Genomic DNA, 57,671 nt, shown 5'->3' with positions numbered 1-57,671 from the left:
ATCGTGGACAGCTTGAAGGCCTGCGGCGTCTGGCCGCGGCGCAGCCGGGAGCGGTCCGGGATCTCGGTGATGAACTCGCCGTCCTCGCCGTGGGTGCGGGTCACGATGATGGTGTCCGCGGACGGGATGGCGACGTCGACGGCCTGGTAGCGGTCCAGCGCGGCGACGCAGTCGTCGATGACGCGCTGCGACAGCAGGGGGCGTACGGCGTCGTGGAAGAGGACGTTGAGGTCCTCGCCCTCGCCGAGGCCCTCGTGCAGCGCCGCGATGGCGCGCTCGGTGGTCTCGTTGCGCGTGGAGCCGCCCTCGATGACCCGGGAGACCTTCTTGAACCCGGCCTTGGCCACGATCTTCTCGACATCGGGCACATAGCCCGGTGCCATCAGCACGATGATGTCGTCGATCGAGTCGGCCTTCTCGAAGGTGGTCAGGGTGTGCTCGATGACTGCCTTGCCGGCGATCTTCAGCAACTGCTTGGGAATCGACAGACCCACGCGCTGACCAGTACCGCCGGCCAGGATCACTGCGGTGGTACGGGGCTTGGCTATGTGCTGGGACACAGGTGACCTACCTCGGTGCGACAGGGAACCTCGAAATGGTCCCACTTCTGGTTACCGCCGTGCAAGGTGAGCGCCCTTCGCTGCAAATGCGCGCGCAACCCGGCATTCACCTTGCACTCCTGATGAACCGTACGCGCCTTGACGCGCGTCGCGTGTCACCCGGGTGCGCCGGAGCGTCGCACACAGGGGCCGCACAGCGGAATTAAATGTTCCAGTACTGCTGCAATGTTTCAGTACTGCTGCAATTCGGATCATGCGAGGAACTCACGCAGGGAACGACTATCCGCTTTTTCAGGCGGCGTGAAGATCCCGGGACGCCCTCCCCGGACGCGCCGAAGCCCGGGACCGCGAAGGGTCCCGGGCTTCTCCCCCGCCGTGCGGGGCGGGTCAGGCGAGCCGGACGCCGGGACGGCCTGCCTCGACGCGCAGCCGGGCCAGGGTGCGCGCGGCGGCGCGGGGCGCGCGGACCGTGTCGACCACGCGGACCTGGGCGTCGATGCCGTCGCGGCCGATGTCGAACAGGTGGTAGCCGCGGTGGGCGTCGAGCAGTTTCCAGTGCGGGTTGTCCGCCCGGCGCGGGTCCCACTCCGCCCGGAAGGCGGCCTGGTCCTGGTCGCCGTTGCTGGAGATGGAGGTGCCGACGAACTCGGCGCCGACGACCGCGGAGTCCGGGTCCGCGTAGTCCTCCTTCAGGTCGCTGATCATCGTCAGGTGGCGGTCGCCGGAGAGCACGACGGGGTTGCTGACCCGCTTGAACTCCCGCATGAAGGCGTTGCGTTCGGCCTGGTAGCCGTCCCAGGCGTCGTAGAACCAGAGCTTGCCCTCGCCGACCTTGAGGTCGGTCTCGGCCATCATGATCTGGGAGGCGATCAGGTTCCAGCGGGCGGGCGAGTCGTGCAGCCCGTCCAGCAGCCAGCGCTTCTGCTGGGCGCCGAGCATGGTCAGCTTCGGGTCCTGGGCGCCGGCCTGGCTGGTGGCCTGGTCGCTGCGGTACTGGCGGGTGTCGAGCACGTTGAGCCGGGCCAGCCGGCCGAAGTCGAGGCGGCGGTACATCCGGATGTGCGGGCCGTTCGGGACGGCGGTGGCACGGACCGGCATGTGCTCGTAGTACGCCTGGTAGGCGGCGGTCAGGCGGGCCACGAACGCGTCGTGCGGCTGCTTGGCCGGGTCCTGCGGGATCTCGCCGGCGAAGTCGTTGTCGACCTCGTGGTCGTCGAAGGTGACGACGAACGGGGCGTTGGCGTGCATCGCGGCCAGGTCGGGGTCGGTGCGGTACTGGGCGTACCGGTTGCGGTACTGGGTGAGGCTGTACGGCTCGCCGGTCCCCTCGTGGCGGCGCACGCCCGTCGCCGAGGGCGTCGACTCGTAGATGTAGTCGCCGACGAACACCACGACGTCCGGATCGCGCTCCAGCATGTCGGCGTACGGCGTGAACCAGCCGTGCTGCCAGTTCTGGCAGGACGCGAGCGCCACGCGCAGCGGCCCGCCCGCGTCGAAGCGGTGCGGCGCGGTGCGGGTGCGGCCGGTCCGCGAGAGCTGCCCGCCGGCGCGGAAGCGGTACCAGTACTGGCGGTCGGCGCGCAGCCCGCGGACGTCCACGTGAACGCTGTGCCCGTACTCGGGCCGGGCCAGGGCGGTGCCCCGGCGCAGCACCCTTCTGAACCGGGCGTCGTCGGCGACCTGCCACTCCACCGGCACGGCCCGGTCGGGCATGCCGCCGCCGTTCAGCGGGTCGGGGGCGAGCCGCGTCCAGAGCACGACGCCGTCGGGCAGCGGGTCGCCGGACGCGACGCCGAGGCTGAACAGGCCGTCGGGCAGCGGGGTTTCGGCCGCGCGGGCGGAGTGCGGCAGCCACAGCTGGGCGGAGGCGGCGGCGCCGAGGGCAGCGGCCCCGGCGGTCAGAAAGCGGCGTCGGTCGGGCGATGCTGCGCCGGTCATCGGCGAACTCCCTTGACTCGCGTACCTCTTGGACACCCCAAGAGGTCACGCGGCCGGGCGGTCCACCGGCTGAACGACGGAGTTCGCGTGCATGACAAATAGGCAGACAGAAGAGGACCCGTTGCGGCGGGGGAACGACGCGGCGAACGCGACGTGGCCGCAACGGGACCACAGTGCCCTCAACGGGCTTGCGCGGAGGGGCCGTTCAGTAGGCGCAGCCCAAGAGGTACGCCGGGGCTTTCCCCTTGGAGTAACGCACCCGGGTCACGGCCCGCTCGGTCAGAAGGGCTCGAAGCCCTCGAACTCGCGGTCCGCGTCGTCCCGTTCGGCCTGCCGGTCGCGGCGGCGCTGCGCCGCCGGCCGGGCGGCGTCGAGGCGGTGGTCCTCGCCGCGCCGTCCGAGCATCTCGGCGCCGGCCATGACCGTCGGCTCCCAGTCGAAGACGACCGCGTTGTCCTCGGGGCCGATCGCGACGCCGTCGCCGGTGCGGGCGCCGGCCTTGAGCAGTTCGTCCTCGACGCCGAGCCGGTTGAGCCGGTCGGCGAGGTAGCCGACGGCCTCGTCGTTGTTGAAGTCGGTCTGGCGCACCCAGCGCTCGGGCTTCTCGCCGCGCACCCGGAACAGGCCGTCCTCCTCGCGGGTCACCGTGAAGCCGGTGTCGTCCACGGCCTTGGGCCGGATGACGATGCGCGTCGCCTCTTCCTTCGGCCGCGCGGCACGTGCCTTGGCGACCAGGTCGGCGAGCGCGAACGACAGCTCCTTGAGGCCCATGTGGGCCACGGCCGACGCCTCGAAGACGCGGTAGCCGCGGGCCTCCAGGTCGGGCCGCACCATCTCGGCGAGGTCCTTGCCGTCCGGCACGTCGATCTTGTTCAGGACGACGATCCGCGGGCGGTTGTCGAGCCCGCCGTACTGCCGCAGCTCCTCCTCGATGACGTCGAGGTCGGAGACCGGGTCGCGGTCGGACTCCAGGGTGGCGGTGTCCAGCACGTGCACGAGCACGCTGCACCGCTCCACGTGCCGCAGGAACTCCAGGCCCAGGCCCTTGCCCTGGCTGGCGCCCGGGATCAGTCCCGGCACGTCGGCGACGGTGAAGACGGTCGAACCGGCCGTCACCACGCCGAGGTTCGGCACGAGGGTCGTGAAGGGGTAGTCGGCGATCTTCGGCTTGGCGGCGCTCAGCACCGAGATCAGCGAGGACTTGCCGGCGCTCGGGTAGCCGACCAGCGCCACGTCCGCGACGGTCTTCAGCTCCAGGACGATGTCCTGGAGGTCGCCGGGCTCGCCGAGCAGCGCGAAGCCGGGCGCCTTGCGGCGGGCGGAGGCCAGCGCGGCGTTGCCGAGCCCGCCCCGGCCGCCCTGCGCGGCGACGTACGAGGTGCCGTGGCCGACGAGGTCGGCGAGGACGTTGCCCGCCTTGTCGAGGACGACCGTGCCGTCCGGCACGGGCAGGACCAGGTCCTGGCCGTCCTTGCCGGACCGGTTGCCGCCCTCGCCGGGCTTGCCGTTGGTCGCCTTGCGGTGCGGGGAGTGGTGGTAGTCCAGCAGCGTCGTGACGGACTGGTCGACGGTGAGGATCACGTCGCCGCCCCGGCCGCCGTTGCCGCCGTCCGGGCCGCCGAGCGGCTTGAACTTCTCACGGTGGACGGAGGCACAGCCGTGGCCTCCGCTACCCGCGGCGACATGGAGCTCGACGCGGTCCACGAAGGTGGTCATGGGATGTGCCTCCAGTTACGTGCGTGTATGTCTTGTGGTGCTGCGCTTATGAGCAACACGCGAAAGGCGGACCCGCTTCCCCTGAGGGAAGTGAGGTCCGCCTCGCGAAAGCTTCCGATCAGGCGACCGGAACGATGTTCACGACCTTGCGGCCACGGTGGGTGCCGAACTGCACCGCACCGGCGTTCAGCGCGAACAGCGTGTCGTCGCCGCCGCGGCCGACGCCCGCACCCGGGTGGAAGTGGGTGCCGCGCTGGCGGACCAGGATCTCGCCCGCGTTGACGACCTGACCGCCGAAGCGCTTCACGCCGAGGCGCTGAGCGTTGGAGTCACGACCGTTACGGGTGGACGATGCGCCCTTCTTGTGTGCCATCTCTCCTCAGTCCCTTACTTCGCAGCCGCGGGGATCTCAGTGACCTTGATCGCCGTGTACTGCTGGCGGTGGCCCTGACGACGGCGGTAGCCGGTCTTGTTCTTGTAGCGCAGAATGTCGATCTTCTGCCCCTTGTGGTGGTCCACGACCTCGGCCTGGACCTTGATGCCGGCCAGCACCCACGGGTCGCTGGTCACAGCGTCGCCGTCGACAACGAGCAGGGTCGAGAGCTCGACCGTGTCGCCAACCTTGGCAGTGGAAATCTTGTCAACCTCAACGATGTCGCCGACAGCAACCTTGTGCTGGCGACCACCGCTGCGCACGATGGCGTACACGCGGATCTCACTCTCTCGCTCGGGAACGGCACCCCCGCAGTCCAGCCGCCCGGCAACGGACGGCCTCTCCCGGCCAACCCTGTGACCGGGAGGAAGAGGTTTACGGGGATGTGGCCTGTCTATGGACACGCCGACGGTCAAGGTTACGGGTGACCGGCCTGAAGGGTCAAACCGGGCCCCTTCGACGGGAAGGCCGGGCCCCTTCGACGGGAAAGCGCGGGTCCCCGATCGAGTCGGGGACCCGCGCTTTCACCGGTACGGCAGGGGACCCGGGTCAGTCCTCCGTGGACGCCGTGACCGTGGACGGCGCCTGCTGGGAGGCCGCCGCGGTCTTCTTCGACGCCGTCTTCTTGGCGGCCGACTTGGTGGTCTTCGCCGCCGCCTTCTTGGCCGTCGTCTTCTTCGCGGCCGTCTTCTTGGCCGCGGTCTTCTTGGTGGCGGCCTTCTTCGCCGTCGCCTTCTTCGCCACCTTGCGGGCCGTCTTCTTGGCCGGGGCCGCCTCGTCGGCGCCCTCGCCCTCGGTGACGGCCTCGGTGACGGTCTCGGCGGGCGTCTCCGCCGGCGCCGACGGGACGACCACGACGGCCGCCTCCTCGGACGCGGTGGGCGTCGTGGGCTTGCGCACGGCGCGGCGCCTCGGGCGGGCCGGGGCGGCGCTGTCGGCGGGCGCCTCGGCCTCGGGGGCCGACGGGGCCGCGACGGGCTCCTCGGCCTGCGGTGCGGACGGCTGCGACACTGGGGCCGACTGGGCCGCCCGGGCCGACTCGGACACCGTCACCACGGCGGCCTCGGCACCGGCGGGCGAACCGGCGGGCGCGGTGGCCTTCCGGGTCGCGCGGCGCCGCGTACGGCCCTTGGGCGCGACCTCCTCGGCGGGCGCGGCGGCCGGCCGGGACTCGGGCTGCGGGGCGCCGGAGACGGCGTCCTCGACGGCCGCGGGCTCGGCCAGCGCCTCGGCGGCCGACTCCGGCTGCACCGGACGCTCGGCCTCCTCGGCGGCGCTCACGTCCTGCGCGGTCGGCGCCTCCTCGGCGACGGGGGCCTCGGTCCTGGCCGGCTCCGGCCGGGTGGGCTCGGGCCTGACCGTCTCGCCGCGCGGCGCACCCGCCGGGGCGGACGCCCGACGGCTCGACCGGCGCCGCGAACGGCCCCGGCCCGCCGCGGCCTCCGCCTCGGCGACGCTGCTGTACAGCTCCTCGTCCGGCGCGAAGTCCGGCTCGGGCAGCGCCACCGGCTCGGCGACCTCGGCGACGACGTCGGCCTCGCTCTCCGCCTCCTGCTCGGCGGTCTCGACGGCGACGGCCGCCTCGTGCTCGTGCGGCTGGTCGGCACCGGCCCGCGCGCGCTTCTTGCGCTTGCCGCCGCCACCGCCCGCGCTCGGCTGGTCCAGGTGGACGATGACACCGCGGCCGTTGCAGTGCACGCAGGTCTCGGAGAACGACTCCAGCAGGCCCTGGCCGACCCGCTTGCGGGTCATCTGCACCAGGCCCAGCGAGGTCACCTCGGCGACCTGGTGCTTCGTACGGTCCCGGCCCAGGCACTCCAGCAGGCGGCGCAGCACCAGGTCCCGGTTGGACTCCAGCACCATGTCGATGAAGTCGATGACGATGATGCCGCCGAGGTCGCGCAGCCGCAGCTGACGCACGATCTCCTCGGCCGCCTCCAGGTTGTTCCTGGTGACCGTCTCCTCGAGGTTGCCGCCCTGACCGGTGAACTTGCCGGTGTTGACGTCGATGACGACCATCGCCTCGGTCCGGTCGATCACCAGCGAACCGCCGCTCGGCAGCCAGACCTTGCGGTCCAGCGCCTTGGCGAGCTGCTCGTCGATCCGGTACGTGGCGAAGACGTCGACCTCGGAGGTCCACCGCGACAGCCGGTCGGCCAGGTCGGGCGCGACGTGCGACACGTAGCCGTGGATGGTCGACCAGGCCTCGTCGCCGCTGACGACGACCTTGGAGAAGTCCTCGTTGAAGATGTCGCGGACGACGCGGACGGTCATGTCCGGCTCGCCGTAGAGCAGCGTCGGGGCGTTGCCGCTCTTGGCCTTCTTCTGGATGTCCTCCCACTGCGCCTGGAGACGCTCGACGTCGCGGCGCAGCTCGTCCTCGCTCGCGCCCTCGGCGGCGGTGCGCACGATGACGCCCGCGTCCTCGGGGACGATCTTCTTGAGGATCGTCTTCAGGCGGGCCCGCTCGGTGTCGGGCAGCTTGCGGCTGATGCCGGTCATCGAGCCCTCGGGGACGTACACGAGGTAACGGCCCGGGAGGGAGACCTGGCTGGTCAGGCGGGCGCCCTTGTGCCCGATCGGGTCCTTGGTGACCTGGACGAGGACCGACTGGCCGGACTTCAGGGCGGACTCGATGCGGCGCGGCCCGCCCGCCATGCCGAGCGCCTCGAAGTTGACCTCACCGGCGTACAGCACGGCGTTGCGGCCCTTGCCGATGTCGATGAAGGCGGCCTCCATCGACGGCAGGACGTTCTGCACCTTTCCGAGGTAGACGTTGCCGACGTACGACGTCGACTGCTCCTTGTTGACGTAGTGCTCGACGAGGACGTTGTCCTCGAGGACGCCGATCTGGGTGCGGTCGCCGTGCTGGCGGACGACCATCACGCGCTCGACGGCCTCGCGCCGGGCCAGGAACTCTGCCTCGGTGATGATCGGCACGCGGCGGCGGCCCTGCTCGCGGCCCTCGCGGCGGCGCTGCTTCTTCGCCTCCAGACGCGTGGAGCCCTTGATGGACTGCACCTCGTCGGACGGCTCGGCCTTGGGGCGGGGCTCGCGGACCTTGACGACGGTGCGCTCGGGGTCGTCCGGGGTCGGCTCGACGTCGGTGCCGGAGTCGCCGGCGCGGCGACGGCGGCGGCGACGGCGCCGGCTGCTGCTGGAACCGCCCTGGTCGTCGCGGCCCCCGGCCGACTCGTCGGCGGACTCCTCCGCGTCCTCCTCGGCCTGCTCCGCGGTGTCCTCGGCGTCCTGCGCGGCCTGCTCGGCGGCGGTGTCCTCGACGTCCGAGTCGCCGGACTCGCCGTCGGCGGACTCGCCCCGGCGACGGCGACGGCCGCCCCGGCGGCGCCGGCGGCGCGAGCCGGTCTCCTCGGACTCCTCGCCCTCGGCGTGGTCCTCGGCCGACTCCTCGGCCTCCTCGGACTCGTCCTCGGCGGCGGGCGGCACGGCGACCCGGCCCTCGGGGGCACGGCTCTCGGCGGCGCGGCCCTCGGCCTCGTCGGACGCGGCACCGCGGCGGCGGCGCCGGCGGCGCGAGGCGGCGGGCTGCTCCTCCTGGTAGGCCTCCGCCTCCTCTTCGGTCTCCTCGGGCTCCTCGTCCCCGGCGGCCTCGGCGGCGGCTTCGGCCGCGGCGCGCTCGGGCGTCTGGAACTGGGGCTCGGTGAACACCGGCGGCTGGAACACGGCGACCGCGGGGCGCGCCGGGCGACGGGGCGACTCGGCCTCGGCGGACGCGGACTCCTCCGGTGCGGAGGCCGGCGCGGCGGCGGGCTCGGGCTGCGGCGCGGCGAAACCGGCGGCGGCCTTGCGGACGACGCGGCGCCGACGGCGCGGGGCGGCGGACTCCTCGGCGGCGGGCGTCTCGGCGGCCGGGGCCTCGGCGGCGGGCGCCTGCTGTCCCTCGGCGGCGACGGTCTCACCGGCCGGGGCGGCGTCGGCGGCGGGCGTCTCGGCGGCCTCGGCCTTGGCGGCGCGGCCCGCGCGGCCGGACCTGCGGGTGCGCTCGCTCTTCGCGGCGCGGCCGGACTTCACGGCCTCGCCGGACTCACCGGCTCCGGTGGCCTCCGCGGTGCTGTCGGTCGATTCGGGCGTGCTCTCGTCACCAGCGGTCACCGGCGCCTCCGTGCTCTCGGGCGCCCCGGCGGGCGCGGACACCCGGCGCGTGGCACGGCGCCGGGTACGACGCGGAGCCGCCTCTTCGGCGGTCTCCGCGCTCTGCTCGGCGCTGTCAGTGGTCTGGTCGGCACCCGTACCGGCGCCCGTGTCGGCGCTCCGCGCCGCGACGGGCGTCGCGGGCGTGCCCTTCTCGACGGCGGGCGCGGCGGACGCCGTCGGTACGACGGTCTCGGCGGCCTCGGCCGCGGCCGGCGACCCGGCGGGCGCGGAGGCGCGGCGCACGGCACGGCGACGCGGACGGCCGGCGGGCGCGGTCTCGGCGGCTGGGGCCCCGGGGGCGGTGACCTCGGCGGCGGGAGCCTCGGGGGTCTCCTCGACGGCTTCGGCGGCCTCGACGTCCGGGGTCTCCTCCTCCGCCGACGCGGCAGCGGCGTCTTCGGTGAGGTCGGCGGCCGGTATGGCCGGCGCGACGGTCTCCACCGGGGTGCCGGTGGCGGCGGCGGGCGGGCCCGCCGGGCGGGACGCGGCACGGCGCCGACGACGCGGCGGCAGGGTGTCGCTGGGGGTGTTGTTGGGTTCGGAACCCTCGGTGGGTTCGGTCGGCTCGAGCATGCGGGCGTTTCTCCCGTCAGGCTCCCGGGCGCCGCGCCTGGTCCGGCGGTGCCGGTGACGTCCGCGGCTCGCGCGATGCGCGTGTGCCGCCGTCCGGGGCGCGGGCGCCGCTCGGGAGCTCTCTGTGTCCTGTCTCGCCGGTTCCGTACGCCGAATGCGTACGGCCTGGCGAAAGTCTTCTGGTCGGTGCGCTGCCCGACCCAGGTGGCTCCCGAGTTCGAGGGCGGCGCTTTCGACGTCCGTCCCTACGCGGAGCCTTCCGGCGTCGGCGCCGTCGCGGTGGCAGTGGCGGCGGCCTCGTGGGGCTCGGTCGCAGCTGCCTCGCGGTCGGGCGCGAGCGGGTCGGTCACCGTGCCGGTCTCTTCATCGAACAGCCCCTGCGCCAGCCTGGTCACCGCTGCGGGGACCGGCGGCGCCAGGTCGGCCACGGCGCGGAGACCGGACAGGACGTCGTCGGGTCGAACGGCAGGCGTCACGTGCCGAACAACCAGCCGCAGTATCGCACAGGGCTGGTCACTCGGCCTATCAGCCGGTGAACTGTGCGTTTCCACGCTCTCCAGGCTCGCGACCGCGGACCTGGCGTCGAACGTGCGAACGCCGTTCTTGGTCAGGCGCTGCACCTCGACGGCCTCGGCGCCGTTGAACGCCTCGACCGCGCGGGCGGCGTCGGACGGGTCCACGCCGTCCAGCCGCAGCTCCCACACGGAGGCCGTCAGCCGGTCGGCGAGCCCCGAGGTCCGGGCCTCGACCGCCTCGATGACGTCGAGCCCGGCGGGCAGCGACTCGTCGAGGAGGACGCGCAGCTTCTCCGGATCACGCGGCTCGGTGAGCGCGATCTCCAGGTACTCCGCCTCACTGCCCGTGCCGGTGGGTGCGGCATTGGCGTACGACACCTTCGGGTGCGGTGTGAACCCCGCCGAGTACGCCATCGGCACCTCGGCACGGCGCAGCGCACGCTCGAAGGCGCGCTGGAAGTCACGGTGGCTGGTGAACCGGAGGCGGCCGCGCTTGGTGTAGCGCAGTCGGATGCGCTGCACCGCGGGTGCGGGCGGCGGGCCTTCGGGCTGTCGCTTGCCCAGTGTCGTTCAGTCCTTCGTGAGAGCGGTCGTACTGCTACCAAGAGTACGTGTCTCGTGCCCGTACGGTTCCCGCCGGTCCACCGGCCGGGCCTGCCGGGGCGCCCCGAACAGGGCGCGGCGGAGGTCGGCGCGGGCCTGCCGGGCGGAGTCGCGGGCCGCGGCGAGGGCCTGCCGGGCGGCCCGGCCCACCCGGCGCGCCGCCGCTGCCGCCGGCCGCAGGACCGCGTCGCGCACGGCGTGGCCGAGCGGGGTGAGGAGCGTGCGGTACACCCAGCGCAGCGGCTCGACCAGGACCCATCGGAAGAGCGCCGCGAAGAACCGCCCGACGGCGAGGGAGATCCGTCCGGCGATCCGCCAGGCGTGACCGAGCGCGTCCAGGACCTCCCGCCCCACCAGGGCGAGGAGGCGCCCGACGGGTGCGAGGACCCAGCGCCACAGGGCGAGCGCGGGCAGCACGAACAGCACGCGGGTGAGCCAGTACAGGCAGAACCCGAGGCCGGCGACGAGACGCCCCAGCAGCCACACCAGCCCACCGACGCACCACACGACCGCGCGCCCGACGGGCGCGAGCACCCACCTGTAGAGCCACCCGGCCGGTACGACGACGAGGTACCGCACGAGCCACGCCACGGCGCCGAACACCCCGGCGCCGATCGCGGCGAGCACCCCGCCCACACCCCGGAGCAGCCACACGACCCCGTGCCCGAGAGGCGTCAGCACGCGCGCGTACACCCACGCCAGCCCCGCCCCGGCCCCCCGGAGCAGCCACAGCACCCCACGCCCGAGGGGGGCCAGCAGACACCGGTGGACCCACACCGCGGGCACCACCAGAAGCACCCTCGCGAGCCAGGCGAGGCCCTGCCCGAGCGGCACGGCGACATACCGCCACAGCGCCACGAACGGCCACACGAACACCGCCCGCCCCAGCCACAGCAGCGCCCGCCCGACCGGCCGGAACAGCACGTCGTTCAGGACCCGCCCGGCGACCACCAGCGCGTCCCACACCAGCCGCACGGGCACGACCAGCACCAGCATCACGATCCGCACGGGAATGCGGATCACCGCGACGAGACACCCCTCGCCCGCCGGCGCCCCCGGCTTCTCCAGATCCATACCGACGTAGACGCGCCCGCGGCACGAACGGATCCCGCACACGCGAAACGGGCGGAACGGACGGCGGCAGACCGTGCGCCTCATATGTTCAACGCCACGAGAAAAAATGAATTGAAGAGTGACGGAATGACACACGGAATCTCTTTTAAAAAGAAATTCCCTATGCGACTGTTCACTCGATCGCCGCGCATCCAAGTGAAAGAGGCGACGTTAGTGGGGATATGACGAAGGCAACCCCACCTGGGCCGACTGGTGCTCAACGGTTGGAGTCCGAGCCGGCATGAACGACGAACACTTCGACCATCTCTGGTACGGCGCCGACCCGTCCGGCCTCCCCCCGGAAACCGGCACCGGAAGACACCGGGCCACCGGCGTCTTCACCGACCCGATGGACCCGTCCCTCCCGCCCTGGGACCCCGCCGAAGAACTGGCCTACCTCCTCCAGGAAGCCCACAACGAAGAATACGGCGCGGCCGTGCCCCACCCCCGCGAGGAGACGCCGGCCACCGCTCCCCCGGCGGGCAGCCCGCTGCGGAACCTCCAGGACATCACGGAGGAATTGCCGCCCCTGCGCACGGCCCGGCGGGGCCACCGGAAACTCACCGTGCGAAACCGCCCCGACGCCGTGCGAGTCGCCAGCTACGTCCTCGCGGCCCTGGCCGCCGTCACCGTCGCCATGGTCAGCGTCTTCAGCGGTGTGGTCACCTACGAGCCGCTGCTCCTCGTCACCACCACGAACCACACCGGCGGCTCCTCCGCCTGGTGGCCCATGCTGGTCTACGGCCCCTGGATGGCGGGTTCGCTGTCCGTCCTGCGCGCCGCGCTGCACCAGCGCCGCGCCGTGCACTCGTGGTTCGTCGTCCTGCTGTTCTCCTCCGTCGCGGTGCTGCTCTGCGTCGTGCAGGCACCCCGGACCATCGCCGACACGGCCGCCGCCGCACTGCCGGGAGTCGCCGCGCTGACGTGCTTCCAGCAGCTCGTCCGCCAGATCACCCTCACCCGGCCGCCCCGCCGCGCGCTGCCCCGCCACCGCCAGCGGTCCGCGGACTGCCCCGCGACCCCGGCGAAGCCGACCGGCAGGCACCCGCACTGACCGCCCGCCCCGCACGGCACCCCGGCCCCCGAGGCGACGAAGGCCCCTCCCGAAGGAGGGGCCTCGTCTCGTTCCGCGCCCGTTGCGGCGCGCGCTCACCGCATGCGGCCGCGGCTCAGTGCGCGTGGCCGCTCGCCGCGGGCTTCTTCACCGTGAGCGGCAGCAGCTTCTTGCCCGTCGGGCCGATCTGGATGTGGGTGTCCATCTGCGGGCACACCCCGCAGTCGAAGCACGGCGTCCAGCGGCAGTCCTCGACCTCCGTCTCGTCGAGGGCGTCCTGCCAGTCCTCCCAGAGCCAGTCCTTGTCGAGGCCCGAGTCGAGGTGGTCCCAGGGGAGGACCTCCTCGTAGGTGCGCTCGCGGGTGGTGTACCAGTCGACGTCCACGCCGTAGGGGGCCAGGGCCTTCTCGGCGCAGGCCATCCAGCGGTCGTAGGAGAAGTGCTCGCGCCAGCCGTCGAAGCGGCCGCCGTCGTCGTAGACCGCGCGGATGACCGCGCCGATGCGGCGGTCGCCGCGGGAGAGGAGGCCCTCGACGATGCCGGGCTTGCCGTCGTGGTAGCGGAAGCCGATGGAGCGGCCGTACTTCTTGTCGCCGCGGATCTTGTCGCGGAGCTTGGTGAGGCGGGCGTCCGTCTCCTCCGCGCTGAGCTGCGGCGCCCACTGGAAGGGCGTGTGCGGCTTGGGGACGAAGCCGCCGATCGACACCGTGCAGCGGATGTCGTTGGACTTGGAGACCTCGCGGCCCTTGGCGATGACCTTCGTCGCCATGTCGGCGATCTGGAGGACGTCGTCGTCGGTCTCGGTCGGCAGGCCGCACATGAAGTACAGCTTCACCTGGCGCCAGCCGTTGCCGTAGGCCGTGGCGACGGTCCGGATGAGGTCGTCCTCCGAGACCATCTTGTTGATGACCTTGCGGATGCGCTCCGAGCCGCCCTCGGGGGCGAAGGTGAGGCCGGAGCGGCGGCCGTTGCGGGTCAGCTCGTTCGCCAGGTCGATGTTGAAGGCGTCGACGCGGGTGGAGGGGAGGGACAGGCCGATCTTGTCCTCCTCGTAGCGGTCGGCGAGGCCCTTGGCGATGTCGCCGATCTCGCTGTGGTCCGCGGAGGACAGGGAGAGCAGGCCGACCTCCTCGAAGCCCGTCGCCTTCAGGCCCTTCTCCACCATGTCGCCGATGCCCGTGATCGAGCGCTCACGGACCGGGCGGGTGATCATGCCCGCCTGGCAGAAGCGGCAGCCGCGCGTGCAGCCGCGGAAGATCTCCACCGACATGCGCTCGTGGACGGTCTCGGCGAGCGGGACCAGCGGCTGCTTGGGGTACGGCCACTCGTCGAGGTCCATGACGGTGTGCTTCGACACGCGCCACGGCACGCCCGAGCGGTTGGGGACGACGCGGGCGATGCGGCCGTCGGGGAGGTACTCGACGTCGTAGAACCCCGGGACGTACACCCCGCCGGTCTTCGCCAGGCGCAGCAGGAGTTCCTCGCGACCGCCGGGGCGGCCCTCGGCCTTCCAGGCGCGGACGATGGCCGTGATCTCCAGGACCGCCTGCTCGCCGTCGCCGATCACGGCGCAGTCGAGGAAGTCGGCGATGGGCTCAGGGTTGAACGCCGCGTGTCCGCCGGCGACGACGATCGGGTCGTCGATGCCGCGGTCCCGGGCCTCCAGAGGGATGCCCGCGAGGTCCAGGGCGGCCAGCATGTTGGTGTAGCCGAGCTCCGTGGAGAAGGACAGGCCGAACACGTCGAAGGCCTTCACCGGGCGGTGGCTGTCGACCGTGAACTGCGGGACCCGGTGCTCGCGCATCAGCTCCTCCAGGTCCGGCCAGACGCTGTAGGTGCGCTCGGCGAGGACGCCCTCCTGCTCGTTCAGTACCTCGTAGAGGATCATGACGCCCTGGTTGGGCAGGCCGACCTCGTACGCGTCCGGGTACATCAGTGCCCAGCGGACGTCGCAGGAGTCCCAGTCCTTCACCGTCGAGTTGAGCTCTCCGCCGACGTACTGGATCGGCTTCTGCACATGCGGGAGCAGGGCTTCGAGCTGCGGAAACACGGACTGCACAGACTCGGCGGCTTCGGCAGGCATCTCACGGAACCTTTGTGTGCTGACAGGGGTGACCATCCAGACTAACCCGGTTGGAGGGGTCCCTCGGACACCGTCCGCCAGACCCGGGGCAGCGCCTCCTCGACGCGTTCCGCGCGGCGCTCCTCGCGGGCGTACAGGACGCCGTAGGTGAAGGCGCTCTCTCCGGCGTCGTGGGCCTGGCGGGCGAGGTCGCGCAGGGCGAGGCGGGTCATCACGCTGTCCTGGTGGTCGCCGAGGAGGCCCTGGAGGGACTTCATCGACCGCACGAGGTCGGCCGCGGGTGCGCCGAGGGGCGCTCGGGCGGCTTCCGCCGAGTAGCGGGTGCGCTTGGCCTTCTTGCGGGCCTCGTGCAGCGCGAGGTCGCGGTCGTCGCCGGGAGGCAGGCCGAGGGCCTGTTCGACGCGTTCCGCGAGGGCGGCGAAGTCCTTGCGCACGGCCTCGGCGATCACTTTCCCGGGCTTGCCCTCGGCCGCCTTGCGCAGCGGCGGTGCGGCGATCAGGGCGTCGATCGCGTCGAGCAGGTCCAGGTACCGCCTGCCGTCGAGTACGGCGACGAGGCGGCGCCGGGAGCCGCCGCGCCGGGCGTGCGACCAGGTGCGCAGGCGGGTGCGGACGGGGCCGGTGACGAGGGTGCGGGGCAGCTCGTCCAGGGCCGCGGTCAGGCGGTCGGTGAGGACTTCCCGGTCGCGGTCGACGCCGAGTTCGCCGGCGAGCCATTTGAGTTCGGCGCCGACCGGGTCGGTGACGGCGCGGTCGAGGACCTTGGCGTAGGAGCGGAGGGCGCTGCGCAGGCGGCGGGTGGCGACGCGCATGCGGTGCACGGAGTCGGGCAGGTCGCGGCGGACGGCGGGGTCGAGCTCGACGAGGGCGTCGCGCTGGGCGCGTACGTAGGCGAGGACGTGGTCGCCGGCGGTGGCGGGCGGTGCGGCGGGGCGGCGGTCCCGGCGGGCGCGTTCCGGCGCGGTCTCCGCGAGGGCCCTGGCGAGCTTGGACGCGGAGCCGGAGGGGCGGACGCCGGCCTTGCGGAGTCGTTTCTCCACCGTGTCGAGGAAGGCGGGGTCTCCCCCGTCGGCGAGTTCGACCTCGATCTCGGTCCACTGGCTTTCGCCGCCGTCGCCGGTGAGCCGTTCGGCGTGCACGGCGTCGACGCTCACCTCGGCGAGCAGCCGGCCGTCGGCGTCGAGGAGGTGGCGTACGTCGCGGTCGGAGCGCAGCCGGACGAGGGGGGCCAGGTCGGTGTCGCGGACGCGGGAGCGGACGAGGCCGGCGAGGGCGCGGGGCACGGTGTCGGAGAGCGGGGCCCGCATCTCGTCGCGGACGCCGGGTGCGACGGGGAACTTCAGGTGCCAGCCGGCGTCGGAGCCGCCGGTGCGGCGGCGCAGGGTGATGGCGGCGGCGGCGAGGCGCTGGTCGGCGGTGTCGTAGTAGGTGGCGTCGAGGTGGGCGACGCCCTTGTCGACGACGGCCGCGACGCCGCCGACCCGGGTGAGGTCGGGCAGGCCGCTGTCGTCGGACTCGTACTTCCGCTCGATCTCGCGCTTGGTGTCCGCCATGAACCGAATCTAGTCGCGCGGGCGCCGGGACGGCAGAGGGCCGCCCGTACCGGCCCGTGCGGCGCCGGTGCGGGCGGCCCTCCGTGGTGCGGTGGCCCCGTGCGGTGGGGTGTCAGGCGGACATGGGCCGCTGGGCTCTGATCGACTGGAGCAGCCCGACGGCCATCCAGACGGCGAACATCGAGGAGCCGCCGTAGGACACGAACGGCAGGGGCAGGCCGGTGACGGGCATGATGCCGAGGGTCATGCCGATGTTCTCGAAGGTCTGGAAGGCGAACCAGGCGACGATTCCGGCGGCGACGACCGTGCCGTACAGGTCGGTCGTCTCGCGGGCGATGCGGCAGGCGCGCCACAGCACGATGCCGAGCAGGACGATGATGAACAGGCCGCCGACGAAGCCGAGTTCCTCGCCGGCCACGGTGAAGACGAAGTCCGTCTGCTGCTCGGGGACGAACTGGCCGGTGGTCTGGGAGCCGTTGAAGAGGCCGGAGCCGGTGAGTCCGCCGGAGCCGATGGCGATGCGGGCCTGATTGGTGTTGTAGCCGACGCCCGCCGGGTCGAGGTCGGGGTTGGCGAACGCGGCGAACCGGTTGATCTGGTAGTCGTCGAGGACGCCGAGCTGCCAGACGGCGAGCGCGCCGACGGTCCCGGCGCCGATCAGTCCGAAGACCCAGCGGTTGGACGCGCCGGAGGCGAGCAGCACGCCGAGCACGATGATGACCATCACCATGACCGACCCGAGGTCGGGCATGAGCATCACGATGACCATCGGTACGGCGGCCAGGCCGAGGGCCTGGAGCACGGTGCGGTGGTCGGGGTGCTGCCGGTCGCCGGCGTCGACGCGGGCCGCGAGCAGCATGGCCATGCCGAGGATGATCGTGAGCTTCACGAACTCCGAGGGCTGGAGGGAGAAGCCGCCGCCGAGGACGATCCAGGAGTGCGCGCCGTTGACGGTGGAGCCGAGCGGCGTGAGCACCAGCAGGATCAGGAACACCGAGGCGCCGTACAGGATCGGCACGGCCGTGCGCAGCGCGCGGTGGCCGAGCCAGACGATGCCGACCAGCAGGGCGAGCCCGATGCCGGTGTTCATGATGTGCCGGACGAGGAAGTAGTACGGGTCGCCCTGGTTGATGTCGGTGCGGTTGCGGGTCGCGGAGAAGACGAGGACCGAGCCGATCGCGGACAGCGTGACGGACGCGAGGAGCAGCGGCCAGTCGAGCCGCCGGATCGGCGAGTCACGGGCGAACAGGCGGGTCCAGCCCGCGCGCCGGGGGCCGTAGCCGGAGACCTGGAAGCTGTTGGCGCCGGTCATGCGCGGGTCCTCCGGCTTCCCTTGGCGCGCCTGCGCGGGCGTCTGCGGGTGTCCTGGTTGGTGCCGGTCCCGGGCGGGGCGGTGCCGGCGGGCTGCTGCTGTCCGTCGGGAGCGGTGGTGCCGGGCTCGCCGGCCTTCTCCTCCTTCAGGGGCGCCGCGGGGTCGGCGGGGATCTTCGGGGCGGCGATGGTGCCGTCCGTCCTGACCTTGGGCAGGCTCTTCTGCGGGGTGGGCAGGAGGGCCTTCTTCGGGTCGATGTCGCCTTCCTCGGAGACGCCGTAGAGCGCGTTGTAGATCTTGCGGACGGCGGGGCCCGAGGCGCCGGAGCCCGTACCGCCCTGGGAGATCGTCATGACGACCGTGTAGTCCTTGGTGTACGTGGCGAACCAGGAGGTCGTCTGCTTGCCGTAGACCTCGGCGGTACCCGTCTTGGCGTGCATCGGGATCTTGTCCTGGGGCCAGCCGCCGAACCGCCAGGCGGCCGTACCGCGGGTGGCGACGCCCTCGAGGGCATCGTCTATGGCGTTGAGGGTCTTCTTCGCCATCGGCAGCCTGCCGTCGGCCTTGGGCTCGATCTCGGTGACGGTCCTGCCGTCGGCGCTGACGACGGCCTTGCCGACGGTGGGCGTGTAGACGGTGCCGCCGTTGGAGATGGCGCCGTAGATGCTGGCCATCTGGATGGGGGTGACGAGGGTGTCGCCCTGGCCGATGGAGTAGTTGACGGAGTCACCGGCGCGCATGCGGTTGCCTTCGAGGCAGTTCTCGTAGGCGATCTTCTCGGCGTAGCTGCCGTTCTTCTTGCCGGTCTTGCACCAGGCGTCCTTGTTGGCCTTCCAGTAGTCCTGCTTCCACTGGCGGTCGGGGACGCGGCCGGCGACCTCGTTGGGCAGGTCGATGCCGGTCTCCTTGCCGAGGCCGAACTGGTGGGCGGTCTTGTAGAACCAGTCGTTGGCGTTCTTCTTCGGCTTGGTGCCGCCGTCGCGCTTCCACTCCTCGTGGGAGAGGCGGTAGAAGACGGTGTCGCAGGAGACCTCCAGGGCGCGGCCGAGGCTGATCGCGCCGTATCCCTTGGACTCGAAGTTCTTGAAGACCTGTCCGCCGATGGAGTAGCTGCTGGAGCACTCGTAGGGGCCGTTGAAGGAGTAGCCGGCGTTGACCGCGGCGGCCGTCGGGATCACCTTGAAGATGGAGCCCGGCGCGGACTGGCCCTGGATCGCGCGGTTCAGCAGCGGGTAGTTGGACTCCTTGCCGGTGAGCCGGGTGTAGTCCTTGGCGGAGATGCCGCCCACCCAGGCGTTCGGGTCGTACGTCGGGTTGGACGCCATGGCGACGACGCGGCCGGTCTTGGCCTCCATGACGACGACGGCGCCGGAGTCGGCCTCGTAGTTGCGGTTGGTGTTGCGGTCGTGTTCCTTGCGGGCGGCCTTCATGGCCTCGTTCAGCTCGTACTCGGCGACGCGCTGCACGCGGGCGTCGAGGCTCGTGACGAGGCTGGAGCCGGCCTCGGCCGGGTCGGACTCGGCCTTGCCGATGACGCGGCCGAGGTTGTCGACCTCGTAGCGGGTGACGCCGGCCTTGCCGCGCAGCTGCTTGTCGTACTGCCGTTCCAGGCCGGAGCGGCCGACCTGGTCGGAGCGCAGGTAGGGCGAGTCGGTGTCCTGGGCCTGCTGGATCTCCTCGTCGGTGACGGGCGAGAGGTAGCCGAGGACCTGGGCGGTGTTGGCCTTGCCGGGGCTCGGGTAGCGGCGCACGGCCTGCGGTTCGGCGGTGATGCCGGGGAAGTCCTCGGCGCGTTCGCGGATCTGCAGGGCCTGCTTGGGGGTGGCCTCGTCGGTGATGGGGATGGGCTGGTAGGGCGAGCCGTTCCAGCAGGGCTGGGGCGTCTCGGCGTCGCACAGCCGGACCTTCTCCTTGACCTCCTTGGGGGTCATGCCGAGGACGCCGGCGAGCTTGGTGAGGACGGCGTCGCCGTCGTCCTTCATCTTCAGCAGGTCGGTGCGGGAGGCGGAGACGACGAGCCGGGTCTCGTTGTCGGCGAGCGGCACGCCGCGGGCGTCCAGGATCGAGCCGCGCACGGCGGGCTGGACGACCTGCTGGACGTGGTTGCCGGAGGCTTCCTTGGCGTAGGCCTCGCCCTCGCGGATCTGGAGGTACCACAGCCGGCCGCCGAGCGTGCCGAGCAGGGAGAGGACGAGGATCTGGATGACGACGAGCCGGATCTGGACGCGTGGCGTCCGGCCGGTCTCGGGGATGTTGCTCAACTGGGCTGCCTCCCCCTCTCGTTGCGTGCGCGGGTCGTGTACGGCGCTGCGGTCACAGCCGCTTGACCCCCTTGATGCGTCCGGCGCGGGCCACCCTGGCGCGGGCCGCCTTCACCTTCAGGGCGCCGCCGAGTCCGCCGGTGCGCTGGCCGCCGATGCGCAGTCCGGTGCCGGAGGAGAGCCAGCCGGAGGAGATGTCGGTGCCCTTGGCGGCGGAGCCGGTGTCGGCGAGCGGGTCGTTCTCGGCGCGGCGGGCGAGCGCCATGATGCCGGGGACGACGAACGGGGCGAGCAGCAGGTCGTAGAGGGCGGCCGTGAACAGCAGGCTGCCGAGGCCGACGTGGCGGGCGGCGGTGTCGCCGACGAGAGCGCCGACGCCGGCGTACAGCAGGGTGGAGCCGATGGCCGCGGCGACCACGACGACCATGGGGGCGGTCGCGGAGCGCAGGCGGCCGTTGTCGGGCTTGACGAGGCCGGCGAGGTAGCCGATGACGCACAGCACGAGGGCGTAGCGCCCGGCGGCGTGGTCGGCGGGCGGGGCGAGGTCGGCGAGGAGTCCGGCGCCGAAGCCGACGAGGGCGCCGCCGACGTGTCCGTAGACCAGGGCGAGGCCGAGGACGGTGAGCAGCATCAGGTCGGGGACGGCGCCAGGCAGGTGGAGGCGGGCGAGGACGCTCACCTGGATCACCAGGGCGACGACGACCAGGGTCGAGGACAGCAGGATCCGGTTGACGCGCATGGGGTGACAGCTCCTACTGCTCTTGCGGGTCTTGGCCGTCGGCGGGCGCCTGGGCGGACGGGGTGACCGTCACCGTCACGGTGGGCGTCGGGGTCGGCTTGGGCTTGGCCGGGAGCACGGTGTCGCGCGGGTCCTTCTCGGGGGCCTGGACGACGACGCCGACGATGTCGAGCTTGGTGAAGCCGACGAACGGCGTGACGTAGAGGGTGCGGGTCAGGTCGCCGCCGGAGGGGTCGACGCGGGAGACGACGCCGACGGGGACGCCGGGCACGAACGGCTTGTCGGCCTGGGAGCCGAAGGTGACGAGGCGGTCGCCCTTCTTCACCTCGGCCTTGCCGTTGAGGAGTTCGACGCGCAGCGGGCGGTCGCCCTGTCCGGAGGCGAAGCCGAGTTCGTCGCCGTTCTCCATGCGGGTGCCGACGGTGAAGTCGGGGTCGGTGGCGAGGAGGACCGTGGCCGTGTTGGGGCCGACGGTGGTCACGCGGCCGACCAGACCGTCGCCGTTGAGGACGGTCATGTCGCGCTTGACGCCGTCATTGGCGCCGACGTCGATGGTGATGGTCCAGGAGAAGCCCTGGGCCGCTCCTATCGCGATGACCTGGGCGCCCTTGATGCCGTACTGGCCCTTGCCGGCCGTCTTCAGGATGCTGTCGAGCTGCTTGAGGCGGCTGCGGTTGCGGTCGTCGCTGCCGAGCGTCGCCTTGAGGGCGGCGTTCTCCTTCTCCAGCTGGGCGATGCGGTCGTGGCGCTCGCCGGAGTCGCGGATCGCGGAGACCGCGTTGCCGACCGGGTCCACCGCGGCGGAGACCCCGTTCTCGATCGGCCCGAAGACGGTGGCCGCGGCCTGCCGGGCACCGTCGACCGGTGAGTCCTCCCCGCCGCGGATGTCCACCGTGATCAGTGCGAACGCGATGGCGATCAGCAGCACCAGGAGCAGCCGGCTCTCTCGTGTGTCCCTCACGTGCGGCGGCCGTGCCTTCCTCGTCGGAATGTGCGGAGTGTGCGGTATGTGCGGAGCCCTTTTGGGGAGCCTATGTCTCTATATCAACGATCCGCCGCACGAGAGAAGAACGTCCCGTACGGCGGAATCGAAGAGTTGTGTCATCTGCGGGGCTGGGAGTCCAGGACCTGCTGCAGCGCCTCGAACTCCTCGACGCACTTGCCCGACCCGAGCGCCACGCTGTCCAGCGGGTCCTCGGCGATGTGGATGGGCATGCCGGTCTCCCGGCGCAGCCGCTCGTCGAGGCCGCGCAGCAGGGCGCCGCCGCCGGTCAGAACGATTCCGCGGTCCATGATGTCGCCGGACAGCTCCGGCGGGCACTTGTCCAGGGTCGTCTTGACGGCGTCGACGATCGCGTTGACCGGTTCCTCCATCGCCTTGCGGACCTCGGCGGCGGAGACGACGACGGTCTTCGGCAGCCCGGAGACGAGGTCCCGGCCGCGGATTTCGGTGTGCTCGTCGGAGTCGAGTTCGTACGCCGAACCGATCGTGATCTTGATCTGTTCGGCCGTCCGCTCGCCCAGCAGAAGGGAGTACTCCTTCTTGATGTGCTGGATGATCGCGTTGTCCAGTTCGTCGCCCGCGACGCGGATGGACTGGGCGGTGACGATGCCGCCGAGGGAGATGACCGCGACCTCCGTCGTGCCGCCGCCGATGTCCACCACCATGTTGCCCGTGGCCTCGTGGACCGGCAGGCCGGAACCGATGGCCGCGGCCATGGGCTCCTCGATGATGTGCACCTGCCGGGCGCCGGCCTGGGACGACGCCTCGATGACGGCGCGGCGCTCGACGCCGGTGATGCCGGACGGCACACAGACGACGACCCGCGGACGAGCCAGATACCGCCGCTTGTGGATCTTCAGGATGAAGTAACGGAGCATCCGCTCGGTGATCTCGAAGTCGGCGATGACGCCGTCCTTCAGCGGACGTACGGCAACGATGTTGCCGGGCGTGCGCCCGATCATCTTCTTCGCTTCGGCGCCGACCGCGAGGATGCCACCGGTGTTGGTGTTGATCGCGACGACGGACGGTTCGTTGAGTACGATCCCGCGACCCCTGACGTACACCAGCGTGTTGGCGGTCCCGAGGTCGACAGCCATGTCACGGCCGATGAACGACATTGAGTTCCCCATCAGGATGTGTCTGGCCTTCCTGGGAGCTTTTGAGGGCTGGTCAGGTCGGCGAAGTGGGTGCTGTGACGTGAAGGCTTCCATCGTAGACGCGCCTGCACGGACACTGCGTGAGGGTCTCCGCCATTGTCAGCAGATGCCGAGTGCGTTCGCTCCTGGAGAGGAGCGTTCGGGGGCACTCGTTCCCTCGAACGCCGCGCATATGCCGGAAGTCCGGGAACCGTGTCCCGGACTCGCCGTGTCGTCGCGCGGTTTCGGCCTTCGGCGTCAGGCGCGGCCGGGGAAGAAGATCTTGACCTCGCGCTCGGCCGACTCCTCGGAGTCGGAGGCGTGGATCAGGTTCTCCCGGACGATGACGCCGTAGTCGCCCCGGATGGAGCCGGGCGCGGCGGCGATCGGGTCGGTGGGTCCGGCCAGGGCGCGGACGCCCTCGACGACCCGCTCGCCCTCGACGATCATCGCGACGACCGGACCGGACGACATGAACTCGACCAGCGGCTCGTAGAACGGCTTGCCCTTGTGCTCGCCGTAGTGCTGCTCCAGCGTGTCCTGGTCCAGGGTGCGCAGTTCCAGCGCCGTGATCCGCCAGCCGGCCTTGCGCTCGATACGGCTGATGATCTCGCCGGTCAGGCCGCGACGGACGGCGTCGGGCTTGAGGAGGACGAGGGTGCGCTGGCTCACGGGCGGGCTCCTTCGGATCAAGGGGTGTGCGGGGTGATGAGGTTACCGGGCGTGTCGGGCCCTCTGTTACACAGCGTCAGCCTGTGCGCAATCGTTCTCCGCCTCCTGGGCCGCGAACCGGGCCTTCGCCTCGTCGACCTTCCGCCCGAAGTGCACCGACGCCCACCACAGACCGGCGAACACCACACCGAGGAAGTACATGATCGGCACGACGTACCCGGACGCGATCAGCGCGATCTGCAGCGCCCAGCCGAGGGCGACGCCGCCCGGCCGGGTCACGACGGCGCACAGCACCACGCTGAGGAACATCAGGATGCCGCAGACCGTCCACACCGTGGACGCGGACAGGTCCGGTTCCTTCATGGCGACCAGACCGGCGAAACCGATGACCAGGAACTCGCTGATCAGCGTCGTGGAGCACAGCGTACGCACGGGTCCTCAGCCCTTCCCCAGGAGCAGCCGGGCCTCGCCGACTGTGATGACGGAGCCGGTCACGAGGACGCCGCCGCCGGCGAACTCGCCCTCTTCCTCGGCCAGCGTGATCGCGGCCTCCAGCGCGTCCGGCAGGCGCGGCTCGACCTGCACGCGCTCCTCGCCGAACACCTCCACGGCGACGGCCGCCAACTCGTCGGCGTCCAAGGCCCGGTGGCTGGAGTTCTGCGTGACGACGACCTCGGCGAACACCGGCTCGAAGGCCTCCAGCAGCCCCCGGACGTTCTTGTCGCCGCTCGCGCCGACGACCCCGACCAGGTGACTGAACTGGAACGCCTCGCCGATCGCCTCGGCCGCGGCCCGCGCGCCCGCCGGGTTGTGCGCGGCGTCCAGCACGACGGTCGGCGAGCGCCGCACGACCTCCAGGCGGCCCGGTGAGGCCACGGCCGCGAACGCCTTGCGCACGGTGTCGATGTCCAGCGGCTCGGCGCGCTGGGCGCCGACCCCGAAGAACGCCTCGACGGCGGCGAGGGCGACGGCGGCGTTGTGCGCCTGGTGCGCGCCGTGCAGCGGGAGGTACACCTCGGTGTACTCGCCGCCCAGGCCGCGCAGGGTGAGCAGTTGCCCGCCGACGGCGACCTGCCGGGCGACGACACCGAACTCCAGCCCCTCGCGGGCCACGGTGGCGTCGACCTCGACGGCCTTCTTCAGCAGGACCTGCGCCGCGTCGACGGGCTGCTGCGCGAGGACGACGGTGGCGCCCTGCTTGACGATGCCGGCCTTCTCGCCGGCGATCGCGGCGTGGGTCTCACCGAGCCGGTCGGTGTGGTCGAGGTCGATGGGCGTGACGACGGCGACGTCCGCGTCGATCACGTTCGTGGCGTCCCAGGTGCCGCCCATGCCGACCTCGACGACGGCGACGTCGGCGGGCGCGTCCGCGAAGGCGGCGTACGCCATGCCGGTCAGCACCTCGAAGAAGGACAGCCGGTACTCCTGCTGGGCGTCGACCATCTCCACGTACGGCTTGACGTCGTGGTACGTCTCGACGAACCGCTCGGCGGAGATCGGGGCGCCGTCCAGGCTGATCCGCTCGGTGATGGACTGCACGTGCGGGCTGGTGTAGCGACCGGTGCGCAGGTCGAAGGCGCCGAGCAGGGCCTCGATCATGCGGGCCGTGGAGGTCTTGCCGTTGGTCCCCGTGATGTGGATGGAGGGGTACGTCCGCTGCGGCTCGCCCAGGACGTCCATCAGCGCGGCGATCCGGCTCACGGACGGTTCGAGCTTGGTCTCGCCCCAGCGCGTCGCCAGCTCCGCCTCCACCTCGCGCAGCGCCTTGTCGACCTCGGGGTCGGCGGGCCGGGCCGGGATGTCGCCCTCGGGCGGGCCGCCCTGGGTGCGCAGGGTGCGGCTGCCGGCCTCGATCACGGCGAGATCGGGGTCGCGTTCCGTCTCGGCGGCGATGATCTCGTCGAAGGCGCCGACGCCGTCGGGCTGCTCGGGGTCGTCGTGCGGGGGGAGCTCACTCACGGGGCCAGTCTACGGGGGCGCCAAGGCCGCACCGCCGCGGGCATACGGGCCGCGGCGGTGCGGTCCGTATGCCCGCGGGGGCCCCTCGTCAGGCCGGGAGGCGGTCCAGCTGGGACTGGATGCGGGTGATGTCCTCCTCCGCCTTGGCGAGGCGGACGCGGATCTTCTCCACCACCTGGTCGGGGGCCTTGGCGAGGAACGCCTCGTTGCCGAGCTTCGCCGTCGCCTGCGCCTTCTCCTTCTCGGCCGCGGCGAGGTCCTTCGCCAGCCGCTTGCGCTCGGCGGCCACGTCGATCGCGCCGGACAGGTCCAGCGCCACCTCCGCCCCGGCCACCGGCAGCGTCGCGGTCGCCGTGAAGCCCTCGCCCTCCGGCTGGAGGCGCAGCAGCTGGCGGATGGCCGGCTCGTGCGGCGCGAGCGGCGTGGCGTCCAGCGTCAGGCGCGCCGGGACGCGCTGGCCGGCCTGCAGGCCCTGGTCGGCGCGGAAGCGGCGGACCTCGGTGATGACCTCCTGGAGCGTCGCGATCTCCCGCTCGGCGGCCTCGTCACGGAAGCCGCTGTCCTTCGGCCAGTCGGCGACGGTCACGGACTCGCCGCCGGTGAGCGTCGTCCACAGCTCGTCGGTGACGAACGGGACGATCGGGTGCAGCAGACGCAGGGTGACGTCGAGGACCTCGCCGAGGACCCGCTGGGAGACCTCGGCGGACTCGCCGCCCGCCTGGAACGTGGTCTTGGACAGCTCGACGTACCAGTCGAACACCTCGTCCCACGCGAAGTGGTACAGCGCGTCGGACAGCTTCGCGAACTGGAAGTCCTCGTAGAAGGCGTCGACGGCGGCGACCGTCGCGTTCAGCCGGGACAGGATCCAGCGGTCCGTGGCCGACATCGCAGACGCGTCCGGCAGCGGGCCCTCGACCGTCGCGCCGTTCATCAGCGCGAAGCGGGTCGCGTTCCAGATCTTGTTGGCGAAGTTGCGGGAGGCCTGGACCCAGTCCTCGCCGATCGGCACGTCGGTGCCGGGGTTGGCGCCGCGGGCCAGGGTGAAGCGCACGGCGTCGGAGCCGTACTTGTCCATCCAGTCGAGCGGGTCCACGACGTTGCCGAAGGACTTCGACATCTTCTTGCCGCGCTCGTCGCGGACCAGACCGGTCAGCGCGATGGTCCTGAACGGCACGGCGCCGTCCATGGCGTACAGGCCGAACATCATCATCCGGGCGACCCAGAAGAAGATGATGTCGTGGCCCGTGACCAGGACGTCGGTCGGGTAGAACTTCCGCAGGTCCTCGGTCTGTTCGGGCCAGCCGAGCGTGGAGAACGGCCACAGGCCGGAGGAGAACCAGGTGTCGAGGACGTCGGTGTCCTGGTGCCAGCCCTCGCCGGTGGGCGGCTCCTCGTCGGGGCCGACGCAGACGACCTCGCCGTCCGGGCCGTACCAGATCGGGATGCGGTGGCCCCACCACAACTGGCGCGAGATGCACCAGTCGTTCATGTTGTCGACCCAGTCGAAGTACCGCTTCGACATCTCCTCCGGGTGGATCTCCACCCGGCCGTCGCGGACGGCGTCACCGGCCGCCTTGGCGAGCGGGCCGACCTTGACCCACCACTGCATGGACAGCCGGGGCTCGACGGTCGTGCGGCAGCGCGAGCAGTGGCCGACGCTGTGGACGTACGGCCGCTTCTCGGCGACGATCCGGCCCTGCGAGCGCAGCGCGCCGACGATCGCGGCACGCGCCTCGTAGCGGTCGAGGCCCTGGAACGGGCCGTGCACGGTGATGACGGCACGCTCGTCCATGACCGTGATCGACTCCAGGTCGTGGCGCCGGCCGATGGCGAAGTCGTTCGGGTCGTGGGCCGGGGTGACCTTGACGGCGCCCGTGCCGAACTCGGGGTCGACGTGGCTGTCGGCGACGACCGGGATGGACCGGTCGGTCAGCGGCAGCTTGATCTTCTTGCCGACGAGGTGCTTGTACCGCTCGTCGTCGGGGTGCACGGCGACGGCGGTGTCACCGAGCATGGTCTCGGCACGAGTGGTGGCGACGACGAGCGTCTCGTCGCCCTCGCCGTACTTGATGGAGACGAGTTCGCCGTCGTCCTCCTGGTACTCGACCTCGATGTCGGAGATCGCGGTCAGACAGCGGGGGCACCAGTTGATGATCCGCTCGGCGCGGTAGATCAGCTCGTCCTCGTAGAGCTTCTTGAAGATGGTGAGGACGGCCTTGGACAGGCCCTCGTCCATCGTGAAGCGCTCGCGGGACCAGTCGACGCCGTCGCCGAGGCGGCGCATCTGGCCGAGGATCTTGCCGCCGTACTCCTCCTTCCACTGCCAGACGCGCTCGACGAACTCCTCGCGGCCCAGGTCGTGGCGGGACTTGCCCTCCTCGGCGAGCTGCTGCTCGACCTTGTTCTGGGTGGCGATGCCGGCGTGGTCCATGCCGGGCAGCCACAGGGCCTCGAAGCCCTGCATGCGCTTGCGGCGGGTCAGGGCGTCCATCAGCGTGTGCTGGAAGGCGTGGCCCAGGTGGAGCGAGCCGGTGACGTTCGGCGGCGGGATGACGATGGTGTACGGCGGCTTCTCGCTCTTCGCGTCCGCGGCGAAGTAACCCTTGTCCACCCAGCGCTCGTACAGCTTCCCCTCTACCTCGGCCGGCGTGTACTGGGTCGGCAGTTCGGTCGTGGGGGCTGCTTGCGGCTGCTGAGTGTTCTCGGTCACGGGGGTCAGTTTAGAGGTGTCACCACCCAGTCCCGAAACGCGATTCCTTTGTAACGGTGCGGCCCCCGGTGACCTGCGCACGCCAGGTGTAGGCCAGGATGTTCGGACCGCATAAGCATCTGGAGGGGAACCCAGGAATGAGTTACAACCAGCCGGGCCCGTACGGCGGGCAGCCCCAGCAGCCCGGGCCGTACGGCCAGCCGGGCCCCTACGGCCAGCAGCCGCAGCAGCCCCAGCCCGGCTATGGCTACCCCCAGCAGCCGCAGCAGCCCCAGCCGGGCTACGGCTACCCGCAGCAGGCTCCGCAGGGCGTCCCCCCGCAGTCCCCGCCGTACGGCCAGCAGCCGGGCTACGGTCAGCAGCCCCCGTACGGCCAGCAGCCGCCCCACGGCCAGGCCCCGTACGGCATGCCCCAGCCCCCGGCCGCGGGCGGCGGCGGCAAGAAGACGGGCCTGATCATCGGCGCGGTGGCCGTCGTGGCGGCGATCGGCGTGGGCGCCTACTTCGTGTTCGGCGGGGGCGCCGGCGCGGGTGGCCTGGAGGACGACGGCCCGCACAAGCTGGCGACGCCGGCGAAGGTGCTCGGCGACTACTCGCGTGTCTCCAAGGACGGCGCGGGCGGCAGCGACTCCGCCGACGAGCTCGCGAAGAGCGGCGTCAAGAACGGCAAGTCGGTGCTCGGCCTCTACTCGACGGCGGACCTGAGCGGCTACGACCCCAGCGACCCGTCCACGGCGCCCGACCCGGCCGAGATGGCGACCGCCAAGGGCATCACGCTCGCCGGTGCCTACGGCGAGATCTCCGACCCGGAGGCCGCTCTCGACACCTTCTTCGTGAACTTCAAGAAGGAGGCCGAGGACCCGTCCAGCAAGAGCAAGACCAAGGTCATCGGCGAGCCCGAAGAGGTCGAGATCGACGGCGCCGTCATGAAGTGCCAGGCCGCCGAGGGCGAGGACGCCAGGACCAAGAAGATGAAGACGGACTGGTTCTGCGCCTGGGCCGACTACAGCACCATCGCGCTGGTCTCGCCGGGCGACGCCACCCAGGGCGTCAGCAAGGACGTGGCCGTCGACATCACCACCAAGCTCCGCCCCGAGGTCCGGCTCAAGGGCTGACGCCGCGCCTTACACACGGAAGGGCCCCGGTCGAGTCGACCGGGGCCCTTCCGTGTGTGTCCGTGTGTGCCGGGCGGTTACGCCGTCTTCTGCTCGCCCGGGCCCCGGCCGCGGGCGTCGCGCGGGATCAGGGTCGGGTTGACGTTGGAGTGGACGACGTCCGCCGTGACGACGACCCGGGCCACGTCCTTGCGGGACGGGACCTCGTACATCACCGACATCAGGACCTCCTCCATGATGGCGCGCAGGCCGCGCGCGCCGGTCTGGCGGAGGATGGCCTGGTCGGCGATGGCCTCCAGTGCCTCGCGCTCGAAGTCCAGCTCCACGCCGTCGAGTTCGAAGAGGCGCTGGTACTGCTTCACCAGCGCGTTGCGCGGCTCGACCAGGATCTGCAGGAGCGCCTCGCGGTCCAGGTTGTGGACCGAGGTGATCACGGGCAGGCGGCCGATGAACTCGGGGATCATGCCGAACTTGACCAGGTCCTCCGGCATGACCTCCTCGAACTGGTCCTTGGACTCCAGCTCCCGCTTGGAGCGGATCGTCGCGCCGAAGCCGATGCCCTTCGCGCCGGCCCGCGACTCGATGATCTTCTCCAGGCCCGCGAAGGCACCACCCACGATGAACAGCACGTTCGTCGTGTCGATCTGGATGAACTCCTGGTGCGGGTGCTTGCGTCCGCCCTGCGGCGGGACGGAGGCCGTGGTGCCCTCCAGGATCTTCAGCAGGGCCTGCTGGACGCCCTCGCCGCTCACGTCGCGGGTGATCGACGGGTTCTCGCTCTTGCGGGCGACCTTGTCGATCTCGTCGATGTAGATGATCCCGGTCTCGGCCTTCTTGACGTCGTAGTCCGCGGCCTGGATCAGCTTCAGCAGGATGTTCTCGACGTCCTCGCCGACGTACCCCGCCTCCGTCAGCGCCGTCGCGTCCGCGATCGCGAACGGGACGTTCAGCATGCGGGCGAGGGTCTGCGCGAGGAGGGTCTTGCCGGAGCCCGTGGGGCCCAGCAGGAGGATGTTGGACTTCGCCAACTCGATGGCGTCGTCGCGGCCTTGGGCCCCGCCGTTCTCACCGGCCTGGACCCGCTTGTAGTGGTTGTACACCGCGACCGACAGGGACTTCTTGGCGGCCTCCTGGCCCACCACGTACCCGTCGAGGAACTCGTAGATCTCGCGGGGCTTGGGGAGTTCCTCCCAGCGCACCTCGCTCGTCTCGGCGAGTTCCTCCTCGATGATCTCGTTGCAGAGGTCGATGCACTCGTCGCAGATGTACACACCGGGCCCTGCGATGAGCTTCTTGACCTGCTTCTGGCTCTTGCCGCAGAACGAGCACTTGAGCAGATCGCCGCCGTCACCGATGCGTGCCACGGTGTGCTTCCCCTTCGCCTGGGAGACGACTGGACGTTCGCGGTCCAGCGGCTCCTGGTGCTGCCTTATGTCCGACGGTACCTTGCCTGGCCCCCCGTTCGGGCCCCCCTTGGCACGGTTCACTTCCACGTGGACCGTGCCGAACCGTGCCAAGGGGCAGCAGACAATACCGGTTCCGCGTCAGCGGACCTCGGCGTTGTTCATCTTCCGGGTCGAGATGATCTGGTCGATCAGCCCGTACTGCAGGGCGTCCTCGGCCGTGAGGATCTTGTCGCGCTCGATGTCCTCGCGGATCTTCTCGATGGGCGTGGTGGAGTGCTTGGCCAGCATCTCCTCCAGCTGCGAGCGCATCCGCAGGATCTCGTTGGCGGCGATCTCCAGGTCGGAGACCTGACCGCGGCCGGTCTCGCTGTACGGCTGGTGGATCAGGACGCGCGCGTTCGGCAGGGCCATGCGCTTGCCGGGGGTGCCGGCGGCCAGCAGGATGGCGGCGGCCGAGGCGGCCTGGCCCATGCAGACCGTCTGGACGTCCGGCTTCACGAACTGCATCGTGTCGTAGATCGCCGTCAGCGCGGTGAAGGAGCCGCCGGGGCTGTTGATGTAGACCGAGATGTCCCGGTCGGGGTCCATCGACTCCAGGCACAGCAGCTGCGCCATGACGTCGTTGGCGGAGGCGTCGTCGATCTGGACGCCGAGGAAGATCACGCGCTCCTCGAAGAGCTTCGCGTACGGGTCGTACTCGCGCACGCCCTGCGAGGTGCGCTCGACGAAGCGCGGGATGACGTAGCGGGACTCGGCCGAGGGGCCGGTGTACTCGGCGCGGGCGCGGTCGTAGATGCCGCTGCCGGGGAAGTCGTTCACGGTTTCTCCTGAAAAGGGCTGTGGCGGTCGGCTGGGGCTGACTGGGGCGCCGGTGGGCCCGCGGGCGGGCTGGGGCGCCGCCTGCGGGCCTGGCGGGCCTCGTGGGGTCCAGGGGGTCTCGTGGGGCGGTACGTCGCCCCACGGGGCCGGTGGGCCCCGCGGGCTCGGCTCAGGCCCCGGTGCCGCCGCCGCCCGGCATACCGGCGGCCGTCGCGATCACGTCGTCGATGAGGCCGTACTCCTTGGCCTCGAAGGCGTCGAACCAGCGGTCGCGGTCCGAGTCGCGGGTGATCTGCTCGATCGTCTGGCCCGTGTGCTGGGCCGTGAGCTCGGCCATGCGCTTCTTGGTGTGCAGCAGCCGCTCGGCGTGGATCTTGATGTCCGAGGCCGAGCCGGCGAGGCCGGCGGAGGGCTGGTGGATCAGGATCTCGGCGTTCGGCAGGGCGAAGCGCTTGCCGGGGGTGCCCGCGCTGAGCAGGAACTGGCCCATCGAGGCCGCGAGGCCCATGGCGATCGTCACCACGTCGTTCTTGATGTACTGCATGGTGTCGTAGATCGCCATGCCGGCCGTGATCGAGCCGCCGGGGCTGTTGATGTAGAGGTAGATGTCCTTGTCCGGGTCGGAGGCAAGGAGAAGCAGCTGTGCGGTGATCTTGTTCGCGATGTCGTCGTCCACCGGCTGGCCGAGGAAGATGATCCGCTCGTTGAGCAGCCGGTTGTAGACCTGGTCGCCGAGGCCACCACCGATGGAAGGCTCGCCGGCGGCGGAGGGCATCAGATTCGTCACGTATCCACCTGCTCGTCTTGCGACGGCGCCGGGCCGTCTCACGTTTCCCTGCGTTTCCCTGCGGGGCTTGGAACGGTTCGGGTGCTCCACTCCCCTGGTATTCATGGACCCTAACGCGCGGGTCCCTCCGGGGAGTCCCGGGAACGGGGGTGTTCGCCGGGGGCGTAGCGCGTACGCGACGGGCCCCGAGAGGCTCACGCGTCTCGGGGCCCGGCTGTGGGCGTCAGGGAGTGCCGGAGGCTCAGGCCTCGGGCTTCTCCTCGGCGGCGGCCTCGGTGGGCTCGGCGGCGGCCTCGGTGGCCTCCGTCTCCGCCTCGTCCTCGTCGTCCAGGTCGATGATCTCGCCGTTGGTGTCCTTCACCGTGGCGGCCTCGACCACGACGGCCAGGGCCTTGCCGCGGGCGACCTCGCCGACGAGGAGCGGAACCTGGCCGCCCTCGACGACCGCCTGGGCGAACTGGTCGGGGGACATGCCGGAGGAGGCGGCACGGCGCATGAGGTGCTCGGTGAGCTCCTCCTGGTTGACGTTGAGGTTCTCGCGCTTGACGAGCTCGTCGAGCACGAACTGGGTCTTGATGCCCTTGACCGCGGCCTCGCGGGTCTCGGTCTCGAACTCCTCCTCGGTCTTGCCCTGGATCTCCAGGTACTTCGCGAGGTCGAGGCCCATCTGGCCGAGCTGGTGGTGCTCCAGGTTGTGCTTGCGGGTGTTGACCTCGTCCTCGAGGAGCTTCTCGGGGACGGGCACCTCGACCAGCTCGAGCAGCTTGTCCAGGACGCGCTCCTGGGCCTGCGTGGCCTGGTCGTACTGCTTCATGTTCTCCAGGCGCTTGCGGCTGTCCGCCTTCAGCTCCTCGAGGGTGTCGAACTCGGAGGCGAGCTGCGCGAACTCGTCGTCCAGCGCCGGCAGCTCGCGCGCGGCGACCTGGGTGACCTTGACGGTGACCTCGGCCTCCTTGCCGGCCGCCGAGCCGCCCTTCAGCTCGGAGGTGAAGGTGGCCTCGCCACCGGCCTCCAGGCCCTTCACGGCGTCGTCGATGCCGTCCAGCAGTTCGCCGGAGCCGATCGTGTAGGAGACGCCGTTCGCGACGCCGTCCTCGAGGACCTCGCCGTCGACCTTGGCCTCCAGGTCGATGGTGACCACGTCGCCGTCCTGGGCGGCGCGCTCGACCGGGGAGGTGGAGGCGAAGCGCTCACGGAGCTGCTCGACCGACTTGTCGACGTCCTCGTCGGTGACCTCGACGGCGTCGACCTCGACCTCGATGCCGGAGTAGTCCGGGATCTCGATCGTCGGGCGGATGTCGACCTCGGCGGTGAAGTTCAGCGTCTCGCCGTCCTTCAGCTCCGTGATGTCGACCTCGGGCTGGCCCAGCGGGTTCAGCTCGGCCTCGTTGACCGCCTCGGTGTAGAACTTCGGGAGGGCGTCGTTGACGGCCTCCTCCAGCACCGCACCGCGGCCGAACCGCTGGTCGATGACCCGGGCCGGGACCTTGCCCTTGCGGAAGCCCTTCACCGTGACCTGCTGGTTGATCTTCTTGTACGCCGCGTCGAGGCTGTCCTTGAGCTCCTCGAAGGGCACCTCGACAGTGAGCCGAACCCGAGTCGGGTTCAGGGTCTCCACGGCGCTCTTCACGGTTCGGTCTCCTTGTGGCTGACTTCTTGGGTTCTGCCGGGGCCAGAGCGGCCCGGCGGATTTCGCCGCCCGGAGGACTTCAGACGATGAGACACACGGGCGTGCAGCTTGCATAGTAACGGCAGCGGGTACACGGCCCAAAAGGCGATCACCCGCGGTGATCGTGGCTGGTCCTGGCTGGTCGGGGTGGCGGGATTTGAACCCACGGCCTTCCGCTCCCAAAGCGGACGCGCTACCAAGCTGCGCCACACCCCGTCTGGTGCGACACGTAGGGTACATGCCGCCGGGCGGCCCGTCGGCCGCATTTCCGGAGCGTCGCGGCGGCTCCGACGCGCGGGCGAACCGCGCGAGGGGAAGCGCGAGGAGAACGGGGTGTGCGGCGAAGGGGGGCGACCCGCTACGATGCCTTCTGTGCCGCGGTCCCCGGACCTGCGGCGCACCACGTGCGGGCGTAGCTCAATGGTAGAGCCCTAGTCTTCCAAACTAGCTACGCGGGTTCGATTCCCGTCGCCCGCTCCACACCGGCCGTCGGGCCCGGTTCTTCGGAGCCGGGCCCGACGGTCTTTTCGCTCGTGAACGGTCAGAAACTGATCGAGTTGATCGTTTCCGCTATCGAGTTCATGAACCTGTTGATCGACGGCGCCATGCCCGTCGAGGCCAGGAAGAAGCCGAACAGAACGGCGACGATGGCGGGGCCGGCCTTGAGGGAGCCTCCCCTCATCAGCACCACCAGGATGATCGCCAACAGCAGCACCACTGACAGCGAAATGGCCACACTGATCACACCCTCGGTCGTCCGCTCTCCCGGCCCGGGGGTGTGCCGTGGCAACCCCCGCCAGAACCATCGTGCCACCAACCGGGCCGCCCTATGCGGCCGGTGACGCAACGTCCGGCCGCACGTTCGGCCCCGGCGGTCCGGTTCGGCGGCTCCGCAGCGGGTACCCGCGTGGCCATGGGACGCTCGCCGGCCGTGCCGCGGACGGCAATTGACGGGCGCGCCCGCACGGGAATTCGGCCGGATCGTTTCCGTCTCCACACAACGCGTTCGCAGGTAATTCGAATTGCCACCACGGACCGGCCAACGGTCGTACCGCGAACCGTCAAAGAGTCACGGAAGAGGACATTCCGCCAGAGTCGCCTGCTGGTCTTATGCCCCACTTAGAGTGGATGAAGCATGACAAGTAGGGCATGGATAGTGGGACCGACCGGAGGAGAAGGTGTGCCGGTCGTCACGTCGCCGGCGATGTCAACTCCCGCGAAATCCGGGGTATCCGCAGCCTTAACCAGGAATAACGTCGAGGGTTTTACGAATACCCTCGCGCGACGCTAGGGTGCCTCAGATGTTTCACGCTGCCTCGTCCCCCGCTAGCGCAGCGAGGTCCCGGATCGCATCCCCGAGTTCCTGGTGGGAGGGTCTGTGACGAACTCGCTGCGACCGTACGGCAATCGCAGAGCACCGCTGCCCCCGGCACAGCCGCCGGCTGAGGCGGCGGCGGAGTCTCGCCCGCCGCAGAAGACCCCTGAGGGCAAGCCTCAGAGCACGCAGCAGAACAAGCAGCGTGACGCGTTCTTCGACAACGCGAAGTACCTGGCGATCGTGCTGGTGGCCATCGGCCACGCCTGGGAGCCCCTGAAGGGCGACAGCCGGTCCGTGGAGACCGCCTACACGATCGTGTACACGTTCCACATGCCGGCGTTCATCATCATCTCCGGCTTCTTCTCCCGCAGTTTCGACATGCGGCCGAGCCGGCTGAAGCGGCTGATCACCGGCGTCGTCGTGCCGTACGTCCTCTTCGAGACGGTGTACTCCCTCTTCAAGCGGTTCGTCGGCGACGATCCCGACCACGAGATCAGCCTGCTGGACCCGTGGTACCTGACGTGGTTCCTGATCGCGCTGTTCGTGTGGCGGGTGACGACGCCGATCTGGAAGAGCGTGCGGTACCCCCTCCCCCTCGCGCTCGGCATCGCCATGCTGGCGTCCCTGTCGCCCGAGATCGGCAACGACCTCGACCTCCAGCGCGTGCTCCAGTTCCTGCCGTTCTTCGTGCTGGGCCTGTGCATGAAGCCCGAGCACTTCCAGATGGTGCGCCGCCGGTCGGTGCGGATCCTGTCCGTGCCGGTGCTCGCGGTCGCCCTGGTCGTCGGCTGGTGGGCCGCGCCCCGCATGAGCGCCGCGTGGTTCTACCACCGCGACTCCGCGCAGGAACTCGGCGGGCCCTGGTGGTCCGGGCCGGTCATGGTGCTCGCGCTGTTCGGCTGCTCGCTGCTGCTGACCGCGTGCTTCTTCGCCTGGGTGCCGCGCCGCCACATGTGGTTCACGGCGCTCGGCGCGGGCACGCTGTACGGCTACCTGCTGCACGGCTTCCTGGTGAAGGCCGGTGACTACCGCGGCTGGTACGAGCACGACTGGCTGGACCAGCCGTTCGGCGCGGTCTTCGTGACCGTCCTGGCCGCCGTGGTCGTCACGCTGCTGTGCACCAAGCCCGTGCAGCGGGTCTTCCGGTTCGCGATGGAGCCGAAGATGGAGTGGGCGTTCAAGCGGGACGCCGCCGAAGTGGCCCGGGAACGGCAGAAGCCCGAGGCCCGGCCGGTGGAGCGGGAGAAGGCCGGGGTCTGATCCCGCGCCCCTGAGAGGTCACCCACCCAGACCGAGAAGTGCGCGCATCCGCGTGTACTTCTCGGTCAGTCGTGTGCGGACCGGCTCGTCCAAGGCCGCGAGGCGCGCCGGGTCCGCGTTGTGCGCCAGGTCGGCCTCCTTCACCAGCAGGGCGCCCGGGGTGGCGAGGATGCGCGCGGCGTACGCCTCGGGCGGCTCACCGGCCCGCTTGGTGACCGCGCGCACGATGTCCTTCGTACGGCGGCTCAGCGGGGCCTCGGCGAGCCACCGCTCGGAGAGCCTGTCGTCCTCGACGGCGTCGTGCAGCCAGGCCGCGGCGATCTGCTCGGCGTCGCCGCCCCGCGCGCGTACGCCCTCGGCGACCGCCGCCAGGTGCTCCGCGTAGGGGCGGCCCGCCTTGTCGGTCTGGCCCTCGTGCGCGGCGCGGGCGGTGGCCTCGACCTCCGCGAGGTCCACTGTCAGGACCCGCCCTTGAGGTGCCGCATCAGGCGCTCGAAGTCCTGCCAGCCCGACAGGTCGGACGGGTCGCCGGGCAGCGGGTAGTACAGCGCGGGGCGGGTCTTCGGGCCGAGTTCGCGGGGGCGTTCGGCGAGCGGGGTGCGGCGGGCCCGGTCGCCGGGCATCTCGCGGACCTCCTCGGCGCCGAGCACGAAGGCGTACGGCACGCCGGGGCCCTCGAAGTGCGGCGGGACGGACAGGTCGCGGCGGGCGCGGCGGATCTGGACCAGCATCGACTGGAGGTCGTGCTTGGTGGCCAGCGCCTCGGCAGCGGCGGGCACGGCGTCGTGCGGGACCTGCTCGGCCGCGCCGTAGCCGAAGGCCATCGTGACGTCCTCCTCGACGCCGGCCTTGGTGCGGGTGATGCGGACCGTCGCGAGGCCGGGGCGCTCGGGGTCGCCGACGACCACGAGCCAGGTCGGCTCGGGCGTCCGCTCGTAGGCGACGTCCGTCAACTGCCGCAGGGACCAGGGCAGGTTGGCGGGTTCCTCGGTGCCCCAGCCGGCCGGGGGCGCGCCGGTGATCTCGCGCCAGACGGCCTCGACGGCGCCGCCGAGGACGAGGCGGTCGTCGGCGGGGTGGACGGTGCGGAAGGAGATCGCGAGCTGGCGCTCGCCTGTGTCGCCCGCTTCGAGGGGGCCGTCCTTGAAGGACGCGGCGACCGGGGTGCGCGGGTCCTGCGGGGTGGCGTCCGGGGACTCCACGGTCACGAAGAGGCCGTTCGCCCAGGTCAGGACGGCGCCCGACAGGCCGTCGTAGTAGCCGTCCCGCTCGTCCTGGACGACCCAGCGCGAGGGCCAGCCGGGCAGACTGCCCCGGACCGCCGGGGAGAGGCGGGTGCCCGCGGGGGTGACGATCTGCAGGCCCAGTTCCGCGTCGGCGGCGGCCTTGAACGCGTCCTGGAGCCAGGCCGTCATGGCGACGACCGGGCGGTCCTGGATGACGACGGCGACCTTGTCGGTCAGCACGTCCACGGCGGGCTGGGCGGCGGCCGGCACCGGCGCCGCGCTCACCCCGTCGGTCTTCACGACGGCCAGCGAGCGTGCCGCGTCCGGCGGCCAGGCCGTGCCGCCGACCAGCGTGGCCAGGCGGGCGGCGAAGGTTCCGGCGAGCGCCTCGGCCTCCGCGACGCCGGTGGTGGCGCGGGCCTCGGTCCACCAGTACGGCACCTCGGGCTCGGTCGCGCCGAGCAGCCGCGCGGCCTCGCCCGGGACCTGCACCAGCAGCGGCGCCTCCACGGAGACCAGCGGCCGGCCCTGCTCGTCGTGCAGCCGCACCACGGCGCCGTCCCCCTCCGCGCCGACCAGCCGGTCGGGGCCGCCGGACAGCAGGCCCGCGAGCACGCTCAGCGGGTCCGGCATCTTCTTCGTGAGGGTGATGACGTCCTTCGTCATGGGTGGTTCACCTGGTCCCCGAGTAGACGGTCTGGATCAGCCGGTTCGGCTCGCCCCTGCGGATCAGCACGCCCCGGCCGGGCGGCTGCGGGCCGGCGTACACGCCGGGGAACAGCTGGCCCTCGCTGCGGTCGCCCGCCATCACCAGCGCCGAGGAGCCGGACTCGCGCAGGCTCTGCAGCAGCGGCTCGTACAGGCCGCGGGAGGCGCCCGCGACGCGGCGGGTGAGGACGAAGTGCAGGCCGATGTCGACGGCCGACGGGATGTACGGCACGAACGGCTGGAGCGGCTGCTGCCCGGCGGTGGTCAGGACGTCGTAGTCGTCGACGAGGATGACGATGCGCGGGCCGGAGAAGCTGCCCGGCTCCAGGTCCTCGCTGTCGGCGCCCTCGTCGGGCAGCCGCTTCTCCAGCTCGCCCGCGATGCCGGCGGCCAGGCCCGCGCACAGCTTGGCGTTGTAGGCGTAGCCGCCCCGGTACTCCTCCGGGATGGCGCCGCGCAGGCCGCGGCGCGGGTCGAAGACGCCGAAGACGATCTCGTCGTCGCCGTAGCGCTCGATGAGGCCCTGGGCGATGACCTTGAGCAGGTTGGTCTTGCCGCACTCGCTGTCGCCCATGATCATCAGGTGCTGGTCGTGCTGGAACAGGTCGAGCAGCACCGGGGCGAGCTGCGTCTGGTCCAGGCCGACCGGGACCCGGCGCGGCTCGGCGGACGGGCTCGGCAGGGCCTGCGGCTCCAGCACGTGCGGCAGCACGCGGACGGGCTGGGCGACCTCGCCGGTCCAGGTGGCGCGGATCGTGCGGGCGGTGCGCTCCAGGACGGCGCCGAGGTCGGTGGTGTCGGGCAGGGAGTCCGTGCGCGGCAGCGCGACCTGGGCGAACAGCTTGCCGTCGGTCAGGACGCGGCCCTTCTCCTCCGGCGAGAGCGTCTGGGCGAGCTTGCGGTCGACGCTGGACTCGCTCGGGTCGTTCAGGCGCAGCTCGACGCGCGTGCCGAACTGGGACTGCGTCGCGATGCGCACGTCGTTCCAGCGCAGCATGCCGGCGACGACGTGGATGCCGTAGCCGCTGCCGCGCTTGAGGATGTCGACCACCGCGTCGTCGAGTTCCTCGAAGTCGTCGCGCAGCGCGCCGAAGCCGTCGATGAGCAGCACGATCTCCGTGGACGCCAGCTCGCGGACCTGGCCGGCTGCGCGCAGGGTGCGCAGCTGTTCCAGGGAGTCGATGTTGTGGATGCGGAACAGTTCCTCGCGCTGGTCGAGCATCGCGCGCACGGAGTCGATGGTGCGTGCGGCGCGCTCGCGGTCGGCGCGGCCGGCGACGCCGCCGACGTGGGGCAGCCCGGACAGCGCCTGGAGGCCGCCGCCGACGAGGTCGAGGCCGTAGACGCCGACCTCCTGCGGGGTGTGCGTCAGGGACAGCGAGAGGGCGAGGGTGCGCAGCAGGGTGGTCTTGCCGGACTGCGGGCCGCCGATGATCGCGGCGTGGCCGCCGGCGAGCGTGAGGTCCAGGTACCACTGGCCCTGCCACTGCTTCGTCGGGTCGTCGAGGACGCCGAGCGGCACCTGGAGCGGGCCGCGCCGCTTGGCGAGCTGCATGCCGCGCGGGCCGACCTCGACGGGCCCGGCGACCTTGTCGAGGGCGACCGCGGACGGCAGCGGCGGCAGCCAGATCTGGCGCACGGGGCGGGCCCCGGCGCCCTCCAACTGGTCGATGAGGACGCCCATTTCGGTGGGCCCGGTCTCCCGGCGCCGCATCTGGGGCTCCTCGGGCGCGGCGCCGCCGGACTGGTCCTCGCCGAGGGTGTTGTAGGCCTGGTACTCCAGGGCGAGCGGCCCGGTGTCCTCCTCGGTCTCGCGCTGCACGGGGCCGCGGTAGGCGCCGGAGACGTAGCTGGCCTTGAACCGCTCGTAGTGGCTGGTGTCGACCTTGAGGTAGCCGAAGCCGGGCAGCGGCGGCAGGTGGAAGGCGTCGGTGGTGTCGAGGACGGTGCGGGACTCGTCGGCGGAGAAGGTGCGCAGACCGAGCCGGTACGACAGGTAGGTGTCGAGGCCCTTGAGCTTGCCGCCCTCGATGCGCTGGCTGGACAGCAGCAGGTGCACGCCGATGGAGCGGCCGATGCGGCCGATGGACAGGAACAGGTCGATGAAGTCCGGCTTGGCGGTGAGGAGTTCACCGAACTCGTCGATCACCACGAAGAGGTGCGGCAGCGGGTCGAGGTCGGGGCGCTTCTCGGCGCGCAGCGCGGCGTAGTGGCCGATGTCGGCGACGTTGCCCGCGTCCTTCAGCACCTGCTGGCGGCGCTTGACCTCGCCGGCCAGGGAGGCGTGGACGCGCTCGACGAGGCCGGCCTGGTTCTCCAGGTTGGTGATGACGCCCGCGACGTGCGGCAGGTCGGAGAACGGGGCGAAGGTGGCGCCGCCCTTGTAGTCGACCAGGACGAGGGCGAGGTCCTCCGGCGGGTGGGTGGCGACGAGGGCGAGGACGAGGGTGCGCAGCAGCTCGGACTTGCCGGAGCCGGTGGCGCCGACGCACAGGCCGTGCGGGCCCATGCCCAGCTCGGAGGACTCCTTCAGGTCGAGCAGCACGGGCTCGCGGGAGTCGCTGACGCCGATCGGCACGCGCAGGAAGGCGCGCTCGCCGCGCGGCGCCCACAGCCGGGCCAGGTCGAGGCGGGCGACGTCGTCGATGCCGAGCAGGTCGGCGAAGTCGACGGGGCCGGTGAGCGGGGCGTCCGCGCCCATCGAGTCGGCGGACAGCCGGAGCGGGGCGAGCATGCGGGCGAGGCCCTCGGCGAAGGGGACGCCGACCTCGTCCACGGTGCCGTGCGCGCTGAGCGGCTCGGCCTCGCGCAGGTCCTCGATGAGGATGCGGTCGCCGTCGACGGTGATGCGCACGCCGACGTGGCCGGGTTCCTGGACCCGCTCGTCCAGCATGTGCAGGACGGTGACGCCCATCTCGCGCAGGCCGACCGCGTCGTCCGGGCGGGGCAGGTCCACGGCGTCGTCGCCGTGCCCGTCGGCGACGACGAGCAGCCGGGACGTCATGGCGAGGGCGTCCTTGCCGGACAGGCCGCGGCGCACCTCGGCCGCGTAGGAGGCGCGGCGGCGCAGCTCGGGGCCGATCTGGCGGGCCAGTTGGGGCAGGGACGGGGCGATGCGGCGGGCGGCGACGGGGCCGTCGAACTGCTCGGCGTCGAGGAGGTGCGGCAGCCACTTGGCCCACTCCCACTCGCCGATCCGGTCGCCGGGCGTGGCCAGCGCCATCGCGACGTCGTCGGGGGCGTGGGTGGCGGCGGTCTGCACGAGCAGGGCGCGGGCGACGCGGAGGGTGTCCTCGCGGCGGCCGATGAGGCTGACGTTGCCGACGCGGTCGAGGGGGACGGTGAGCGGGAGTTCGGTGCCGGTGCTGAAGCGGTTCACGAGCGCGGACGCCTCGTTCAGCATGAACTCGTCGGGCGGGGTGAGCACCGAGCCGCCCTGCTGGCCGATCTTCAGGTCCCGTACCCGCATCTCGCCGGTGCCGACGCGGATGCGCAGGAAGTCGGCGTCGAGGCGGCGCCGCTCCCACAGCCGGGCCGGGTCGCGGACGATGTCGTAGAGGGCGTCCGGCGGCGGGTTCAGCACCTGGCTGCTCTCCCGGCGCTCGCGCTCCTCCCCGGACAGTTCCTCGCGCTGGTCCTCCAGGTAGGCGAGGTAGGCCTCGCGCTGGGTGCGGCGGGTGCGCTGGGCCTTGCCGCGCTGCGAGAAGACCAGGATCAGCGAGCCGGCGATGGTGACGACGAGGATGATCGCGCCCAGCGCGGCGAACTGGCTGTTGCGCATGACCGTCATCATCACGACGGACGACATCACACCGGCGACGGGCAGCAGCGAGGTCGCGATGGAACCCCCCTTGCCGTCGGGGAGGTTGGGCGGCGCCTCTATGGTGCGCGGCTCGGGTGGGGCCGGGGGCCGGGTGGTGCGGGCCGGCCGGTGGATCAGTCGGGTGCTCATCGTCTCGCCCTGTCCTCGAAGTCCTTCAAGTTCCCTTCCCGCGGGGGTGGTTCAGCGACGCTTCTGGGAGAGCTGGAAGACCTCCGCGGCCAGCCGCGTGGCGGCCTGCCGGGTGGCCCGCGCGAGCAGTTCGGTGCGGATGGTGCCGCCGGCCGCGAGATGCCGGTCGTACGGCAGGACGCGCACGCTCGCCCCCGTCGCCTTCAGCCGCTCGGCCGCCTTGTCGAGGTCGAGGCCGAGGTGCGGCACGGTCTCGGTGAGGACGACGACGGTCGTGGTCGTGATGTCCCGGGGCAGGCCGCGCATCCACTGCAGCACCGCGTGGGTGCTGGCGATGCCCTCCAGCGTCGCGGGCACGGTGAGCACGCGGGCCTGGGCGGCGGACAGGGCGGTGCGAGCGACCTCGGCGGGCAGCGTCTCGCAGTCGACCACGGTCACGCCGAAGTAGCGGCGCAGCGACACCATGACCCGCTCGTAGCTGCGGGTGTCGAGCATGGCGCCGACCTGTCCCTGACTGCCGGGCAACAGCCAGGCGTTGTCGGGCAGTTGGACGAGGTAGCCGGTGACGTCGAGCAGCGTCATCTGCGGCTCGACGACGTCGGCGAGGTCGCCGGTCGTCCAGCGCAGGCTCTCCGCGCCCAGCCGGATCGGCAGCGAGCCGAGCGCCGGGTCCGCCTCGACCATCAGGACCGGGTCCTGACGGTAGTGGGCGTACGTCGCGCCGAGCAGCGCCGCGATCGTCGTCTTCCCGGAACCGCCGCGGATGGACGTCACGGCGATCTGCCGGCCGGTGGTGACCGGCTGCTGGAGTGCCTCGGCGGTGGCGGTGGTCTCGGCGACCTCGCGCGCGGCGGAGGACGACACGGTACGGCGTACGGCGCGCAGGGCGCGGGCGCCGAAGGGCTCGCCGCGCCGGGGCTTGAGCCCGGCGGAGGCGAGCTGCTTGTCCAGCACCGGGGAGGAGTCGGGGGTGGAGCGGGAGGTGCGGGCGCGGGGGGCGGGGGCCTGCGGCTGGGCGTGCCGCGGCTGTGCCTGGGCCTGCTGGGGCTGGTGCTGCTGCGGCTCGGCGTACTGCTGGGGTTGCTGCTGCGGGTACTGCTGGTGGGCGGCCTGACCGTGCTGGGCGTACTGCTGCTGGGCGTACTGCTGCGCCGCGTACGCCTGGTCGGGGTACGCCTGGTCGGGGTAGGGCTGCTGCTGCGGGTGGGCGGCCTGCTGACCGGCGTGGGCCGGGGGCTGCTGCTGGGCCGGGTAGCCGTAGCCGGCCTGCTGCTGGGCCGGGTAGCCGTAGCCGGCCTGCTGTCCGGCGTTGGGGTAGCCGTACGCGCCGGGCTGCTGGGCGTGGTGCGCCTGGTCGTGGCCCTGGTACTGGTCCTGGTGCCGGCCCTGGGGGGACTGCTGGGGGTACGGGGAGTGCTGGGCGCCGTACGCGGCGGCGGGGTCCTGGGCGTTGGGGTAGCCGTACGCGGCGGCGTCGCCGTGGGCGGGCTGCTGGGCCTGTCCGGGCTGGGCCTGCTGGGGCTGGGGCTGCCCGGGCTGGGGCTGCTGAGCCTGCGGGTAGCCGTACGACGGGTCCTGCTGCGGCACGTCCTGTCCGGGCGTGCCCTGCCGACCGCTGTCCGCCTGTGCCTGGGCCTGGGGCTCCTGCTGTGGCTGTCCGTCCGGTCCCGTGGCACGCCGCTGGGCCGCGCCGCCCCTCAGGTCGCGCAGCACATCGCCCTGCCAGTTGTCCCCGTTCGGCATGTCGCCCTTCTCTCCTGCGACGCCCGCTTCGTCGTCCCGCGCGGAGGCGACGGCGCGTCGGCGTCTCGTCGTCGAAGCCTCAGAACTTGTTGAGCAGCTGCCCGTAGATGCCGAACACGCCCACGGCGAGCGGGAACAGCCCGATCACGCCGAGGGACTCGATCAGATCCGCGAACCGCCGCAGCCGGACCCGGACGTGTTCCGGCGGCTCGATGCCGAGGACCAGCAGCGGCAGCAGCGCCGCCGTGCCCAGCAGGACGAGCGCGCCGACGCCCCCGGCGTGGTCGAGCCACAGCACCGCGAGCCGTACGACGAGCAGTGCCGCCGCCCCGAACAGCGCCACGACCTCGGCGATCAGCGGGAAGGCCCGGGCCCGCGACAGCAGCACCACGGCGGTGAGGGCGGCCAGGGTGACCGTCCAGGCGGTCGGTTCCTTCGCCGTGGTCAGCAGCCAGCCGCCGGCGGCGGCGGACACGGCGGTGACCACGGTGGCGAGGGCGAGGCCGCGGTGGGTGGCGGCGAGGGCGTTGGCGACCTCGTGGCGGCTGACCGACGTACCGGAGGAACGCCGGTCGTCGAGGCCGGTGAGCCCGGAGGCCATCAGCGCGAAGCGCGGCAGCATGCCGAGCAGCACGACGGAGAACACGGCCATCACGGCACCGAGCCGGTCCGGCCGGTCCTGGACGGCGGCGGCGATCTCCCACACGACGGTGACGGCGGCGATCGCCCCGGCGCCGATGAGCCCGCCGCGGCCGAGCGGCGAGAAGTAGGCGAGCAGGACCAGGCTGATCACGAGCGAGGCGGCGACGGCCGCCAGCCGGACGGTGCCTGACCAGTCGTACGCGTCGGCGGCGGTCCAGGCGGTGAGCAGGCCGAGTCCGCCGGCGGCGAGCAGCAGCGCGGTGGCCAGGCCCCGGTTGCCCTGCCCGATCTTCGCCACCAGCGCGCCGGCGACGAGGAAGAGTGCGGTGACGGCGGCGAGCGCGGCGGCGACGGTCTCCAGCGCGAACTCGCCGCGCGCCAGCAGGGCGGCGGTCACGGCGAACACGACGACGGCGACACCGGAGCTGGCGCGGCGCGCGGCGGGGCGCCAGCGCCAGGCGCGCAGGTCGAGGTCGTCGGCGACCTGGTCGGTGACGTCATGGACGACGGGCGCGGGCGGTGCGGCGTGGGCGCGCACGAGGCGCAGTACGGCGCCGTCCGGGACCTCGGCCGACGACAGGGTGGCGTCGTGCGGCAGCGCGGAGCCGTCGGAGGTGATCAACTGCCGGGTGGTCGGCCGGGTGGCGGCCCGGTCGTCCAGCAACCGCAGGATGTCGGGGAGGAGTTGGCCGATCGCCGTGTCCGAGGGGAGGACGAGGTCGGCGCGCCGTCGCTCACCGATCAGGGTGACCCGGCTCAACTGGGTGCGGGACGTCGTTGCTGTGCTCACCACTCACCGGAACCTATCATCGCGTTGTCTCCGCCCTGGGTGCCGTCTGGCAGCCCTCATCGCTGCTCCGCGCCCTTGTCGGCGCCGCCCGAGGGGGAGGCGCTCGGCTTCGGGTTGTAGAGCTGCTCCTGCTGCTGCCGCTGCTTCTCCTGCTCGGCCTTCTGCTTCGCCATCATCGACTGGACGAAGGACCAGCCGACGCAGCCCGCGCACAGCACGGCCGCGATGGCGATGCCCGCGAAGAGCTTGCCGAGTCGTTCGTCCGCCGTCCGCCTGGAGCGTTGCGCGCCGAAGAGCAGCGCGTCGCGCATCCGGCGCCGACGCACCGCCACCGACTCCAGCAGCTGGCTGTCGTAGTCCCGTGCCATTCAGTCGTCCCCGTGGGTGCGTCTTCCTGTAGGTGCGTCTACGTGTAGGCGGACGTCTCCCGGAGTCGGTCTCCGGAGTCGGTCTCCCGGATCCGGGCCGAGACCGCGTGACGCGACGGCGTCCGTTCCGCGTCCGTCCCCGCGTGCGACGCCGGGCGGCGGTCGGGCGGTTCCACCGAAGGCACGGCCGGCAGGTCGCGGCGCCCCGGTGGGCACCGGCGCCTGTCCGCGGCATGCGAGATCCCCCTACTTCGCCTCGGCAACATAAGCCATGGAGGGGCATTCAGTACACCCGGGGCGGATGCCGCCGACCCGCCCCCGGCGCGCCCGTGTCACCCCCGCGTCACGCTCCCCCGGCCAGCCCGGTGACGATCATCACGGCCACCCAGAGCACCGGGACGAGCCCGACGTACGCGAGCGGCCGGCGCCGTACGGGCACCCCCGGATCGAAGCGCGGCCCGCTCGTGCCGGGGCCCGGAGCCGCGAGTTTCCTCACGTGGCGCACGGCGAGGACGTTGCGGACCAGCGCGAGCGGCGCGAAGAGGAACAGCGAGAAGGGGCTCCACCAGCCCTGCCAGAGCGTGTACGTGGTCAGCGTCCGGTACACCGCCAGCCCGCACGTCAGACACATCGGGCCGGTCATCTTCTTGAACCGCATGAGGACGAGCAGTGCCTGATGGGCGCGGAACGTGACGTCGACGGCGGGAGAACCTCCGCAGAATCTGCACACGGCCGGGGGCCGGGGCGAGGGCTCCCGGCCGTCCGCGGAGGCGTCGTCGGTGGTGGCGACGGGCGGCGGCGCTCCCGAGGCGTGCCAGGCGCGCAGGGCGGCGGCCACGGCGTCGAAGAGGCCGGTCTGCACGGACTCGGCGATGTGCCCGTCGCAGAACCGCTCCCCGCGGACGATCGCCGTCGCGGCGCGCACGGCGTCGGCCGGGGCGAGCGACTGCCCCGCCGGGGGCGGCTCGGGCATGGGGAAGCCCGTCCAGCGGTGCTCGGGGGTGACGGCGCCGACGCCGGACAGGGCGGAGACGGCGCGCTGGAGCGGCTCGCTGTAGAGCGGGAACGCCACCTGGGTCGCGCCGCTCGGCAGCTCGTGGCCGCCGCCCCACGTCACGTCCCGGTCCTCGTCCGTGAGGGCGTCGACGGCGTCGGCGAGCTCGCGCCAGGCGGCGGAGTCCGGCGGCGCGAGCTGGGCCAGCAGCCGCCGGTCGTCGTCCGGGGTGACGACCCGGGCGAGCTCGTCCACGGCCGCCCTGCCGGGGGCCTCGGTGACAGGGCCGACGCCCGGCTCACGGCTGAGGAGGTTGAGCACCCCGAGCGGCGTGAGCCCGCGCTCGCGGGCCTCCCGCGCCCGGCGGGCCCACTCCTGCCCCGCCTTGTAGGCACGGACACTGCTCGCGAGCCGGTCGGTCCAGCCGACGTCGGAGCCGTCGGTCCAGAGGAATCCGGCGACTTCGTGGTCGGGGGTGGTGACGGTGGCGTAGTGGAAGGGGTGGGACACGGCACTCGGTTCGTCGACGGCTCAGCTCTTGGCTGCCAGCTCCTTGACGGCCTCCAGACTCGGGGCGTCCTTGAGCGAACCGGGGACGATGTGGCTGGGGTCCTCGGGGCCGTACTCGCGCGTCATCGCCTCCAGCGCGGCCGAGGGCGTGAGGCCCTTCTCCTTGGCCTCGTGGAGTTCACCGGCCCAGAGGGCGCCCATGTTGAAGGCCTCGTCGCCGCCCGCCCGGCGGTACTGCCAGCCGGCGGCGTCGTCCTCGTCGTTCAGCCACAGGTAACCCAGCACCGTGCCGTCGCGGTCCGCGACCTCCGCGTAGCGCACCGGCTTGTCGGTGGTGTTCGCGTAGCGCGGCGGACTCGCGACCTCCTCCCACTGCAGGGATTCGGTCACCCGGGGAGGAACGTACGGAGTCTCCCGGCTCATGGTCTTGCCTCTCTTCCGCTACTACCTGGGCAGGACTTCGCCGTAGACCTGCACCTGTCCATTCTCCATGAACACGCGGGTCACCCGGTACTGCGTGCCGCGCCCGAGCAGCAGCTCGCGCTCGCCCTGGCCGAACTTGCCGACGTTCTCCACCCAGAGGGCCGGGGTCCCCTTCGGCACCCGCAGGTGGAGGATGGCCTCCGCGCCGGAGAAGGCGCTGACGGGGTGGTTGCCGAGCGACGTCGACATATAGCCCTTGTCGTCGTACGTCTTGCCCAGCATGTCGTACGGACTGTCCAGGTTGAGGTGCCCGATGCCGCTGCCGCGGACCACCATGAGGTCCTCCGGCACGGTACGGCCGGCGAGGGCCGCGTCCACCTCGTCGATGTTGTGCTGAACGGACTCGCTCCACTTCGACGCGTCGCCGCGGAGGTAGCCGTTCATCTCCTTGTAGGTCGCCCAGCCGTCGGCGTGCGGCGCGGGGAGGCTGTAGTTCGGTTCGTCCGTGTACTCCCAGACCGACTGCTTGCGGTCGGCGGGCATGTTGTCCGCGTAGTCGTTCCAGTACGTCTGGCCGTACGTGATGGCGTCGGTGTCCTTGGCGAACGGAACCGTGCCCTCGGAGATCTCGGCAAGGGCGACCCGGTGCTTCTCCGCCGTGGAGAGCTGGGCCCACTCCTTGTTCGTGACGTGCGGCTTGTACTCGAACGGCTCGTCCGCCGCGCCGCTGCCCGGCACGTCCGTGCCCTGCTGGCCCGGGGTGCCCGGCACGTCGGTGCCGTGGTGCGCGGCGGCGTCCGCCGCAGTGTCGCCGGCGTGGGCGGCGTCGTCACCCGCGTGCGCTGCGTCGTCGGCGGCGTGGGCCGCGTCGTCGCCGGCGTGCGCGGCGTCGTCCGCGTAGCCGCCGGGGGCGTCATGACCGCCGGTGCCCGGGGCGTCGTGACCGCCGGTGTGGGGCGGCGTGCCGTTGTCGTACGCGGACGGTCCCGGCACGTTGTCGTAGGCGCCGGGGCCGGGGCCGGGGACGCCGCCGTAGGTGCCGGGGCCCGGGACGTGGCCGCCGGGTGTGCCGTACGACGTGCCGTGCGGCGTCTGGGTCGGTGTCGCGTCGAAGGAGCCGCCAGGGACGTGACCGCCGACGGGGGTGTTGGGCCCGGGCCCGGGCTGGTTGTGGTGACCCGGACCTGCGGCGTTGTCGACGGTGTGGGCGCCGCCGTCGCCCGCGTGGACGCCGGCGTACACCGGCTGCTGCCCCTGCGGGACCGTCCAGTGGTCGGGCAGCCCCGCGGGAGTGGCCCCGGGAGTGGTCCCGTGCGGGACGGTGGGCGTCGCCTCGTGGGGAATCGGGGTCGTGTCGACCGCGCCGTTCGGCGAGACGATGTTGCCGTCCGGGGCGAGGGTGCGGCCGTCGGGCAGCTGGACGGACCCGTCGGGGAGCTTGGGGATCTCGATGGCGCCGACGCCCTTGAGGCTCGTGGCGATGTCACCGATCTTCGACAGTCCGGCGCCCGCGCCCTTGGCGATGTACGTCATCGGGTCGATGACCCGGCCGGCCTTGCCGGCGACGGACAGCGCCTTCGACACCGCACCGGCCTTGCCCGCACCGGAGGCGGCGGCACCGGCACCGCCGGTGAACACGGTGGTGACCACGTTGAAGGTCACGGCCCCGGCCGCGCGGGCCGGGTTCTTGCCCCACTGGTCCCACGCCACCAGCGCCTTGCCCGTCTCCTTCATCGCCGTACGCGAATCACGGATCCAGGACGGGAGTTTGTCGTCCGGCAGGGTCCAGAACATCGTCCCGACGCCGGGGATGGAGGACAGCGCCAGGCCGGTGGCGAGCTGGGCGAGACCCTTCCAGGCCTGCCCCATGGCCTCCCAGCCGCCGAAGCCGACGAGCGTGCCGAGGCCCTTGATCGTGCCCCAGATGCCGTCGACGATGAGCCCGTCCCAGACGAAGGACTTGACCCAGTGGCCGACCTCGTACCAGTGGTGCTTCTCCTCCACCGGGTCGCCCCAGGGGAGTTTGGCGTTCTTCATGTCCTCGGCCGAGAACCCGTACTGGTCCGTGCGGTCCGAGCCGTCCCCGGCGACCATCTGCGTGCCGCCCCACAACGCCGTGATCTTGTTGTGGCACGTCCGCTCGGCCGCCCAGAACGCCGCGACGGTCGCCGTGATCTCGTCACGGATCCCGTTGTGCTCCTCGACCTTGTCCCCGTCGTACTCCCACTCGTCGTCGTCCTTGACGGAGTCGACGAAAGTCTGGGCCTTGGTCTTGAGTTCCTTCAACTTCGCGACGAGAGGCCGCACTTCGGTCGCGTAGGAGGACAGGGCCGAGGAGACCGTCTCGAGGTCGTCGGCGAACCCGTCGGCCCGGTCCTTGACCGGCTTGGTGGTCGCGAAGAGCTGCTCCGCCTCGGGCGCCTGGTAGTACGCCGAGAGGCCCTGGAACTGGGAGTGGACGTCACGGCCCGCGCCGCGGATGTTGCCCGCATCCTTCTTCAGGCCCGCGTAGTCCTTCTCCAGCTGTTCCAGGTTGCCCGTGAACTGCGGAATCTGATCCGGCTGAATCACGCCTTACCCACCCCGGGCATGTCGATCTTCGGCGCGGCAAGGGTCTTGCGCTGCGCCTCGGCGGCCATTTCCTGATCGCCGTTGAGATAGGCGGTGGTGGCATCCACCACGCCCTGCAACGACTTGCCCGCGCGGGCCGCGACGAACTGCAGGTCCTTCGAGGCCCGTTCGGCATACTGCGACAGGGCCAGGGCGACCAGGCCACCCGTCGCCTGCCCACCGCCCTCGCCACCGCCGCCACCCTCGGCGGAAATCGTGCCCGCGCTGGACGCGGCCGACGTCAGATGGTCACCGAAGTTCTTGCCATACGTCTCGAACTTCGACGCCGTCTCACCGGTCGTCTTCAGCACACTCGAAATGCCCTGCGGCTTCAGATCCCAGCCGGTCACAACCCAACCCCCGTGGATTCCCTACCCGAAACGGAAAACGTCCGACCCGCTCAGCCGATGTTGTCGACCGCGGCCTTCGCCCGCTGCAACGTCGACTGCGCCGTACCGTCGTTCTTCTCCAGCGTCGTCTTCAGCAGGTTGATGATGTTCTTGACCTCCTGCGACGCCTTGTTCCACCGCTGTTCCTTGCCGTGGTACTCGTCCGCCACGCCATCAGCCGTGAAGTCCGCCATCGCCGCCTTCACCTGCCGGTCACGCTGACCAATGACCTCTTCCAGTCGGGCGATCACCGACTGGATGTTGCTCTGCGCGTCAGCCGACGCACCCGTGTCGTACGACCGACGGTCCGCACCCGCACCAGCCATCACACACCACTCCCCGTGAGAAACCCTGAAAAAGAAAACATGCCTCGCACCGACGTCCGACCGCCGGGCCGGCCGGTGCGCATCAGCGGAAGCGCGCCCCGTCGAAGTTGGCCGCGGACATCTGCTGACGGGCGTTGTCACCCTGCTCCTGGTCACCGGAGCTGAACGCCCCGTCCATACCGGCCTGACCGCCCAGGATTGCGGACAGGGACCCGTTCAGATCGCTCGAAATCTGATCGGCGCGCGCCTTGAACTGGTCGAACATCACACGGCCCGAGCCGTTGAACTTGCCCTCCAGCGGCTGCGCCGCCTGCACCAACTGCCGCACCAGGCTGCCGAGGTCGTCACTCGCGCCACGCGAGTCACGCTGCAGGGTCGAGAGCGTCTGGGCTCCCATGTCGAACTTCATACCGAACTCGCTCCCCCTCGGGCCGCAGAGGCGACCGTTCTCGGACCGCTCGGGTCTTCGACCGCTCAGGTCTTCGACCACTCGGATCACCACATGAATCTCAGCCACGTCTATCAACCCAGCAGTCCCCCGTGCAATCCGGGCCCCGTACGCTCACAGAAGCCCCACATTTCCGAGGTGACCGGGAAGGGTTCGCTGGGTAACCCCTCCGGCACACGGGGTCACGCTCCCCACCCTCCTCTGTCTACAGTCTGTCTACAGTGACGACCATGCGTATGAAGATCGTTACGGCGGTGGGCCTGACGTGCTTGCTGGCCACGGGCTGCGGAAGCACGGACGCGACCTCGGACGACACGGGCGGTGATCCGTCCGGCGGCGCGAGCGTCACCAGGTCGCCGCTCCCCCAGCGCCTGGACCGACCGGACATGGACCCGGACCTGGAGCCCGCCGCGCCGGCCGACGACGCCCCGTTCTCGAAGCGGCTGGAACACGAACTGATCGTCCAGACTCTGGACATGGCTCAGGCCGAGGGCACGACGACCGCCAAGTGCCCCGGCGAACTCAAGGCCGCCAAGGACAAGAAGGCTGCGTGCACGACGACGTACGAGGGCCTGAAGATCGACTGGACGGTCACCTTCGGCGGCGACGCGTCCTGGTCGTCGGACTACGTGCGGTACGAGGCGAAGCCGAGCACGGGCATTATCACCAGGGCCGGCGTGGCCAAGCTCCTGTTCGGCAACTTCAAGGGCTACATCGACCACGCGCGGTGCAACGACATCCCGGCGGCTGTTCTGGCCCCGCTGAACACCGAGTCGACGTACAAGTGCGAGGTCGTCGACAAGGGCAAGAAACCGACGGGCATCGCGACGAGCACGGTACGGGCGACGGAGAACGGACCGCGGGCGTACTGAGCCGCGCTCTCGCTAGCTCGCGGGGGGCACGACGTCAAGGTCGGCACCCTTGCCCCGGAGCCACCCCGCGAGCTCGGGACCATGCAGCTCGCGCCGCCCGGCGCCGTCCACGAGGGTGACGGGACCGAGGACGGACCCCGTGGCGCCGTGCAACGCGGTGTCTTCGTCCAAGGTGACGTGGAACGAGTTCCGCTCGAAGACGGCGCCACGGAGGTCGGCCGCGCGGAGGTCGACGTCCAGCAGGGAGGCACCCATGAACCTGGTGCCGCGACAACGGGCGCCGGCGGCGTCCACGCCCCACAGGGACGCCTTGACGAGGTCGGCGCCGTCGAGCACGGCGTCGCGCAGGACGGCGTCGTCCAGGTTGACCCGTACCAGGGAACTGCCGGTGAGATCGGCCCCGCTGAGGTCGGCGCCCTGGGCGTCGGCGCGGTACAACTCGGCGCGCACGAGCGGCACGCCGGTGAGCATGGCCTCGGTGAACCAGGACTGGGAGAAGTCCCCGCCGGACAAGTCGGCCCCGCGAAGATCGAGCCCCACGGCATCGAGCCCACCGCGCGACCTCTCCCCTCGCTCACCCCACTCCCGCAGCCGCTGCGCGGCGACGGGGTCCAGCGGGAGCCGGGCGGGCGCCCACGCGTCACGGTCGTCGTTCGGCGCCACTCCGTCACTCACCCGGCGCGCAGCCGATCCGGAGCCGTCGCGCACGACCGGCGGCCGGACGGCCTCGAGCCCTCCGACGAACGCGGCGAAGGCGCCCACCGCGACGGTGAGGGTGCGGGCGGCCGGGGTCTTCGAGTCGCGTATCGAGACGGAGTCGACGCGGGTGGCTATCTCCACGCAGTTGTTGCCGTCCGCCCCGCCGGAATACGACGACTTCCGCCAGGTGGCGAAGGTGGACACGGTTCGCCTCACAGCTCCTTGGCCAGCCTGTGGATGAAGTCACGTGACCGCCCGGGATCGAGCGACACGGTCTCCAGCCTACGGAAGAGCGTCCTGAAGACATCGAGCTGCGCTTCGGAATCGATGAACGCCGTGCCGTCGGGCGCGTCACGAACGGCCGTGTCCAATTTCGGCACGGGCCCGCCGGCGAGCATCATGGCTCCCCAAGTGACGTAGAACCACAAATCACCTCGCCACACCCACTCTCCGTCCGAGTAGAGGGAGTCGCCCCCCACAACAGTCCGGCCCGAGCCCAGGACGTCCTCGGCCACGATCTCCAAGAGAATGTCCTTTCGTGGTTACTGACCAGCGTTAGGGGCCCGCCGTGTGCTCACCCACGTCGAGCGGTTCGAGTCCGTGCTCGCGCAGCACGGCGTACGCAGTGGACAGCTCGCGCAGACAAGTCTGCACACCGCTGTCTCCCTCGTGCACGCGTCCCCAGGCCCAGCGGGGGACGGTGCTGGTGGCCCTCTTCCAACACGTCCCAAACCGCTTCGACGTATTGCTCTTTGAAGGCACGCAGGGTCGGACGTAGGTGACCCGAACTGTCGTAATCCTGTTCAAGGTGGAGATAGACCCTGATGAACTTCTCGAGCTCTCTATTCATCGTCGGTGTCCGGGCCGTGGTGGGTGAAGTAGTCCTCCGCGTCCGGCGCTCGCGCTACGTTCAAGAAACGGTGGAACGCGTCATTTTCATCCGCGCCGAGGAAGTAGCCGCCAGTGTGGTGGAGGTGGAACCAGCGGCCTGTTTCGTCCACGAGAAGGAGGCCATGTTCGGAATCCTCGTATCCCACTGGGAAGAGCCCAAGTCCCAGTCCGGCTGCCAGTTCCGTGATCAGCGCGGCATCCCCGTCGTAGCCGATGGTCGGCGTCATGAACCATGTCTCGCTCGCCTTGGGATGGGTGAGGCGAAGCAGGCCATACGTGTGGATGACGTGGATGGCGGCAGGGGAAGGAGAAAGCGGTACACCCTGCCTCTCGGCATCCCGCACACGCACGTCGATGAGTTCCGTCGCCTGCTCGCCGATGTCACGGCCGCGGGCCCAGCCATGCGTGGTCAGCCACGCCAGGACCTCTGCCGTGGATCGAGCAGGCTCAGGGCGCGAAGCTGCCATGGTCACTGACCAGCTTTAGGGCTTCGCAGGGTGGGTGCTGAGCGGTGCCGCCCGAGGGAACAGCTCACTCGGGCTCATCCGACGCCCAGGGAAGGACTCGCGGACGCCGGTACCAATACCAGGCTTGGCCGGCCGAGTCACCGGCACCGATGGCCTGCCCACCGTCTTCAATCGTCAGCTCCTGGTACAGAGAGTCCAGTTTTCTCAGGGCTTCGCCGACCCTCATCCGCTCGGTTTCGGGAAGGTCCTTCAGCACCGCACCGAGTCGGTCACGGTACTCAAGGTCCTCCCGGTACATGGTTGCCGAGTACCAGTTACTCGGGGGCCACTCGGAACGCATCCGTACACACAAACGCTCCCAGTTCACCAAGAGCCCACGACCCCGGTCCTGCGTGTCATCCACGCCGCGCGGGGCCACCGCGTCGGTCACCGGTGTCGGGATTTCGAAGGCGCGTACCACTTCCGGGAAGTGCGTGACCCGCAAACCTGGCAGACCTGCGATGGGTGCCTCCGCCGCTTCGACTGAGAACCCGATCTGATCACCCCGCTCAGCCACACGCGCGAGCGTCAAACCGCCGTTCGGCTGGGCAACTCTGCGAATCCAGGGGACCACTGCACGCCATGCGAAGAAGACGGGGGTACCGAGCTCACGCGCCAAGCGGAGTGCCAGGTGCTCCTCCGACGGCCGCAGCTTCACTTCCTCTGCGGCGTAAATACTCAGCGACCACGGCAAATCTCCCGCGAGAGTCTCGTACTCGCAGGTGACAACCGCAGCCCAGTTGCGAGACTCCATCTCGGACGCAGCCGACACGTCAGTATCGGCTGCCGGGACACCGAACGCTTCAGCAAGAGTCGCCGACAGGCGTTCTTGGACGCCGTCGCCCGCAGCAAGAAACGCGTAACCAAAACAGACTTCAGCGTCAGGGGCGTCCACGTTGTTCACAAACCTGGCGAACATGTCGAGCGAGTTGGCTCCAGCGTAGTAGGCACCGGTGTGGTGAAGGTAGAAGAACCTGCCGCCCTCATCAATCAGGAGGACGGAAGAATCGGCCGATTCGAAACCAACCGGGAACAACTTCCGACCCAGCTTGGCCCCAAGTTCCACGATGTCCTCGGCGTCGCCTTCGTATCGACCTCTTGGATCGATGATCAGTGAGCTTTCCGGTGTCTTCGGGTGCGCTAGTGCGAGCAGGCCGAACGAATGGAGGAACCGACTGGCGCTCGTGGCGACAGTCAAGGCGCAACCCTGTCTCTCCGCGTCCCGCATCCGGAAGGCGATCAACTCGTCCGCCCGTTCGCCGATATCCCGGCCGGGGTACCAGCCGTGATCCGCCAACCACCGGTCCACGCCGAGTACTGGCTCGTCAGCTCTTATCATCGCCTCGCCCCCCTGAGGCTGGACAGGTACTCCCCGAAGTCACGGGCTGCGGAAGCCGTCGACCGCTGGACGATCGCGACGGCGTGCTTCAGGGCGCGCGGAGTTGACTCCTCGCCTATCACCTTCTCGGCCAGGTGGACAGAGGCAGGTCCGTCGATGGTCGCCACCGCAGCCGCGAGGTCGATGAGTTGTGTCGCCAGGTCGAAACGCTGAGGGCCGCGTTCGGACAGCGACGCCACTCCCCGACCGATCGTTTCCCGAATGTCGGGGAGGACCGCCCGCACTGTCTCCGGGTCAAGCAGGTCGGCGAGCTTCTCGTCGAAGTACTCGGTGTCGGCGATCCGCACCAACGACCGGAAGGCCTCGGTGCGCAGCTCCCAGTTTCCCTTTTCCCGCGCCAGATCATCGCTGTCGCTCACGGCCACGAAGAGTTGCGCGAAGGTGTTGTCCACCGAGAACTTGCGGTCGATGAGGATGTCGTACCACGGCGTGCTTCTCGGATCACGAGCGCTGGCGATGACGGTCTCGTACCCGGCCGGCTCTGCCCAGGTCGTCAAGGCCACACACGCCAGGAAACGCTCCCGCTCCGGCCCCGAGCCGTCCCTCACCAACTGGGTTAGGCCCGGCACCCGGTCGCAGTGCCGCGGGTCGTCCAGAGCGTCGTAGATGACGTCTTCCACATCGCCGGCCGGCCGACCATCAAAGTCCGTCCCGAGCAGCGTGTCGAACCTGCTCACGTCAGGCTCCTCGTCCCTCCCGAATTCCCCTTTCCGGCCTCGCGGAGGTTACGCAGCGGCACGGTGCGCGGGGATACAGTCCGGTCCACGTGGCCGGCTTCCTCTGTGTCGGGCATGGCCGACAGTTCGGTGAGTGCGATCGACGGCGGGAGCCCGCGATCGTGAGCAGCGCGCAGGCGTTCCAGCCAGACGAGCCCGGCTCGGTACGTCGCGTCGTCGCCCACGTCGAGCGGCTCGAAGCTCGCCGCGTTCTCGGCGTCCGATGCCCACACGTGGCCTAGGAGCCCATGTTCGCCCCGCACGGGCACACACTGCACGTCCCCATCGGCCGAACGCCGATAACCGATCCGCCCAAAGCCTGGGGTGTGCGTGAACTTCCCGTATCGGTAGGGGACTTCGAAGCTGTCCCACACATCTCACGGAGTGCCGTCCCGGTCGTCGAAGATGTTCTCGGCACCGGTCTCGTTCGGCTTCGCGAACCACGTCGGGTCGTCCGGGTCGGTCTCCGCACCCAGGGCTTCCGAGAGATCGCGCAGGGCGGCGGAGAGACGCGGAGCGTTGCACGCGTGCACGTCGGCCTGGGGCCGCCCCTTGAGGTCGTACGGCAACCAGACGTCGGAGCTCGTCTCCAGGTCCGCGGTCACGTAGCCCAGCAGCCCGGCAGCCCCCAGCCGAAGGACGTCCGCCTCCTCACGGATCTCCCCGCCGGCCACGATCTCCCCCGCGCTCCTGGCCTGAGCGGAGACCGAGCCCACCTCCCCGGCACGCATGGTGGCCTCGATCCCGATGGCCAGGTCCTTCGCCGCGCCCGCCGACGACAGGCCTTCTTCCAGCTCGAACGTGTCCCGGAAGAGGTAGGTGTTCTTCTTGCCCGCCTCACGCACGGACACAGACACCCGCACAGTGCCGACCATGAGCCGGTGCTCGCGCAGCACGGCGTACGCGGTGAACAGCTCACGCAGGCAGGCCCGCACACCGCCGTCTCCCTCGTGCTCGCGCCCCCAGGTCCAGCGGGCGACGGTGCTGGTGGCCCTCA

Annotated in this window: 45 protein-coding genes, 2 tRNA genes and 1 pseudogene (2 of these 48 running past the window's edge); 5 read left to right on the top strand and 43 right to left on the bottom strand. The window is 71.1% G+C overall.

Annotated elements, in window-relative coordinates:
- From ACZ7D7_RS07250 to ACZ7D7_RS07215, 8 genes are all read right to left on the bottom strand, one after another.
- Positions 1–560: the 5' end (the start) of a D-ribitol-5-phosphate cytidylyltransferase gene (locus tag ACZ7D7_RS07250; protein WP_470822954.1), read on the bottom strand. The gene continues 940 nt to the left of window position 1, outside the view; 560 of the gene's 1,500 nt are visible here — the first part of the coding sequence; it begins with the start codon at positions 558–560; its stop codon lies off the left edge, out of view.
- Between the two features lie 387 nt (positions 561–947).
- On the bottom strand, positions 948–2,498 hold the full coding sequence (locus ACZ7D7_RS07245) for an alkaline phosphatase D family protein (RefSeq protein ID WP_470822953.1): 1,551 nt from the start codon (positions 2,496–2,498) through the stop codon (positions 948–950).
- 279 nt (positions 2,499–2,777) lie between these two features.
- Positions 2,778–4,214: a GTPase ObgE gene (obgE, locus tag ACZ7D7_RS07240; RefSeq protein WP_470822952.1), complete on the bottom strand. Its 1,437-nt coding sequence runs from the start codon at positions 4,212–4,214 to the stop codon at positions 2,778–2,780.
- A 118-nt stretch (positions 4,215–4,332) separates the two neighbouring features.
- Complete coding sequence (rpmA, locus tag ACZ7D7_RS07235) at positions 4,333–4,587, bottom strand: 50S ribosomal protein L27 (protein WP_030961848.1); 255 nt, start codon at positions 4,585–4,587, stop codon at positions 4,333–4,335.
- A gap of 14 nt (positions 4,588–4,601) precedes the next feature.
- The gene (gene rplU, locus ACZ7D7_RS07230) at positions 4,602–4,922 is read right to left on the bottom strand and encodes a 50S ribosomal protein L21 (protein ID WP_004931419.1); all 321 of its coding nucleotides are present in this window, start codon (positions 4,920–4,922) and stop codon (positions 4,602–4,604) included.
- A gap of 274 nt (positions 4,923–5,196) precedes the next feature.
- Positions 5,197–9,375: an Rne/Rng family ribonuclease gene (locus ACZ7D7_RS07225; protein WP_470822951.1), complete on the bottom strand. Its 4,179-nt coding sequence runs from the start codon at positions 9,373–9,375 to the stop codon at positions 5,197–5,199.
- 245 nt (positions 9,376–9,620) lie between these two features.
- A complete protein-coding gene (locus ACZ7D7_RS07220; protein WP_470822950.1) occupies positions 9,621–10,412 on the bottom strand; it encodes a TIGR03936 family radical SAM-associated protein in 792 nt (263 codons plus the stop codon).
- A gap of 48 nt (positions 10,413–10,460) precedes the next feature.
- Positions 10,461–11,567: a hypothetical protein gene (locus ACZ7D7_RS07215; protein WP_470822949.1), complete on the bottom strand. Its 1,107-nt coding sequence runs from the start codon at positions 11,565–11,567 to the stop codon at positions 10,461–10,463.
- Between the two features lie 280 nt (positions 11,568–11,847).
- Between ACZ7D7_RS07215 and ACZ7D7_RS07210 the strand changes: the two genes are divergently transcribed.
- Positions 11,848–12,660, top strand: a complete 813-nt coding sequence (locus ACZ7D7_RS07210; RefSeq protein ID WP_470822948.1) for a hypothetical protein — start codon at positions 11,848–11,850, stop codon at positions 12,658–12,660.
- A gap of 115 nt (positions 12,661–12,775) precedes the next feature.
- Here the strand turns inward: ACZ7D7_RS07210 and ACZ7D7_RS07205 are convergent, their stop codons facing one another.
- The 11 genes from ACZ7D7_RS07205 to ACZ7D7_RS07155 form a co-directional block, all read right to left on the bottom strand.
- On the bottom strand, positions 12,776–14,743 hold the full coding sequence (locus ACZ7D7_RS07205; RefSeq protein WP_470822947.1) for a TIGR03960 family B12-binding radical SAM protein: 1,968 nt from the start codon (positions 14,741–14,743) through the stop codon (positions 12,776–12,778).
- A 41-nt stretch (positions 14,744–14,784) separates the two neighbouring features.
- Positions 14,785–16,296: a CYTH and CHAD domain-containing protein gene (locus ACZ7D7_RS07200; RefSeq protein WP_470822946.1), complete on the bottom strand. Its 1,512-nt coding sequence runs from the start codon at positions 16,294–16,296 to the stop codon at positions 14,785–14,787.
- Between the two features lie 112 nt (positions 16,297–16,408).
- Positions 16,409–17,608: a rod shape-determining protein RodA gene (gene rodA / locus ACZ7D7_RS07195; protein ID WP_470822945.1), complete on the bottom strand. Its 1,200-nt coding sequence runs from the start codon at positions 17,606–17,608 to the stop codon at positions 16,409–16,411.
- Positions 17,605–19,869: a penicillin-binding protein 2 gene (gene mrdA / locus ACZ7D7_RS07190; RefSeq protein ID WP_470822944.1), complete on the bottom strand. Its 2,265-nt coding sequence runs from the start codon at positions 19,867–19,869 to the stop codon at positions 17,605–17,607. Before mrdA ends, rodA begins: the two co-directional genes overlap by 4 nt.
- Positions 19,870–19,921: 52 nt before the next feature.
- On the bottom strand, positions 19,922–20,608 hold the full coding sequence (gene mreD, locus ACZ7D7_RS07185; RefSeq protein WP_470822943.1) for a rod shape-determining protein MreD: 687 nt from the start codon (positions 20,606–20,608) through the stop codon (positions 19,922–19,924).
- Between the two features lie 13 nt (positions 20,609–20,621).
- A complete protein-coding gene (gene mreC, locus ACZ7D7_RS07180) occupies positions 20,622–21,569 on the bottom strand; it encodes a rod shape-determining protein MreC (protein WP_470822942.1) in 948 nt (315 codons plus the stop codon).
- A gap of 140 nt (positions 21,570–21,709) precedes the next feature.
- Positions 21,710–22,729, bottom strand: coding sequence for a rod shape-determining protein (locus ACZ7D7_RS07175; protein WP_279552880.1), 1,020 nt, complete (start codon positions 22,727–22,729; stop codon positions 21,710–21,712).
- Between the two features lie 276 nt (positions 22,730–23,005).
- Positions 23,006–23,419, bottom strand: a complete 414-nt coding sequence (gene ndk, locus ACZ7D7_RS07170; RefSeq protein ID WP_279552871.1) for a nucleoside-diphosphate kinase — start codon at positions 23,417–23,419, stop codon at positions 23,006–23,008.
- Positions 23,420–23,485: 66 nt separating this feature from the next.
- Positions 23,486–23,851, bottom strand: a complete 366-nt coding sequence (locus tag ACZ7D7_RS07165; RefSeq protein ID WP_470822941.1) for a DUF4233 domain-containing protein — start codon at positions 23,849–23,851, stop codon at positions 23,486–23,488.
- A 6-nt stretch (positions 23,852–23,857) separates the two neighbouring features.
- Entirely contained in the window at positions 23,858–25,378 is a 1,521-nt protein-coding gene (gene folC, locus ACZ7D7_RS07160) for a bifunctional tetrahydrofolate synthase/dihydrofolate synthase (RefSeq protein ID WP_470822940.1), read from the bottom strand.
- Between the two features lie 88 nt (positions 25,379–25,466).
- The gene (locus ACZ7D7_RS07155; protein WP_470822939.1) at positions 25,467–28,088 is read right to left on the bottom strand and encodes a valine--tRNA ligase; all 2,622 of its coding nucleotides are present in this window, start codon (positions 28,086–28,088) and stop codon (positions 25,467–25,469) included.
- A gap of 137 nt (positions 28,089–28,225) precedes the next feature.
- Between ACZ7D7_RS07155 and ACZ7D7_RS07150 the strand changes: the two genes are divergently transcribed.
- Positions 28,226–29,203 (top strand): hypothetical protein, encoded by a 978-nt coding sequence (locus ACZ7D7_RS07150; protein ID WP_470822938.1) that lies wholly within the window; start codon positions 28,226–28,228, stop codon positions 29,201–29,203.
- A 77-nt stretch (positions 29,204–29,280) separates the two neighbouring features.
- Here the strand turns inward: ACZ7D7_RS07150 and clpX are convergent, their stop codons facing one another.
- From clpX to ACZ7D7_RS07125, 5 genes are all read right to left on the bottom strand, one after another.
- Complete coding sequence (gene clpX, locus ACZ7D7_RS07145) at positions 29,281–30,567, bottom strand: ATP-dependent Clp protease ATP-binding subunit ClpX (RefSeq protein ID WP_470822937.1); 1,287 nt, start codon at positions 30,565–30,567, stop codon at positions 29,281–29,283.
- Positions 30,568–30,747: 180 nt separating this feature from the next.
- Positions 30,748–31,428: an ATP-dependent Clp protease proteolytic subunit gene (locus tag ACZ7D7_RS07140; protein WP_470822936.1), complete on the bottom strand. Its 681-nt coding sequence runs from the start codon at positions 31,426–31,428 to the stop codon at positions 30,748–30,750.
- Positions 31,429–31,597: 169 nt separating this feature from the next.
- Positions 31,598–32,203 carry an ATP-dependent Clp protease proteolytic subunit gene (locus ACZ7D7_RS07135; protein WP_470823206.1) on the bottom strand — a complete coding sequence of 202 codons (606 nt, stop codon included), beginning with the start codon at positions 32,201–32,203 and terminating at the stop codon, positions 31,598–31,600.
- Positions 32,204–32,456: 253 nt separating this feature from the next.
- Positions 32,457–33,845, bottom strand: a complete 1,389-nt coding sequence (tig, locus tag ACZ7D7_RS07130) for a trigger factor (RefSeq protein ID WP_470822935.1) — start codon at positions 33,843–33,845, stop codon at positions 32,457–32,459.
- 178 nt (positions 33,846–34,023) lie between these two features.
- A tRNA-Pro gene (locus tag ACZ7D7_RS07125) sits at positions 34,024–34,100 on the bottom strand.
- Between the two features lie 190 nt (positions 34,101–34,290).
- On the opposite strand from ACZ7D7_RS07125, the gene ACZ7D7_RS07120 reads away from it, so the two are divergent.
- Positions 34,291–34,364: transfer RNA gene (locus tag ACZ7D7_RS07120), tRNA-Gly, on the top strand.
- A gap of 61 nt (positions 34,365–34,425) precedes the next feature.
- Here the strand turns inward: ACZ7D7_RS07120 and ACZ7D7_RS07115 are convergent.
- Positions 34,426–34,620 carry a hypothetical protein gene (locus ACZ7D7_RS07115; protein WP_320773049.1) on the bottom strand — a complete coding sequence of 65 codons (195 nt, stop codon included), beginning with the start codon at positions 34,618–34,620 and terminating at the stop codon, positions 34,426–34,428.
- 642 nt (positions 34,621–35,262) lie between these two features.
- Between ACZ7D7_RS07115 and ACZ7D7_RS07110 the strand changes: the two genes are divergently transcribed.
- Complete coding sequence (locus ACZ7D7_RS07110) at positions 35,263–36,462, top strand: acyltransferase family protein (protein WP_470822934.1); 1,200 nt, start codon at positions 35,263–35,265, stop codon at positions 36,460–36,462.
- Between the two features lie 18 nt (positions 36,463–36,480).
- Here ACZ7D7_RS07110 and ACZ7D7_RS07105 read toward each other — a convergent pair whose 3' ends face one another.
- The 12 genes from ACZ7D7_RS07105 to ACZ7D7_RS07050 form a co-directional block, all read right to left on the bottom strand.
- On the bottom strand, positions 36,481–36,918 hold the full coding sequence (locus ACZ7D7_RS07105; protein WP_470822933.1) for an HD domain-containing protein: 438 nt from the start codon (positions 36,916–36,918) through the stop codon (positions 36,481–36,483).
- 2 nt (positions 36,919–36,920) lie between these two features.
- A complete protein-coding gene (locus ACZ7D7_RS07100) occupies positions 36,921–38,354 on the bottom strand; it encodes a DUF6177 family protein (RefSeq protein WP_470822932.1) in 1,434 nt (477 codons plus the stop codon).
- Between the two features lie 7 nt (positions 38,355–38,361).
- On the bottom strand, positions 38,362–42,348 hold the full coding sequence (gene eccCa, locus ACZ7D7_RS07095) for a type VII secretion protein EccCa (protein ID WP_470822931.1): 3,987 nt from the start codon (positions 42,346–42,348) through the stop codon (positions 38,362–38,364).
- Between the two features lie 51 nt (positions 42,349–42,399).
- Positions 42,400–44,091, bottom strand: coding sequence for a MinD/ParA family ATP-binding protein (locus tag ACZ7D7_RS07090; RefSeq protein WP_470822930.1), 1,692 nt, complete (start codon positions 44,089–44,091; stop codon positions 42,400–42,402).
- Positions 44,092–44,170: 79 nt separating this feature from the next.
- Entirely contained in the window at positions 44,171–45,526 is a 1,356-nt protein-coding gene (eccD, locus tag ACZ7D7_RS07085) for a type VII secretion integral membrane protein EccD (RefSeq protein WP_470822929.1), read from the bottom strand.
- Positions 45,527–45,579: 53 nt separating this feature from the next.
- Positions 45,580–45,891: a hypothetical protein gene (locus ACZ7D7_RS07080; protein ID WP_279553003.1), complete on the bottom strand. Its 312-nt coding sequence runs from the start codon at positions 45,889–45,891 to the stop codon at positions 45,580–45,582.
- A 343-nt stretch (positions 45,892–46,234) separates the two neighbouring features.
- Positions 46,235–47,395, bottom strand: a complete 1,161-nt coding sequence (locus tag ACZ7D7_RS07075) for a DUF6508 domain-containing protein (protein ID WP_470822928.1) — start codon at positions 47,393–47,395, stop codon at positions 46,235–46,237.
- Between the two features lie 21 nt (positions 47,396–47,416).
- Positions 47,417–47,785, bottom strand: coding sequence for a hypothetical protein (locus tag ACZ7D7_RS07070; RefSeq protein ID WP_470822927.1), 369 nt, complete (start codon positions 47,783–47,785; stop codon positions 47,417–47,419).
- Positions 47,786–47,839: 54 nt separating this feature from the next.
- Entirely contained in the window at positions 47,840–50,389 is a 2,550-nt protein-coding gene (locus tag ACZ7D7_RS07065) for an ADP-ribosyltransferase (protein WP_470822926.1), read from the bottom strand.
- Positions 50,386–50,778: a DUF6507 family protein gene (locus ACZ7D7_RS07060; protein ID WP_470822925.1), complete on the bottom strand. Its 393-nt coding sequence runs from the start codon at positions 50,776–50,778 to the stop codon at positions 50,386–50,388. Before ACZ7D7_RS07060 ends, ACZ7D7_RS07065 begins: the two co-directional genes overlap by 4 nt.
- 50 nt (positions 50,779–50,828) lie before the next feature.
- On the bottom strand, positions 50,829–51,143 hold the full coding sequence (locus tag ACZ7D7_RS07055; RefSeq protein ID WP_470822915.1) for a pore-forming ESAT-6 family protein: 315 nt from the start codon (positions 51,141–51,143) through the stop codon (positions 50,829–50,831).
- An 82-nt stretch (positions 51,144–51,225) separates the two neighbouring features.
- The gene (locus ACZ7D7_RS07050) at positions 51,226–51,552 is read right to left on the bottom strand and encodes a hypothetical protein (protein ID WP_470822924.1); all 327 of its coding nucleotides are present in this window, start codon (positions 51,550–51,552) and stop codon (positions 51,226–51,228) included.
- Positions 51,553–51,821: 269 nt separating this feature from the next.
- Between ACZ7D7_RS07050 and ACZ7D7_RS07045 the strand changes: the two genes are divergently transcribed.
- Positions 51,822–52,463 (top strand): hypothetical protein, encoded by a 642-nt coding sequence (locus ACZ7D7_RS07045; protein ID WP_470822923.1) that lies wholly within the window; start codon positions 51,822–51,824, stop codon positions 52,461–52,463.
- Between the two features lie 12 nt (positions 52,464–52,475).
- On the opposite strand, the gene ACZ7D7_RS07040 is transcribed toward ACZ7D7_RS07045, so the two are convergent.
- The 6 genes and pseudogenes from ACZ7D7_RS07040 to ACZ7D7_RS07015 all read right to left on the bottom strand — a co-directional run.
- The gene (locus ACZ7D7_RS07040; RefSeq protein WP_470822922.1) at positions 52,476–53,366 is read right to left on the bottom strand and encodes a pentapeptide repeat-containing protein; all 891 of its coding nucleotides are present in this window, start codon (positions 53,364–53,366) and stop codon (positions 52,476–52,478) included.
- Between the two features lie 8 nt (positions 53,367–53,374).
- Positions 53,375–53,566: pseudogene (locus ACZ7D7_RS07035) on the bottom strand (Scr1 family TA system antitoxin-like transcriptional regulator); the annotation flags it as partial.
- Positions 53,567–54,004: 438 nt separating this feature from the next.
- Positions 54,005–54,520: an SUKH-3 domain-containing protein gene (locus ACZ7D7_RS07030; protein WP_470823205.1), complete on the bottom strand. Its 516-nt coding sequence runs from the start codon at positions 54,518–54,520 to the stop codon at positions 54,005–54,007.
- A gap of 64 nt (positions 54,521–54,584) precedes the next feature.
- On the bottom strand, positions 54,585–55,898 hold the full coding sequence (locus ACZ7D7_RS07025) for an SUKH-3 domain-containing protein (RefSeq protein ID WP_470822921.1): 1,314 nt from the start codon (positions 55,896–55,898) through the stop codon (positions 54,585–54,587).
- On the bottom strand, positions 55,895–56,635 hold the full coding sequence (locus ACZ7D7_RS07020; RefSeq protein ID WP_470822920.1) for a hypothetical protein: 741 nt from the start codon (positions 56,633–56,635) through the stop codon (positions 55,895–55,897). Before ACZ7D7_RS07020 ends, ACZ7D7_RS07025 begins: the two co-directional genes overlap by 4 nt.
- A gap of 416 nt (positions 56,636–57,051) precedes the next feature.
- Positions 57,052–57,671, bottom strand: partial view of a hypothetical protein gene (locus ACZ7D7_RS07015; RefSeq protein WP_470822919.1) — the 3' portion only. Its footprint extends 1 nt past the window's final position; 620 of the gene's 621 nt are visible here — the last part of the coding sequence; only part of the start codon is in view: it crosses the right edge, with 2 bases visible at positions 57,670–57,671; it ends in the stop codon at positions 57,052–57,054.

The sequence above is a fragment of the Streptomyces sp. NPDC037054 genome, assembly GCF_055606745.1.
This window is presented reverse-complemented; position numbering and strand designations above follow the sequence as displayed.

What these genes read in the sequence shown, in the direction of transcription:
- ACZ7D7_RS07245 (WP_470822953.1), bottom strand. Translation starts at nt 2,498, where the DNA reads ATGACCGGCGCAGCATCGCCCGACCGACGCCGCTTTCTGACCGCCGGG.
- obgE (WP_470822952.1), bottom strand. Translation starts at nt 4,214, where the DNA reads ATGACCACCTTCGTGGACCGCGTCGAGCTCCATGTCGCCGCGGGTAGC.
- rpmA (WP_030961848.1), bottom strand. Translation starts at nt 4,587, where the DNA reads ATGGCACACAAGAAGGGCGCATCGTCCACCCGTAACGGTCGTGACTCC.
- ACZ7D7_RS07225 (WP_470822951.1), bottom strand. Translation starts at nt 9,375, where the DNA reads ATGCTCGAGCCGACCGAACCCACCGAGGGTTCCGAACCCAACAACACC.
- ACZ7D7_RS07215 (WP_470822949.1), bottom strand. Translation starts at nt 11,567, where the DNA reads ATGGATCTGGAGAAGCCGGGGGCGCCGGCGGGCGAGGGGTGTCTCGTC.
- ACZ7D7_RS07210 (WP_470822948.1), top strand. Translation starts at nt 11,848, where the DNA reads ATGAACGACGAACACTTCGACCATCTCTGGTACGGCGCCGACCCGTCC.
- ACZ7D7_RS07205 (WP_470822947.1), bottom strand. Translation starts at nt 14,743, where the DNA reads ATGCCTGCCGAAGCCGCCGAGTCTGTGCAGTCCGTGTTTCCGCAGCTC.
- ACZ7D7_RS07200 (WP_470822946.1), bottom strand. Translation starts at nt 16,296, where the DNA reads ATGGCGGACACCAAGCGCGAGATCGAGCGGAAGTACGAGTCCGACGAC.
- rodA (WP_470822945.1), bottom strand. Translation starts at nt 17,608, where the DNA reads ATGACCGGCGCCAACAGCTTCCAGGTCTCCGGCTACGGCCCCCGGCGC.
- mreD (WP_470822943.1), bottom strand. Translation starts at nt 20,608, where the DNA reads ATGCGCGTCAACCGGATCCTGCTGTCCTCGACCCTGGTCGTCGTCGCC.
- ACZ7D7_RS07175 (WP_279552880.1), bottom strand. Translation starts at nt 22,729, where the DNA reads ATGTCGTTCATCGGCCGTGACATGGCTGTCGACCTCGGGACCGCCAAC.
- ACZ7D7_RS07150 (WP_470822938.1), top strand. Translation starts at nt 28,226, where the DNA reads ATGAGTTACAACCAGCCGGGCCCGTACGGCGGGCAGCCCCAGCAGCCC.
- ACZ7D7_RS07135 (WP_470823206.1), bottom strand. Translation starts at nt 32,203, where the DNA reads ATGCCCTCCGCCGCCGGCGAGCCTTCCATCGGTGGTGGCCTCGGCGAC.
- ACZ7D7_RS07100 (WP_470822932.1), bottom strand. Translation starts at nt 38,354, where the DNA reads ATGACGAAGGACGTCATCACCCTCACGAAGAAGATGCCGGACCCGCTG.
- eccCa (WP_470822931.1), bottom strand. Translation starts at nt 42,348, where the DNA reads ATGAGCACCCGACTGATCCACCGGCCGGCCCGCACCACCCGGCCCCCG.
- ACZ7D7_RS07090 (WP_470822930.1), bottom strand. Translation starts at nt 44,091, where the DNA reads ATGCCGAACGGGGACAACTGGCAGGGCGATGTGCTGCGCGACCTGAGG.
- ACZ7D7_RS07080 (WP_279553003.1), bottom strand. Translation starts at nt 45,891, where the DNA reads ATGGCACGGGACTACGACAGCCAGCTGCTGGAGTCGGTGGCGGTGCGT.
- ACZ7D7_RS07055 (WP_470822915.1), bottom strand. Translation starts at nt 51,143, where the DNA reads ATGGCTGGTGCGGGTGCGGACCGTCGGTCGTACGACACGGGTGCGTCG.
- ACZ7D7_RS07050 (WP_470822924.1), bottom strand. Translation starts at nt 51,552, where the DNA reads ATGAAGTTCGACATGGGAGCCCAGACGCTCTCGACCCTGCAGCGTGAC.
- ACZ7D7_RS07045 (WP_470822923.1), top strand. Translation starts at nt 51,822, where the DNA reads ATGCGTATGAAGATCGTTACGGCGGTGGGCCTGACGTGCTTGCTGGCC.
- ACZ7D7_RS07030 (WP_470823205.1), bottom strand. Translation starts at nt 54,520, where the DNA reads ATGGCAGCTTCGCGCCCTGAGCCTGCTCGATCCACGGCAGAGGTCCTG.
- ACZ7D7_RS07025 (WP_470822921.1), bottom strand. Translation starts at nt 55,898, where the DNA reads ATGATAAGAGCTGACGAGCCAGTACTCGGCGTGGACCGGTGGTTGGCG.